Consider the following 43,851-nt stretch of genomic DNA (forward strand, 5'->3'; position numbering starts at 1 on the left):
GCATCGCCCTCCTGCCAACGCAGCAGACCGGTGTCGACGAACACGCAGGTGAGTTGCTCGCCAATCGCCTTGTGCAGCAATGCGGCCACCACCGAAGAATCGACGCCGCCGGACAGGCCCAAAATCACTTCATCGAACCCCACCTGCGCGCGCACGCGGGCGATCTGATCGTCGATGATATTGGCCGCCGTCCACAAGGTTTGGCAGCCGCAGATATCCACCGCAAAGCGGCGCAGCAGCGCCTCGCCGGCGGCGGTGTGCGTCACTTCCGGGTGGAACTGCACGCCATAGATTTTCTTCGCATCATTGGCAAAGGCAGCAATACCAAGTCGGTCGGTCTTGGCGGTGATGGTGAATCCTGCCGGCGCTTTGGAGACATGGTCGCCGTGACTCATCCACACATTGCGCAGTGCGTCGGTCGTGGCCACCGGTGCCAACAGCGCGTCATTGCCGATGATGTCCAGCGCGGCATGGCCGAATTCGCGTTGATTGCCCGCTTCGGTATCGCCACCCAACTGCTTGGCCAGCGTTTGCATGCCGTAGCAAATGCCGAGGATCGGCACGTTTGCGTCGAACACTTGCTGCGGCGCGGTTGGGCAACCGACCTCGGTGGTCGATTCCGGGCCGCCCGACAAGATGATGCCCTTCGCGCCGAACGCGGCGATTTCGGCGGGATCGTGGTCCCACGCCCAGATTTCGCAATACACCCCGAACTCGCGGATGCGACGGGCGATCAGCTGGGTGTACTGCGCGCCGAAATCGAGAATCAGAAGTTTGTCGGTGTGGATATTGGTCATGCTCAGGACGCCCGGTAGTTCGGCGGCTCTTTGGTGATCTGCACATCGTGGACGTGGCTTTCGCGCTGGCCGGCGCCGGTCACCTTCACGAAGGACGGCTGTGTGCGCATGTCTTCCACCGTGGCGCAGCCCACATAGCCCATGGTGGCGCGTAGGCCGCCCATCAATTGATGCACCACGCCGGACAGCGGGCCACGCACGGGGACGCGCCCTTCGATGCCTTCCGGCACCAATTTGTCGGCATCGGCAGCATCCTGGAAATAGCGGTCCTTCGAACCCTTCTCCATCGCGCCCAAGCTGCCCATGCCGCGATAGCTCTTGTAGCTGCGGCCTTGGAACAACTCGATCTCGCCCGGGCTTTCTTCGGTGCCGGCAAACAGGCCGCCAATCATCACCGTGGAGGCACCGGCCACCAACGCCTTGCCGATATCGCCCGAATAGCGAATGCCACCATCCGCAATCAATGGGATGCGGTCCTGCAGCGCATTGGCCACCATATCAATCGCAGTGATTTGCGGCACGCCCACGCCGGCCACGATGCGGGTGGTGCAGATCGAGCCGGGGCCAACGCCGACCTTGACGGCATCGGCACCGGCATCCATCAGCGCCAGTGCGGCATCACCGGTGACGATATTGCCGCCCACCACCTGCACGTTCGGGAAGGTCTTCTTCACCCAAGCCACGCGCTCGATCACGCCCTGCGAATGGCCGTGCGCGGTATCTACCACCACCACGTCCACCCCGGCCGCCACCAACGCTTCCACACGCTGCTCGGTGTCGCCGCCCACGCCCACCGCCGCGCCCACCAGCAAGCGTTCGCTGAGGTCATAGGCGGCATTGGGATTGTCGGATTTTTTCTGGATGTCTTTGACCGTAATCAGCCCGCGCAATGCGAACTCGTCGTTGACCACCAGTACTTTTTCAATGCGGTGCTTGTGCAGTAGGCCCATCACTTCGTCGTCGCTGGCACCTTCCTTCACCGTGACCAGTTTTTCCTTCTTGGTCATGATGTGGCGGATCGGATCATCCAGCTTCTTCTCAAAGCGCATGTCGCGACCGGTGACGATGCCCACCAAGTGGCCAGAGTCATCCACCACCGGCACACCGGAAATGTTGCGTGCGCGGGTGAGTTTGAGCACCTCGCCAATGGTCGCATCCGGCCCCACCGTGAACGGGTCGCGGATGACACCGGCCTCAAAATTCTTGACCCACGCCACTTGCTGTGCCTGCGCCTGCGCGGTCATGTTCTTGTGGATGATCGAAATGCCACCCAGCTGTGCCATCGCCACCGCAAGGCGCGCCTCGCTGACGGTATCCATCGCGGCAGAAGCCAGTGGCAGGCGGATGCGCAGGTTGCGGGTCAGGCGCGTTTCCAGAGAGACATCCTTGGGCAGGATGGTGGAATGCGCGGGAACCAGGGAAACGTCGTCGTACGTCAGTGCTTCAGCCAGGATGCGGAGCATCGGCAGACCCATTAGGAAGTGGGGAAGCGCGCCATTGTAGCGCGTTTACAGACTGCCGTCCGCCAATTCCGCCGCTTCCAGCGTGTTTTGCATCAACGTGGCCACGGTCATCGGCCCCACTCCGCCAGGCACCGGGGTAATCCAACTGGCACGTTGGGCCGCTTCGTCAAAGCCCACATCGCCGACCAGCCGGCCATCCTCTAGGCGGTTGATGCCCACATCAATCACCACCGCGCCTTGCTTGACCCATTCACCAGGAATCAAGCCCGGCTTGCCGGCGGCAACCACCAGAATGTCGGCTTCACCCACATGGCGTTTGAGCACGTCCATCGGGGTGAATTTGTGGCAGCTGGTGACGGTGCAACCGGCAATCAGCAATTCCTGCCCCATCGGCCGACCCACGTGGTTGGACACGCCCACAATCGTCGCGCTTTGGCCGCGCACCGGCTTGTCGGTCCATGCCAATAGCGTGGTGATGCCGCGTGGCGTGCACGGGCGCAAACCAAACTGGCGCAGCGCCAGATGGCCCACATTCTCGGGGTGGAAACCGTCCACATCCTTGTCTGGGTGAATGCGTTCGATCAATGCGCTGGCATCACTGATACCGGGCAGTGGCAGCTGAATCAGGATGCCGTGTACGTCCGGATTGGCATTGAGTTCATCGATCAGCGCCAGCAGCTGGGCCTCGCTGGTGCCAGCCGGCAGGTCGTAATCGAACGCACGGATGCCCACTTTTTCGGCCGCACGCTTTTTATTGCGCACATAGCTTTGACTGGCCGGGTCGCTGCCGACCAATACCACCGCAAGACCGGGCCGTGTTTTGCCAGCCGCCAGCCGTGCATCCACCTGCGCCTTCAGGGTCAACAGCAGGGTGTCGGCGATGCGCTTTCCATCGAGAATCTTGGCGGTCATGCAGAAATCTGGTGGGCAGGAAGCAGCTATTATCGCCTAGCTGGCAGGCGACGCGGAACGCGAACGGGTGTAGGTTATGCAGCACAGGGATGTTCGCCTTGACGAAGTTGACCGCAACCCTCTCTGGTTTGGCCGGCTTCATGGTTCATAGGCGTTGATCAGGACACGGGCACCACACCATCTGGCGAGGGGCAGCATGGCAATCCTTCAGGGCGAATGCCCGAAATGCGGCAAGCGCGTATTGCACGTCAATGTGGAACACATCGTCGGCATGGTCGACGGCACCAGCAAGGCGAGGTGCCTGAGCTACAGCTGCATCCACTGCAATACCATCATGGGCGTGCAGATTGACCCGCGCGCGAAGCCACGATTGCGCAGCAGCAAGCCACCTGCGGCAAGCTGAGGCCCCGTCACCCCCCGCCGGGCAACGGCTCATCCGGAGTTGCAGGCTTCAGTAGCGGCTGGCCCGGTGCTGGGCAACGCGGTACGCCCGATCCCAGTACGCAATTGACGCAACAGGTCTCCGGCACTGGCGGGTTGTACTGGCTGCCAGGCGGCAGCACCGACCCTATGCGTGCCAGTTCGTCCTGCGATTTCAAGGCAAGCAACACCGCCCAATCCTGCCGGTTGAAATTACAACTTGCCGCGCTGTCGGGCGCACACGGACTGTCATCGGCGCTGCGCATCAACAGCCCGCTCAACCGGCCTTGGGCATCCACGGGCAGAATGCGCAGCGTCACCGCCTGCTGAACATTGCCGCCAATGGCATACACCTTGCCGGCGTCGATGGCGACAATGATGTCGCAATGCATTGGCAAGCCGCCATCACCCGCGTCGATGCGTTTGACTAGCCCGTCATAACCATAGAGCGCCTTGCTGCGCACAAAACAAAGCAGGTCTCCGGCTTGTACTTCGGCGCTGGTGGGGGCGACGAATCGATACGGGCTGGCGGCATCTTTACGTGCGGCACGCACATAGTCGAAGTGACTGGGCGAATCATGAAACCCGGGCACACCGGCACGCTGCATCACCCAACTGATGAATGCCGCCGACCACGGATTGTCGATCACGAAGCCGCGACACCCCAAGCCTTGGTAGCTCAAACTCATCGCGGCATAAGTGCAATCGCTGGCCCCGGCTTTGAATGCCATTGCCTGCAACAGGCCACTGGATTGCCAGTAGAACGCGACGCGCCGCCACGGCGCGCCGCCATCCTTCAGCCCATTACTCTCTGCCTCGTATGCCGGCAGATTGGCCAGTTTTCCATCGCTATCAATAAACGGCCGGTTCCAGCGCAAGTATTCGTCACAAGCAATCGCAATAATGCGGGTAGCCACCTGGGTATCCCCTTGGCGTTGGCTCAACTGCGGACAAAGATCCGCCGCCAACACACCGCCCGACACCAACAACAAGCACGCACCCAGCAGCGCATGCATCCATGCCTTGGCCATCATCCCCTTGCATCCCCGGCGGCACACACGGCCGCTTCATCCACATACCCAAGGAAAGCGCGATCCGGCGCGCAAACCGGACACTGCGGGTCAGCGGTCACGATAAATTCGCGAAACCGCATCCCCAGCGCATCAAATTGCAGGATGCGCCCGGCCAGAGATTCTCCGAGACCCAGCAGCAGTTTGAGTACTTCGGTGGCTTGCAGGATGCCAATCACGCCCGGCAGCACGCCCAGCACGCCGGCCTCGGCGCAATTGGGCGCCGCCTCTGCTGGCGGTGGCTCTGGAAACAAACAGCGGTAGCACGGTGCAAGGCCGCGTTGGCGGCCAGCATCGAACACGCTGAGCTGACCTTCGAAGCGATGCACCGCGCCATACACCAGCGGCTTGCGCAACTGCACGCAGGCATCGTTCAGCAGGTAGCGCACCGGAAAATTGTCGCCGCCATCCAGCACTACATCGACACCCTCCAGCATGCGTTCAACATTGGCCGCACTCACCCGCTCAGCCACGGCTTCGATGCAGGTCCGCGGATTCAATGCCGACAAGGTGGCTGCTGCCGATGCCACTTTCGGCTCGCCAATGCGTGCATTGGTATGCAGGATCTGGCGCTGCAAATTGCTACGATCGACCACGTCGTCATCGGCAATCCGCAAGTGGCCCACACCAGCGGCGGCCAAATAAAATGCAGCCGGCGAACCCAGTCCACCGGCACCCACCAGCAACACGCGTGCGGCTTCCAGCGTTTTCTGGCCGGCCAAGCCCACCTCAGGCAGACGCAACTGGCGCGAATAGCGTTCGCCGAAATCCGCATCGATGTCGGGCTTGCACATCGGCAGCCCTGCCGCCGCCCACGCTTGCGTGCCACCTTGCACCGAGGACAAATTGCGATAGCCCAGCGCCGCCAGCGCGTGGGCGCACTGTGCAGAGCGTACGCCGGCTTGGCAAAGCAGCAGCACTTCGCTGGTTTGTGCTGCGATATGCGCGGCCGGATCGCGCAATAGCGCTTCGCGCGCCACACCCAACGCGCCTTCGGCCATGCCGAGTGTGCGCTCGTGATCGGTGCGCACGTCGATCAGCAACGCACCGGCTTGTTGCCGGCGCCGCGCTTCACGCGGGGGGATGCTGTGGCTATCCATCGGCGGATTATCCTCTGTGGGCCGCGCTGTCGGCATCGCTGCAGCCGGCTTGGTGCAGGTCTTCGGGGGTATTGAGGTTGCCAAAGTGCGCCCCGGAAAACAGCACGTGAGGCAACCCCAACACCGCTTGCATCTGCCGCACTGAGTGCTGCTGCACCGCCAGTGCCGCCGCCAGTGCCGGGCGCAACGCATCCACACGATACAACGCCACCAACGGCTGCAGGCCGTCGTCGTCGCAGCTCACCGCACCCTCCCCGCCTGCCTGCGCAAGCCGAGGCAACAGGGTGTCGGGCAGTTGCAACACATCTACCGATACGGTCAACAGCCACGTGCTGGTGCAGGCGTTGGCCAGTACCTCCAATCCGCCAATGGGGCCGATTCCGGCAACACAGTCGGCATGTGCATGCAGGCCGTACTCGGCATAGTGCGGCAAATTGCGATTGGCGCTGACCAAGACCTCGGTGCAGTACGGCGCGAACTGCCGTGCCAAGCGCACCACCTGCGCAACACCATCACGCACAAGCCATGCCTTGTCGCGCCCGCCCAGCCGGGTGGCCTGGCCACCCGCCAAAATGCCGAGGGTGAGGCTGGCCGGTGCTTGCATCAGCCGCCGCGCTTCACATGCCGCATCAAGCGGCGCTTCTTTTCCACCTGGCGATCGGTCAATACGTTTTTCTTGCCTTCGTACGGATTGTTGTTTTCGCGGAAAATGAAGCGAATGGGCGTGCCCACCAATTTGAAGCGCTTGCGGAAGAAATTTTCCAAATAGCGTTGATAGGTGGCGCTGAGGGTCTTCAAACGGGTGCCATGCACCACGAAGGTGGGCGGTGTGTCGCCACCGGGATGTGCAAAGCGCAGCTTGGCCACGTGCCCACGCACCACCGGCGGCGGATAAGCGGTGTAGGCGGCTTCCACCGCACGGGTGACATCGGCGGTACTGAATACATGCGTGGCCGAGGCGTGTGCGCGGTGGATGGACTTGAACAATTCGCGCAGGCCCGAGCCATGCAAGGCCGAGATGCGCACGCGTTCGGCCCATTCCACGAAACTGAGTTTGCGGGCGGCCAAGGCTTCGGCTTGCTGGCGCTCGTAATCGGTGCGGCCGTCCCATTTGTTGAGCACGATGACCAAGGCGCGTCCGGCATCCAGTATCGCACCCAGCACGGTAGCGTCTTGATCGGTCACACCCTCGCTGGCATCGAGCATCAGCACCGCGACCTGACACTGTTCGATGGCCTGCAAGGTCTTGAACGCGGAGAACTTTTCCACCGCCTCTTCCACTTTGCCGCGCCGACGCAAGCCGGCCGTGTCGATCAAGCGGTACTTGCGGCCATCGCGCTCCAGATCCACCGCGATCGAGTCACGGGTGGTGCCCGGCACGTCGGAGGCGATCATGCGTTCTTCGCCCAGAATGCGGTTGACCAAGGTGGATTTGCCCACGTTGGGGCGGCCAACAAAGGCTATACGAACGCGGCTTGGATCATCATCAAGTGTTTCGGTACTGCCCTCTGCCGGCAGCAAAGCGGCGGTTTTGGCCAGCAGCGCATCAATGCCGGTACGCTGCGCCGACGACACCGGCAAGGCGTCGCCAAACCCATAGCGGGCAAACTCCGCCAACGCCGTCTGCAAGTCGATGCCATCGGACTTGTTGACTACCAGCAAGGTCGGCTTGGATTGCTTGCGCAGCCAGCGCAGGATGTCGTCATCCAGTGCCGATGCGCCTTCGCGACCATCGACCACAAACAAGATCAGATCCGCTTCTTCCGCCGCCGCACGCGATTGCCGCGCCGTGGCGCCGGCCAGCCCTTCATCTTCCCCGGCAATGCCGCCTGTATCCACCAGCACAAACGGCCGCCCTTCCAGCAAGCGACAGACGCCGTAATTGCGGTCGCGGGTGACGCCGGGTTCGTCGTGCACCAACGCATCGCGGGTGCGGGTCAGCGCATTGAACAGGGTGGACTTGCCGACATTGGGGCGCCCAACCAGGGCTACGAGGGGAAGCATGGTGTCAACCTTTGGCGAAAATGCAGGCCGCAGTGGAACGTTTGAAACAACAGCGGCCCCGGCAGGGTAGCCGGGGCCGCGCATGGGTGCCAGCCGGGGGCTGGCAAAAACGCATTATTTCAGCGAAAACGCGGTCAACTTGCCGTCGGTGCTCTGCACCACGGCGATGTCGCCTGCCACCACCGGCTTGCCGGTGACCGCCGCGCCCACCTTGCTGCGTGCGGCAAATGCGCCATCGCTGAGGCGCAGCCAATGCACCACGCCTTCAAAATCACCGACCAGCGCATAGTCGCCCTGCACGGTGGGTGCGGAGACATTGCGATTGAGCAAGCCAGCTTGCTGCCACAGACTGCCGCCGGTGTTCTTATCGAGGCCGATTACATTACCGTTCTTGTCGGTCGTGACAATTGCGGAATTGCTGACACCCACGCCACGCGCGCCGCCGTGCTCGCTATCCCACAAGACTTGCCCACTGGGGCCGTCGATGGCGGTGGTATGGTTTTTGTAGCTACTGGCATACAGCACGGTGCCTTCCAACACCGGATCGCCGTCCACGTCGGCCATGCGTTCCAGTTCGGTGCGGCCGTCGGGCTCGGCCACTGCGGTCGACCACATCAGATTGCCGTCATTGGCGTTGAGGGCGGTCAGGGTGCCATTGTCGCCACTGACAAACAGAATGTTCGGGCCCAGTGTCATGCCACCGCTACCACGCACGGTCAGCGCCGGAATATCTGCACTGTAGAACCAACGGCGGGTGCCATTGCTGGCATCAAAGGCCGTGACACGGCCATCGTTGGAATGCACAAACACCATGCCGCTACCGATGGCTGGTGCAACCAACACTTCATTGTTAACTTTGGCTGTCCATTTTTCCTGGCCGGTGGCTTCATCCAGAGCGATGACCTCACCCTTCAAACCACCCACCACCACCAAGCCACTGCCAACGCCCGGGCCGCCACTCAGATGCGCCTTGCTATCGTAATGCCATAGCGATTTGCCTGTAGTCAGATCAATGGCGGATACGCCGCCATCGACCGCAGCGGCATACACATGGTCGCCATTGATGGTCGGATGCTGGCCAATACCGAGATCCTTCTCGCCCTTACCCACCGACACCGACCACAGCGGGCTGGCCGTGACCAATGGGGTGATGTCGGTCAATTTGGCAGGTTCAGCCGACTTGTCTTTACTCTTGCCACTAAACAGGTTTTTGACGCTGCTGCAGCCGGCCAGCATGGCCACTGAAATGACCGCCACGGCCAGCAGCTGCAGGGAACGGAACTTGCCCGACTTCATCAGCGCTTATCCTCGGAATGCGGTGGCACGCCACCGGCTTCAATCAATTTCATGGTGATCAGATGATGCTGCGGTGAACCCACATCGACCAACGCCAGTGCCTTGCGATAGTCATCCTGCGCCTTGGCGAAATCACCCAAGCTGAATTGCGCATCCCCGCGCGCATCCAGCATGGCGGCATTGCGCTCATCGCCCAACAGCGCCAACGCATCCTTGGCCTTGCCGGTATCAATCAGCAAATGCGCCAAACGCACCTGTACAACCGGGCGCAAATCGCCATCGGCATTGCGCAGGCCGCGCAAGGTAACGATGGCATCCTCGCGCTTGCCAGCATCGACCTGTGCCTTGGCTAGTTGCAATGCGGCCAGCGTGCCTAGAGTCGGGTTGCTTTTGTTCAACTCCGCCAGCACCGCCTTGCCGTTGTCGGCGGGGATTTTGCCGTCTTCAAATGCCGATACGCTCTTGGCGTAGCGGGTATTGACACCCATATCCGCGGCTAGGCGTTGCCCCTGCCACCAGTTCCAGCCAGCAATCACGGCCAGCCCAAGTGCGACCCCGCCAATCAGGCCAGCCGCATTGCCGCGAAGCCAATTACGGACTTGTTCACTCTGTTCGTGTTCGTTGAGCAGTTCGTCGATCGCCATGCTGCCTCTCGCCCGCCATCTAGGTCGGGACGTCGTGAAATATTCGGAATTACCGGGAATGGGTGGCGCCGACCGCGACAATCAATCTTGCGCGGCAAGCGAGCCGTCGGAGGATACCGCAAACCGCGCCACGTTCGCGCGCGCGTGCTCCATCACGTTCATGGGCCGGCCACCTGCTTGCATCTGTACCACTGCCGCATTACCAATGGTCAGACGTTGTACCTGATCCATGGGATAGCGCTTTTCAGCACCATCGGCCAACATTGTCTTGTCAAGCACGTTGCCATCGCGCGCGATCACTTCCAGCCAGGACTGACCAGTGGCACGCAGCACGATATCCGCGCTTGGTGCGGGTTCTGGCTGTACGGCAGCGCCCATTGGCGCCATTGAAGCCACCACGGTACGCGGCGCAGCAGGTACCGCAGGCACGGCCGGTTTGCCATGTGCCACGGGCATGACAGGAGTATCCAGCGCTGCGATGGTGGCAGGCGTGCCATTCAAGTGCTGACGAGTGGCTACCCATGCCGGAATGGCCAGTGACAGGGTCAGCACGATATAGACCAAGCGGCGACCAATCTGTTCAGCCCACCATTGCGCCTTCGGTGTATGTGTCCTGCTGACCAGCCTGGTGGGCTCCACCGGCTCAATATTGAGCGCGGCCATCATCGGTGCGGTGGTCAAGCCCAACAGCCGCGAATAGCTGCGCACTTGCCCACGCACAAAAACAGGGGCTCCCAACCGCGACCAGTCTTCTGCTTCAAGTGACTGCACCACACGGGCCGGCATCCGCAGGCGCGTGGCTACATCATCAATACTCAAACCCGCCGCCAGCCGTGCGTCACGCAAGCGTGCGCCACAGCCGGCAAGTGCTTGATGGGTGGAATCAGGGGCAAACTGTGAGCTCATTGCGCGCGCGGAACCAAGGGTGAACCGGGGGGAGTCGCCTGCAAACGGGAAAGATAGCGCGAAGCGGCCTCGTTGTCGCCAAGTTTTTGCTCGATGCTGGCTGCCAGGCGCAAACCGGCTGCATCTTCCGGGTTCACCGCCAACCAGCGTTCGGCAAATGCGCGTGCATCCAAATAACTGCCTCGCGCAAAGGTCAGCGCCGCCAGACCTGACAGGGCGGTCAGATTTTGCGGCTCCAGCGCCAACGCGCTGCGCCATTTCACTTCTGCCTGAATCGGCTGACCGGCTCGATTGGCACAGCTGCCCGCATTGGCCATAGCGCCGGCCGGCGTGGGATAGGCCGGGTCGGCCAAGGCGCGATCAAACCACACCAGCGACTGCGCCGGCTGTCCATTGGCACACAGCCAGCCGCCATAGTTATTGGCATACAGGCCATTGTTCGGTGCGCTATCCACAGCCGCCTTGTAGGCTTTGCCGGCAGCAGCGGTATCGCCACGCGTCTCGGCAATCGCGCCCAGTAATGTTTGCGCATCCCCGGAATTGGGTTGCGACTTCAGTGCCCGCCGAGTCATTTCCTCGGCCCCGTCCAACTGGCCGCGCTGATACAAGTCGGTGGCCACCGCCAGCAGCATGGCAGGGTCTTCTTTAGCCCCGGCCTTCTTGCCGCTGACATCGTAGGTGGGGGAAATTCTGGTGTAACCGCGTGCTTGGGCGCTAGGTCGAACGATGGTCAGCCGCTCCAACTGATTGCAGCCGACCAATAGAACTGCCCCCAACCCGATCAGCACAATGAGTACTTGCCGCATCAATGCGCTCCTGCGGCATGCAGCCGCTTGCGATGCTCCGCCGAACGCCGGGTGCGGTCCATCACCTGGCCTTTGAGCTGGCCACAGGCGGCATCAATATCATCGCCACGGGTGCGTCGCACCGGCGCAATCATGCCGGCGTTGTTGAGCAGCTTCTGGAAACCGCGAATGGCCAGATCATCCGGGCGCTGGAAGCCGGTACCGGGGAACGGGTTGAACGGGATCAGATTGATCTTGGCCGCGCCCTTCATCTGCACCCGACGATCGAAATCACGCAGCAGGCCAATCAACGCACGTGCGTGCTCGGGCTGGTCGTTGACATCCTTCATCAAGGTGTATTCAAACGTTACCGACTCGCCCTTCTTGCGCAGCGCATAGCGTACGCAGGCATCCAGCAACTCGGCCAACGGATATTTCTTGTTGATCGGCATCAGCCGGGTACGCAGTTCATCAAACGGCGCATGCAGCGAAACCGCCAGTGACACATCACTCTCGACCGCCAAGCGGTCGATCATCGGCACCAGACCCGCGGTGGACAAGGTGACGCGCTTGTTGGCCAGGCCGTAGCCAAGATCATCGCGCATGATGCTCATCGCACGCACCACGTTGTCGAAATTGGCCAGCGGCTCGCCCATGCCCATCATCACCACGTTGGTGAGCCGGCGCTGCTGGTGCGGCACGTTGCCCAAGTGGCGCGCCGCCACCCAGACCTGGCCGATGATCTCGGCGGTGCTCAGGTTGCGGTTGAAGCCCTGGGTGGCAGTGGAGCAGAACCCGCAATTGAGCGCGCACCCCACCTGCGAGGACACGCACAAGGTGCCGCGCCCCTTGTCGGGGATGTACACGGTTTCGATGGCGTTTCTGGCATCCATGCCCAGCAGCCATTTATGGGTGCCATCGGTGGATGCCTTGTCGAAGATGACCTGCGGCGCGCGCACCACGGCGCGCGCTTCCAGCTTGGCGCGCAGCGCTTTGCCAAGGTCGGTCATTTCGGAAAATTCGGTGGCATAGCGATGATGAATCCACTTCATCACCTGGTGGGCGCGGAACTTCTTTTCGCCCAGATCCTCTTCGAAAAAACGCTCCAGACGGGCGCGATCGAAGTCGAAAATATTGGTTCTTGTCTCTGCGCCGGCATTCACCGGCGCGGAGGCAAGCGCAACCTCGCCCTCACCCAGCAGGGTGATATCGATAGCGGGGCTGCGCGTTTGGCTCATGGCAGCAACTCAGCGTGCGTACACGTCGGTGGCCGGGAAGAAATAGGCAATTTCGATTGCCGCATTTTCCAGCGAGTCCGAACCGTGCACCGCGTTGGCGTCGATGCTGTCGGCAAAATCAGCGCGGATGGTACCTGGCGCTGCGTCCTTCGGGTTGGTGGCACCCATCAATTCGCGATTCTTCAGCATCGCGCCTTCGCCTTCCAGCACCTGCACCATCACCGGGCCGGAGATCATGAACTCGACCAATGCGGCAAAGAACGGGCGCTCGCGGTGCACGGCATAGAAGCCTTCGGCCTCTTGCTTGGACAGGTGCTTCATCTTGGCGGCCACAACCTTGAGGCCGGCTTTTTCGAAGCGGGAATAGATTTCGCCGATCACGTTCTTGGCAACGGCATCGGGCTTGATGATCGAAAGGGTGCGCTCCAGCGCCATGGGACTCTCCGGAAAAATGAAAGGGCGTCCTTGCCGGAGCACCCGAGGATAACAGAAAAACCCGCGTACTGGCGCGGGTTTGGCCGATATGGCTGGTGCGGATTCTAGCTTATTTTCGAGCCCGGGACATTGATTTTGTCGGTCGCCGATGCCGCCGGTTGCCGTCTGCCGATCAGCGAAGACCTGCAAGACGGCTTCACCTTGCCCAGTATGCGTCGTCAATCCGTTCCCATCACCCATACCGGCCCTGCTGCAAGCCCCGATGGGATCACGCCATCGGTTCCGTCCGCAACCACCGCTTGACAACCCATGCCGCAGTGCAGCAGAGTCGAGCCATGACCCACGACATCACCATGATTTCGACCATTACCACCGGCACCGGTACTACGGGCCCGGTGCGGTTGGTCATGCCTGGATAACCCATCCAAGACACGGCCCCCGCAGCGAACGGCGGGGCGCGATCCCCGGCGGTGCGACGCGGAGGCTCACAGGAGCCTGTATGCACGCACTTGCCCAAGCGGACGATTCCGAGCCATCCAAACCTACCGTGCGCTGCCGCGCGCACAAATTCGGCGGTAGCTCATTGGCCGATGCTGCGCGCATTCGGCATGTGGCCGACTTGTTGTTGGCCGACGATGCCAGCACGCAGATTGCGATTACATCGGCGATGCAAGGCACCACCAATGCACTGGTGGCCCTGGGCGAAGCGGCCACCTCGGGCAGCAAGTGGAAACCCGCACTGGAAGCCCTGCATCAGCGCCACAACGACACCGCACACGCGCTGCTGCAACGGCCAGCGGCGGCAGTGGCCAGGATCAACACACTTTGCGGCGAGCTGGCCGAACTGTTGCAAGCCAGCTCGCTGCTACGACAGCCGGGGCGCACTGCGCTGGAACGTATCCACGGCATGGGCGAAGTGCTCTCGACCAGCTTGCTGCACGCGCATTTGGTGGAACGCGGCGGCGATTACGCGCTGCTGGATGCACGCGATGTGCTGGTGGTGCGGCATACCGACCTGGGTGCCGTGGTGGATTGGGAACAAAGTGCCGCCAAGCTGGCCGAGTGGCGCACGCAGCATCCGCAAGCGCGGGTGAATATCACCGGCTTTGTGGCCCGCGATGAACACGGCCTGCCCACGACGCTGGGCCGCAATGGCAGTGACTATTCCGCCGCGATTTTCGCCAGCTTGTTCGCGGCCGACGAACTGCATATTTGGAGCGATGTGGATGGTGTGCTCTCGGCCGATCCACGGCTGGTGCCAGAGGCCGTGCCACTGACCGCGATGAGTTATCGCGAAGCCTGCGAGTTGGCGTATTTCGGCGCAAAAGTCATCCATCCGCAAACGATGACCCCGGCGATTGCACGCGGCCTGCCAATCCTGATGCGCAACACCTTCCGCCCGGAGTTTGCCGGTACCCGTATCGATGCGGTTGGCGACCGCAACCCGGCCGGCCCGGTCAAAGGCCTGACCCTGGGCGGCGACTTGGCCCTGGTGTGCCTGGAAGGTGCCGGCCTGATCGGTGTGCCCGGCACCGCCGAACGCGTCTTTGCCGCGCTGCATGCGGCGCATATTTCGGTGGTGATGATCTCGCAAGGCAGCTCCGAGCATTCCATCTGCTGCGTGGTGCATCAGCGCGAAGCCGATGCCGCCCGCGATGCCTTGCAAGACGCATTTACCCGCGAATTGGCCGGCGCGCAGGTGCAGGGCGTGACGCTGCAAACCGGGATCAGCGTGCTGGCAGCGGTGGGCGATGGCATGGCCGGCACACCAGGCGTGGCGGCGCGCATGTTCGATGCCTTGGCGCGGGCGCGGGTCAACATTCGAGCGATCGCGCAGGGCGCGTCCGAACGCAATATTTCAGTGGCGATCGACTCTGCTGATGCCGCGCGCGCGCTGCGCGCCGTGCATGCCGCATTCTGGTTGTCGCCGCAGACCATCGCGCTGGCGGTCATCGGCCCCGGCAAGGTGGGCAGCGCCCTGCTCGATCAACTGCAAACCGCACTGCCGCGCCTGCGCACGCAGCACACTATCGACCTGCGCCTGCGCGCACTGGCCTCGCGTTCCAACCTGTGGTTATGCGAACACGGCGACGCCGTGGATTGGCATACCCGCCTGCAACAGCCGCCGTCGGAGGCCAGTCTTGACCTTCTCACCAAGCATCTGCTGGACACCCATCTGCCACACGCCGTGGTGATCGATTGCAGCGCCAGTGACAGCGTGGCTGCACGCTACCCCGAATGGCTGGCTGCCGGCATCCACGTCATCACGCCCAACAAGCAGGCCGGTGCCGGACCACTGCAACGCTACCAAGCCATCCGCAGCGCGCAGGCACACAGTGGCGCGCGTTTTCGCTATGAAGCCACCGTGGGTGCGGGCTTGCCGGTGATTTCCACGCTGCGTGATTTGCTGGACACCGGCGATGACTTGCTCTCCATCGAAGGCATTTTTTCCGGCACGCTGGCGTGGCTGTTCAACAAATACGATGGCAGCAAACCATTCTCGGAACTGGTGCTGGAAGCGCACGCGCTGGGCTATACCGAACCCGACCCGCGCGACGATTTATCCGGCACCGATGTGGCGCGAAAATTGGTGATCCTTGCGCGCGAGTCCGGCATGCACATTTCGCTCTCCGATGTCGAAGTACAAAGTCTGGTGCCGGCAAGTTTGCGCAGCGCCGACCGCGATGCCTTCATGGATGGCTTGGCCGCATTGGATGCGCCCATGCAAGCCGCACTGGAGGCAGCCCGCAGCAAAGCCTGCGTGCTGCGTTATGTGGCCAAGCTCGAACAAGACGGCAAGGCTTCGGTGGCACTGCGCGAATTGCCCGCCAGTCACGCCTTTGCCCATCTGCGCCTGACCGACAACTGCGTGTCCTTCACCACCCGCCGCTACTGCGACAACCCGCTGGTGGTGCAAGGCCCGGGCGCCGGGCCAGAGGTCACCGCCGCCGGTGTGTTCTCGGATCTGCTGCGGCTGGCCGCTGCGCTGGGGGCCAAGCTATGAGCGCCGCACCCGAACAAGCCCGTGCATTTTCACCCGGTTCGGTGGGCAATGTGGGCGTGGGCTTCGACATCCTTGGCCATGCCATTGCCGGGCTGGGCGATAGTGCAACGGTGCGCAAAATTGATGCCCCCACTGTACGCATCACCGCCATTACCGGCACCGTCACCGACCTGCCGCTTGAAGCCCATCGCAATACCGCAGGCGGCGCATTGCTGGCGCTGCGTGAAGCGCTCGATTTGCCGTTCGGGTTTGCGTTGGAAATTGAAAAAGGCATTCCACTGGGTTCCGGCTTGGGGGGCTCGGCGGCCTCGTGCGTGGCTGCACTGGTGGCCGCCAATGCCTTGCTGGATGCACCGCTTGCAGCTGAAGCGCTGTACCCATTTGCATTGGCTGGCGAAGCCGTAGCCAGCGGCGGCAAACATGGCGATAACGTCGGCCCGATGCTGTTGGGTGGCTTGGTGCTGGCCACCGCTGATCGCTTGACCAGAATCAGTGTGCCCGCCACTTGGCACGCCGCGGTGGTGCATCCGCATGCCGTGCTGGAAACCCGGCGTGCACGTGAAGCACTGCAAGGCGCGTATGCGCTGCATCAATTCGTGATGCAAAGCGCCAACCTTGCGCAGGTACTGCTGGGATGTGAGCGTGGCGATGCAGGGCTGGTGCGCGCAGGACTTTCCGATGTGCTGGTAGAACCGCGCCGTGCGCCCTTGATCGGGGGCTTTGCAGCAGTCAAACACGCCGCACTGGAGGCCGGGGCCATGGGCAGCAGTATTTCCGGTGCTGGCCCCAGCGTATTTGCATGGTGCGAAACAAAAGCGACCGCCGAGCGTGCCGCCACTGCCATGTCGGCGGCCTTTGCCAACGCCGGTTTCGCCAGTGACATCGTCCTGACCCCCATTGCCTGCCCCGCCGCCAAGGTTTTGCCATGAACACCCTCAGCACCCGTGGGCAAGCGCCCGTTGTCACACTGTCACAGGCCATCGCTGCAGGATTGGCCCCTGATGGCGGGCTGTATATGCCAGCCAGCTGGCCGGCATTGTCTGGCGAAGACTTTGCCGGCGCCCACAGCTTGCCTGACGTGGCCTTGCGCCTGCTGCAACCATTTTTTGCCGATGAAGTGATCGCGCCCGCGCTGCCAGCCATCTGCAGCACTGCGCTGGCCATCGACCCACCCCTGGTGCGCTTCGGCGCGCCCAACGATTATCTGCTGGAGCTGTTCCACGGCCCCACCGCCGCGTTCAAGGATTACGCCGCCGGCTTTCTTGCCGGGTGTTTGTCAGCGCTGCCACAAGGCGACAAGCCATTGACCATAGTCGTTGCCACTTCGGGCGATACCGGCGCGGCGGTGGCGGCCGCTTTCCACAATCGCCCGGGGTTTCGCGTCGCCATCTTGTACCCCGATGGCCGCGTATCACCACGCCAAGCACATCAACTGGGCTGCTTTGGCGACAACGTGCGCGCCTTCAAGGTCGATGGCAGTTTTGATGATTGCCAGGCACTGGCCAAAACCCTGCTGACCGATGCCGCCTTTCGTGCGCAGCTGCCACTGGGTTCGGCCAACAGTATCAGTCTCGGGCGGTTGTTGCCGCAGGCCGCGTACTACGCACATGCCGCACTCAGCCATCAGCGCGCCACCGGCAATGTGCTGAACTTCGTGATCCCCACCGGCAATCTGGGCAACGCGCTGGCGTGCCTGCTGGCCAAGCGCATGGGCCTGCCGATTGGCCAGCTGGTGCTGGCCAGCAATGCCAATACCGTGCTACCGGACTTTTTTGCCGGCGGCGACTACCACCCCAAACCCAGCGTTGCCACCTTGGCCAATGCGATGGACGTGGGCGCGCCCAGCAATTTCGAGCGGCTGCAATACCTGTATCCGGATACCGAAACCCTGCGCCATACCCTGCGCGCCGAAGCGGTCAGCGATGCACAGATCCGCGCCGCCATCGTTCGCACCCGTGATGAACGCGGACACGTGGTCTGCCCGCACACCGCCTGTGCCGCCGACGTACTGGACCGCTTGCGCGCACGTGGCGAACCCGGTGACTGGGCTATCGTGGCCACCGCTCACCCGGCCAAGTTTCCGGAAGTGGTGGAACCGTTGGTGCAGCACACGATTGCTGCACCGCCTGCGCTGGCGGCGATGTTGGCGCGGCCAAGTGGTGCAGAGCGCTTAGCGAATGACGCCGCCGCACTGCAGGGCAGGCTGCAAAACTGGTGAAGTTATCAGGTTGATTTGCAAACAGTGACTGGTCATTTCGAAACTTCTTCCGGCGGATTGTCCGAACCTGCCGCGTGCTGCGATAATAATCAGTCTTGGCCCCGTAGCTCAGCTGGATAGAGCGTCCCCCTCCTAAGGGGAAGGTCGCCCGTTCGAATCGGGCCGGGGTCACCATCACCATCATTCGCACCGCTGGAGGCTCGCCATGTCCCACCCCGTCCTCACCGCCCTTGGGCTTTCCGCCACTGAATCCGGCACTTATCTTGGCAATGGCGAATGGTCCAAGACCTGCGATGCCGGCGTGCTGGAGCCGGTCAACCCAACCACCGGCGAAGTGCTGGGCCATGTGCATGCATCCTCGCAGGCCGATTACGAATTGATCATTGCGCGTGCGCAGGCGGCATTCAAAATCTGGCGCACCACGCCCGCGCCGCGTCGTGGTGAAGCGATCCGCCTGTGCGCCGATGCGCTGCGCACGCACAAGGACGCGCTGGGGTCGCTGGTGGCCCTGGAGATGGGCAAGTCCAAGCCGGAAGGCGACGGCGAAGTGCAGGAAATGATCGACATCGGCGAGTTCGCCGTGGGTCTGTCGCGCCAGCTGTACGGCCTGACCATGCACAGCGAACGCCCTGGCCATCGCATGTATGAACAATGGCACCCGCTGGGTATTGTCGGCGTGATCTCGGCCTTCAACTTCCCGGTCGCAGTGTGGGCCTGGAACAGTTTCATTGCCGCGATCTGCGGCGACATCACGGTGTGGAAGCCCTCGCCCAAGACCCCGCTGTCGGCGATCGCGTCGATGAAGATCTGCAACGAGGCGCTGCGTGCCGGCGGCTTCCCGGACATCTTCTTCCTGTTCAACGATGCCGGCAGCGAGCTGGCGCAGCAGTTCGTGGATGACAGGCGCATCCCGCTGATCAGCTTCACCGGCAGCACCAAGGTGGGCCGCATGGTGGGCGAAAACGTGGCGCGCCGCATGGGCCGCAGCCTGCTGGAGTTGGGCGGCAACAATGCGATCATCGTCGATGAAACCGCCGACCTGAAACTGGCCATCCCCGCCATCGTGTTCGGCGCGGTGGGTACCGCCGGCCAGCGTTGCACCACCACCCGCCGCCTGATCGTGCATGCGTCGATGTACGACGAAGTGCTGGCCAAGCTGATCACCGCTTACAAGCAAGTAGAAGGCAAAATCGGCGACCCCACCGACCCGGCCAACCTGATGGGCCCACTGAATAGCCGTGATGGCGTGAACGCGTATCTGGATGCCATCGCCAAAGCCAAGGCCGCCGGTGGCAAGGTGGAAACCGGCGGCACCGCCATCGACCGCCCTGGCAATTTCGTGTTGCCGGCGATCGTGACGGGCCTGACCAACGAAGCTGAAATCGTCCAGCACGAAACTTTTGCGCCGATCCTGTACGTCATGCAGTACAAGGACCTGGACGAGGCGATCGAGATGCAGAACGCCGTGCCGCAAGGCCTGTCGTCCTCCATCTTCACCACCAACCTCAAGCACGCCGAAGCTTTCCTCAGTGCGGCCGGTAGCGATTGCGGCATTGCCAACGTCAACATCGGCACCAGTGGCGCGGAAATCGGTGGCGCATTTGGGGGCGAAAAAGAAACCGGCGGCGGCCGTGAATCGGGTTCCGACGCTTGGCGCGCCTATATGCGTCGGCAGACCAATACAATCAATTATTCCGACGCGCTGCCGCTGGCGCAGGGCATCAAATTCGACTTGTAATCTTGATCTGCACCGTGCGTGTTCGCACACTAGCGATACGTATCGATCAGCCGCAAAGTAACACTCTGCAAAGGACAGCCATGAACGTACCTGCCCGCCAGACCAATTCTCTCGCCGTGGTCAGTCTTGTCTGCGGTATCCTGGGCTGGACCTTGCTGCCGTTCCTTGGCAGCATCATCGCGATCATCTGCGGGCACATGGCGCGCAGCGAAATCCGGCGCTCCCCTGCCACCCAGGAAGGCGACGGCTTGGCCGTTGCCGGCTTGGTGATGGGGTATCTGGTGATCGTGTTCTCGGTGCTTGCGATCATCGCAGTCATCCTGTTCTTTGGTGGGCTTGCCGCGGTATTGGCATTTGCAGGTGCAGGACACTGACACTTGTACTCACTCGCCCGCCCATTCCTGTTTGGGGTTGATGCCGAGCGCGCGCACGGCATGGGCCTGTTGTCCCTGGAAGCTGCCTACCGCTGCGGCATGCGCTCGTTATTGGCCAAACCGCCACGGCCGATGCCGGTCAAGGTATTGGGCCTGACCTTTCCCAACCCGGTGGGTCTTGCCGCCGGGATGGACAAGAACGGCGCGCATATTGATGCCTTGTTGGCCTTGGGGTTTGGCTTTGTGGAAGTAGGTACGGTCACGCCACTGCCGCAAGCAGGCAACCCCAAACCGCGCATGTTCCGCCTGCCCCAGCACGAAGCGGTGATCAACCGCATGGGCTTCAACAATGACGGCGTGGATGTACTGGTGCGCAATGTCGAGCGCGCCAAACGCAAAACCGGTTTGCTGGGTATCAATATCGGCAAAAACAAGGACACACCTAACGCCGATGCTGCTGCTGATTATGTGTTGTGCCTGCGCAAGGTGTATGCATTGGCAGACTATGTGGCGGTGAATATTTCATCACCCAATACGGCGGGTCTGCGCGAGCTGCAGGAAGAACAAACCCTGCGCAAACTGGTCAGCGTGTTGCGTGACGAACAGGAAAAGCTGGCCGCCAAACATGGCAAGCGGGTTCCGCTATTGGTGAAGATCGCACCGGATCTTTCCGAAAGCGACATCGATGCAGCCGCACGCGTGCTGGGCGACTTGCAAGTGGATGGCGTGATCGCCACCAACACCACGGTGTCGCGCGAAGGCGTGGTGGGGGCACCTTTCGCTAACCAGAGTGGTGGCCTGTCCGGTGCCCCCTTGATGAGCCAAGCCACCACCGTGCTGCGCATGCTGCGCACGCGCTTGCCGGATGCCATTCCACTGATCGGCGTGGGTGGCATTTTGCATGGCGCTGACGCCGCTACCAAGCAGGCTGCCGGTGCACTGTTGGTGCAAACCTATACGGGTCTGGTGTATCGCGGCCCGGCGCTGATCGGCGAATGCGTGGAAGCCCTGCGTCGGCGCAAGGAAGCCCCCAGCCGCGGCCATCTTCCGCCCGAATGAGCCTATCGCTGGGCAACGGGGCGCGCATCACCGAACACGCAAGACTGGATGCGCGCAACACGTTTGGCGTGCGCGCAACTGCAGAGCTGTTGGTCGAAGTGACCGATACCAGCGCGCTACCGGAATTGTTTGGCTACGCGATGCTGCGCGACCCCAACCTGTTGCTGCTGGGAGGGGGCAGCAACCTGCTGTTTGCCGGTGACCCGCCGGCGGCGGTGTTGGCGCTGGCCACGCACGGGATTCGCGTGCTGGACGATGACGGCAACACCACCCATGTACGCGCCGATGCCGGGGTGGTGTGGCATGACTTCGTGTTGTGGACCTTGGGTCATGGCCTGTCGGGCTTGGAGAATCTGGCGCTGATTCCCGGCACCGTGGGCGCCGCGCCGATTCAAAACATTGGCGCGTATGGCGTGGAAGTGCGCGAATGCATCCACGTGGTGGAGGCGTTTGATCGCCAGCACAATGCCTGGCTGCGGCTTGCCGCCACCGACTGCGCGTTTGCCTATCGCGACTCGCTGTTCAAGCAACAGCCGGACCGCTACCTGGTGACCGCCGTCGAATTCACGCTACCGCGCAATTTTGTTGCCCACCTCGGTTATGCCGGCATCGGCGAAGAACTCACCGCGATGGGCGTGCACAACACCCCGCGTGCGTCGCAAGTGGCCGAAGCGGTCATGCGCATTCGTCGCCGCAAACTGCCGGATCCGGCGCTGCTGGGCAATGCCGGCAGTTTCTTCAAAAACCCGATCATTGCCCGTGCGCAGGCTGAAAGCTTGCTGGCAGAGCATCCGGGCATGCCGTGCTTTCATGGCAGCAGCGAGCACACCCGCAAATTGTCCGCTGCATGGCTGATTGACCAGTGCGGCTTCAAAGGCCATCGCGATGGTGACGCCGGGGTCTCCAGCGAACACGCCCTGATCTTGGTCAACCACGGCCATGCCACCGGGTTGCAACTGCTTGCACTGGCCCGCCGTATCGCCGACGCAGTGCATGCACGTTTTGGCGTGATGATTGAACCCGAACCGCGCATCGTGGGGGCTGCGTGGTGAAAGCCGCCGGCAACCCCCACGCACGCGCCGCATTGCTGATGCTGGGCAGCACGTTGGGGTTTGGCTCAATGGCGATTTTCATCCGCCTTGCGTCAAAGACCATCCCCACGTGGGAAGTGGCCTTCTTCCGCAACTTGTTCGGGTTTGCGGCCTTGCTGCCGTTGCTCGCGGTGCCGGCGCTGCGCCAGCCCAACCCGGCCAAAACATTTGCTGCCAACGTGCATACCCACCAATTGCCACGCTATCTGGTGCGTACCGCGATTGGCATCGTCAGCATGGTGTGCGGCTTCTGGGCAATTGCCCATCTGCCGTTGGCACTGGCGATTTCACTCACCTACTCCTCACCCATCTTCGTCACGATCGCCGCCATCTTGATGTTGGGCGAGCGTGTGCGGGCACGCCGCTGGAGCGCGGTGGCGCTGGGGTTTCTGGGCGTATTGATCATCGTGCAACCGTGGTCGCATGCATTCAGCATGGGCTCGATGGTGGCGGTGGCCGCAGCGGTATTAAGCGCACTGGTGGCGATCCAAATCAAACAACTTTCGGCCATTGATAAAGCCGATACCATCGTGTTCTGGACCTACGCCATGTGGGTACCGATGTCTCTGCTGCCGGCGTTATTCGTATGGCAAACACCGCATGGCATCACGTGGCTGTGGCTGCTCGCCACCGGCTTGATGGGCACCGCCGGGCAGTTGCTCTGGACCCGTGCCCTGAAGCTGGGCGATGTCTCCGCGCTGACCCCGATCAGCTTCATGCAATTGCCCCTGGTGACCTTCGCTGGCTGGTTGTTGTTCGATGAAGCCGTGGGTGCCAATACGTTGATTGGTGCCGCGATCATTCTGGCGTCCACCTTCTACATCGCCCACCGCGAAGCCGTGTTGGCGCGCCAATCGGCAACGCGCGCGCCCAGTGAAGCCAAACTGCCGGGCGAATAACCTGCCGCAGTGGATGCAGGCCTATCGAACAACAGGTTTTTGCACCGATGCCTGCGCCTCACTTGCCTCGGTATCGCGAATATTCTTGGCCATGCGTTTTTGATCGTCATCCAAAGCTGACGGCTGCGCCTGCAACAATGGCGTGACATAGCGCGTGCGCAACTCATCAGACGCAGCAAGATCGCCGCGTTTGCGCAACAATCCTTCCAGATTCCAAGCCGCATCAATGGTCTTGATGTCTTGTGCGCCCAATGCTGCTTCACGCAGCGCCAACAGCTCCCGATATGAAGCAATGGCCAGTGCTTTGTCGCCCAAGTCCGCCGCCGCCTGCGCGCGAATGTCATACCCCATTTGCACCTGCGGATGTTTATCGCCCAGCACTTTGCGCGCTACCGGCAGGAAAGCATCCAGTTGCGCCAAAGCAGCCTTGGGCTGGCCAGCCTGAAAGTACGTCGGTGCGCGATTGAGCTGGATGAACAATGTGTCCGGGTGGTTTGGCCCCAATAGCCGGGTGCGCGCATCGGCCACCTGTTTTTGCATAGCCATCGCCTCGTCAAACCGTTTCACCCGCGCCAGAATCGAGGCCAGGTTAAGCATCGCCTTCAAGGTCTGCGGATGATCGGCACCCAATACACGGGTACGCGCCGCCAGTACTTGCTGGGCAATCGGCAACGCCTGTTCAGGCTTGCCACTGTCGTTGAGCATGTTGGCCAGATTGCCCAATTCGGCCAAGGTTTGCGGATGCTCAGCCCCCAGCCGCCGGGTTTGGGTATCCACCAATTGCTGTTGCAAGCGCACCGCAGCTTGCTTGTCGCCGGTCATGATGCGCATCACCGCCAGATTGTGCAGTGCACCCAAGGTGTCGGGCGCATCCTTGCCCAACACCTGCATGCGCATCGGCACCAATGCTTCCATGATTGCGCGCCCGGCTTCAGCCTCGCCCATCCGGCCCAGCAAAATGGCCAAGTCATTACTGATGTCCATCGTCACCGGGTCACGCTCGCCACGCAGGCGGATGGCTTGTGCGCGCAGGGCTGCAAAAAGCTTGCGTGCGCGTGGGCGGTCGCCCAGGGTGGCAATCGCTTCAGCCTGATTCATCCGCAACCTGAGCAACACGGGATCATTGGCCGGCAACCCTGACGCCGCATGCAGGGCCGCGTCCAGCACAACCATGGCATCTTTGGGGGCGGCGGCCTCCAACAATGCCGAGGCTTGTTGCTGCCGCGCCGACAACGCTTTGGGTGAAGATGCACCGAAACTGCCATCACGAAACTTGGCGACTTGGGCGAAGCCAGCTGCCGCCTGCTTCGGCAAGCCCAAAGCCAAGCGCACCTTGGCCACCGATTCGCGCAAATCCGCCGCCAATGCCGGGTCATCGGCAAATTCGCGGGTAATCGCACGCTCGGCATTGGCCAAGATGTCCTGATCGATCAAGCTGCGCGCCACATCCGCGGTGCTGGCATTGGCAAGATTGGCATTGAAGCTCGCCGCCACATCCGGGGTGTGTTGCGCGATTTGCTCGCGCAGCCCCTTGGCCATGCCTGAACCCATGGCTTCGATATCAATCCCTTCCAGCATCGACTGCTGGAACGCGGCCACTTTCTCCAACTGTGCATTGCGTTGCTCGGCAATGGCCCGTTGCGCCCGCGCTTGCAGCAGGCCATATACCGACACTGCAAAGCCAATCACCAACGCCGCAGTGATCAACGCGGCCGCCGCCATGCCAGTGCGATGGCGCTGGGCAAATTTGCGCCACGCATAGCCGCGCGAAGGCGGCACCGCCTGCAACGGATAATTGCGCAAAAAACGCTGCAGGTCTTCGGCCAGCGCCGCTGCCGAGGGGTAGCGTTCACTGCGATCAAACCGCATCGCCCTGGCCACCACAAAATCCAGCTCGTTGCGCAGCACTTTTTGCAGATGCGGCAGCGATTGTTGCCGGTGGGCCAATAATGCATCGGCATCCGCTGGTGACAGCGTGGACAACTGTTCGGACGGCAGCCGCAGGGTGCGGGCATTGCCGGTAACGGTTTCGCCATTCGCGCGCGGGCGCTGCCCGGTCAACAGCTCACACAGCACCACGCCTAGCGCGTACACATCGCTGCGGGTATCGACCAAAGCCTGATCGCCCGAAGCTTGCTCGGGGCTCATGTAATCGGGGGTGCCAGCCACATCGCGGCCTTGGCCCAAATTGGTGGCGGTGGCGATGCCAAAATCGATGACTTTCGGCAATCGCCGGCCGTCCACCTCATCCACCAGCAAATTGCCGGGTTTCAGATCACGATGGATCACACCTTTCTGGTGCGCGTGCTGCACGCCTTCGCACACGCGAATGAATAACGCGATACGCGCTTGCAGCGATAGCGCATGCGTGTCGCAATACTGGGTAATAGGGCTGCCTTCGATGAACTCCATCGCAAAATACGGATGGCCATCAGGCGTGGTGCCGGCATCAAAAATCTGCGCAATGGCCGGGTGCCGCATCTGCGCCAGCAACTGCCGTTCGACCTCGAAATACGCGATGTGGGCGGTATCCAGCCGTTGTGCACGCAATAATTTGAGCGCGACGATGCGGCTGACCGGCTCCAATTGCTGCGCCCGATACACATCGCCCATCCCGCCGCGCCCCAACAATGCTTCGATGCGGTAATGCCCCAACCTTGCGCCCACCGGCAACGGCTCCCCCGCTGCCACTGTGCCGGCAACAGTGTCAGGGGTCAAAAGCTCAGTACTGTCAGGATCGCTGTGCATGGCGTAAGTCCACTTCACGAACTGTGCGATTTGCCACTCGGGCCACGCATCATGCCATTAACAGGCGCTACACTCGGAACACCCACGCGAACCGTCTGCATGAGCCAAGATCACGACCAAACCGAGACCACCCAGCGCACGCTGTATAGCGATGGCCCGATGCGCGCCGCGCAACGCACGGCCTGCGTCGTGGTGATCCATGGCGAGGGACTGGGGCGGCGTCTGGATATCGGGGGCTTGCCGGTACGCATTGGCCGCACCCCAGAGGCCGATTTGCAGATCGCACATAAAAGCGTATCGCGGCAGCATTGCGAAATTCGGTTGGATGGCGACCGCTATGTATTGCATGACCTCGGTGCGACCAACCCCACCCGCCTCAATGATGCACGGCTTGAGCACGAGCAAGCGCTGGTCGATGGCGATCAGATTACGGTGGGTGAAAGCATTTTGAAGTTCATCAGCCACGACAGCGTAGAGGCCAGCTACCACGAAGAAATCTATCAACTGGCGATCCACGATGCGCTGACCGATCTCTGCAATCGCCGGCATTTCTGCGAAATGGCAGAAAAAGAAATTGGTCGCGCCCTGCGCCATCAGCGACCACTGGCGCTGTGCATTATTGATGTGGATTTGTTCAAGCCGATCAACGACCGCTACGGCCATATCCAAGGGGATGATGTGTTGCGCGGTATTGCCACTATCATTCGCGCCCACGCGCGCAGCGAGGATGTTGCTGCCCGCATTGGGGGCGAGGAATTTGCCCTGCTGCTGCCCGAATGTGATTTGGAAACAACCCGGGAATGTGCCGAACGCTTGCGTCTTGCGGTTGCCAATACCAGCTTCGAGATCGCTGGCGATCAACAGCAGATCACCATCAGCATCGGCGTTGCCGTGCTGGCTCCCGGCCGTGAATCGCGCAGCGCGCTGATGGCCACCGCCGATGCCGCGCTGTACCGTGCCAAGCACGCTGGCCGCAACCGCGTCTGCACTGAAGCCTGAGCTAGCCACCACGGAGCCTGCAGGTTACAGATACTCCTCAATCCGTACCACCGCCAACTGCTCGGCGCTGAGGTATTTTTCTGCATACTCGCGATACACACCCGAGCGCAGGAACAACGCGAACAAGTCGGGATCCAGATGTTGCTCGCGGCACATCCTGGCCATGATCGACAACGCCTCAGGCAACGTCTTGCCCGATTTGTAGGGGCGATCAGCTGCGGTCAGTGCTTCGAAAATGTCGGCAATCGCCATCATGCGTGCCTCCGGGCACAACTGCCCCGCATTCAAGCGACGCGGGTAGCCGGTACCGTCGAGCTTTTCGTGGTGGCCACCGGCAATTTCCGGTACCGCACGCAGATGGCGTGGCAGCGGCAACGCATCCAGCATAGTGATAGTAAGCACGATGTGCTGGTTGATCTTGTAGCGCTCTTCTTCGGTCAGCGTGCCGCGCCGAATGCTCAGGTTATGCAACTCGCCGTGGTTGTACAGCAACTCCGGCACGCTCATCGCAAAGCCCCAGCGACTGCTTTCCGGCATCTGCTCGGACACCGGCCTGGCGATGCGGTGCTCGGGTTTATCGGCCAGCAAAAACTCCTGCACCGGCAATGGCAACGGTGGCTCGGTGTAGCGCGACAACTCATCGCGCGACAAGCCCACGCGATCATCCAGTGTACGCAACCACGCATATTTGGCGATCTCGCGCAGGCGCTCCATCTTCTGGTCGGACATGAACTCGCTGCCCACATTGCAGTCGGCGACAAAGGCGAAGTCTTGGTCCAGCGCTTGCAGCCGCGCATCCCGTTGCAAGCGCAGTGCTGCCTCATCGCCGCCCTGTGCAAGTTCACGCCAGTAGTCGATCTGCGCATCGCGCTTGAGCACCTCGAAGCGGGTACGAATCTCGTGGATTCGATTGTTCACCGTTTCCAACTTGGTCGCCTTGTCCACCACGTATTCAGGCGTGGTCACCTTGCCGCAGTCATGCAGCCATCCGGCGATGTACAACGCTTCCCACTGCTCTTCATCCAGGGTGTAGTTGGCAAACGGCCCATCGGTCTTGTCGCAAGCCGCGCGTGCCAGCATGAAGGTCAATTCGGGGACGCGGGTGCAATGCCCGCCGGTGTACGGGCTCTTGGCGTCGATGGCATCGGCGACCATGCGAATGGTGGCGTCCACCATCGCCTTTTGTGCGCGCAACAGCTCTTGGGTTTCCAGCGCAGTAGCGGCACTGGCGGCCAAGGCCTCGATGAAACTGGCGCTGGTGGCATCCACCTCACCGTCCTTGAACAGCACCAGCATACCCAACAATGATTCACGCCGATCCAGCAATGGCACCACCAGTGCGGTTGCGTTGGAAAATCGGGAATCCACACCCAGTGTGGCCAATTCCTGCGTGCTCAGGTGGCTACTGACCCGCTGCAAATACGCACGTGCCCGCGCCATCGCCTCCGGCATCGCCTTGGGATCCAGTGGCGGCAAATCAGGGGCAGGCTTGGCCTTGCCACCTTCGACATCCAGTGCGGCAGCGCGCAGTTCTTCGCCACTGGCATCGGCCAAGTACAGCAAGCCACCACACGCACCGGCGATGTCCACCAATTTATCCAGCAACCATGGCCGCAGTGCATCGAAATCGGTCTCAATCGCCAATCGTCGGTTGATACGTAGAAAGCGACGCATCGCATCGCGCATCAAATCAAACCCGTATGCCAACTCCCCGATTTCGCGCACTGCGGAATGGATCAGCGGGTGGTCGGTAAAATCAAAACGGCGCACGGCTTCGGCTTCGCGCGCCAACCGGGTCAAAGGTGCGGTGATCCGTCGCGCCATCAGTAGCGCCACCAATGCGGCTACCGTCAACAGCACTACAAACTCCCAGATCCCCGGCACCAGATCGCCAAACCAGAGCATCACGCTACCCGTGGCAGCCACCAGCCCCACCGCCAACAGCGTGACATGCAGATACAGCGGTGCGCCACCGCGTTTGGCGTCCATCATCGTCCCCCCGACGTGTCTGGATACTGGATGTTAACGCAGTACGCCGCCGCGACGGGTCAGCCGCGTTGCGCCACGCCATAGTGCGAATCCACGTAATCATCGATCAGACCGATGAACTCACGGGCAATGTTGTCACCGCGCAGGGTCACCGACTTTTGGCCATCCACGAATACCGGTGCCGACGGTGCTTCGCCGGTGCCCGGCAGGCTGATGCCGATATTGGCGTGGCGCGACTCCCCCGGCCCGTTGACCACGCAGCCCATCACCGCCAGCGTCATGTTCTCCGCACCGGGGTGGCTGATTTTCCATTCCGGCATCTTGCCGCGCACATGCTCCTGCACCACCTTCGCCAACTCCTGGAAAAACTCCGAGGTGGTGCGGCCGCACCCCGGGCAGGCGGTCACCATTGGCGTGAACGCACGCAGGCCCATGGTCTGCAGCAGCTCCTGTGCCACGATCACTTCCTGCGTGCGCGAGGCGCCAGGCTCGGGCGTGAGTGAAATGCGGATGGTGTCGCCAATACCTTCCTGCAGCAGCACACCCAGTGCAGCACTCGACGCCACTACGCCCTTGCTGCCAATGCCGGCCTCGGTCAGGCCCAGATGCAGGGCGAAATCGCTGCGCATGGACAAATCGCGATACACCGCCACCAGCTCCTGCACGCCACTGACCTTGGCGCTGAGAATGATGCGCTCGGCCGGCAGGCCCAGCTCCACTGCGCGCTGCGCCGATTCCAGTGCAGACAGGATCAGTGCTTCGCGCATCACCCGGCCGGCGTCCCACGGCATGGCGCGCTGCGCGTTTTCATCCATCAGGCGCGCCGCCAAGGCTTGGTCCAGCGAGCCCCAATTGGCCCCAATGCGCACCGGCTTGCCGTACTGAATGGCAAACTCGATCAACTGCGCAAACTGGGTGTCTTTCTTTTTGCCGAAACCCACATTGCCGGGGTTGATGCGGTACTTCGCCAGCGCCTGCGCGCAGGCCGGCTCGCCGGCCAGCAAGGTGTGCCCGTTGTAATGGAAGTCGCCGATGATCGGTACGTGGATGCCCATCATCGCCAGCTTGTCGACGATGCGCGGAATCGCCGCTGCGGCCTCGGTGGTATTGACCGTCACCCGCACCAGTTCACTGCCAGCGCGCCACAACTCGCCGATCTGCTTGACGGTGCTGGCCACGTCGGCGGTGTCGGTATTGGTCATGGACTGCACCACCACCGGCGCACCGCCCCCCACTTGTACCCCACCGATGACCACGGGGCGGGTGATGCGACGGGTCAGCGGGCCGAAGCGGTCTTGGGAATGTTGAGTCATGTGGCTATTTTACCTATTGCCAGGTCATCACATGATGTGGACAACCCACAGGCAATTCCGCAGGCATTGACGCTACGATGCCGCATGACCCGCGATGACCGCATCCTGACCCCCGCCCAGCTCAACACGTTGGCCCGCGACCTGCTCGAGGGCAGCTTCCCGAATGTGCTGGTGGAAGGTGAAATCGGCAACTTGGCGCGACCGGCGTCCGGGCATCTGTATTTCACCCTGAAAGATGCACGCGCGCAGGTGCGTTGTGCGCTGTTCAAGCCGAAGAGCCAATGGTTGAACTTCACCCCGCGGGATGGCCTGAACGTATTGGTCCGCGGGCGTTTGACCCTGTACGAGGCACGCGGCGACTATCAGATGGTGCTGGACAGCATGGAAGACGCCGGTGAAGGTGCGCTGCGACGCGCCTATGACCTGTTGCTGGCCAAGCTGCAAGCCGAAGGTCTGTTCGATGCACAGCGCAAACGCGCCCTGCCCGCCTTTCCGCGCCGTATCGCGGTCCTGACCTCGTCCTCTGGCGCGGTGATTCGCGACATCATCAGTGTGCTGCGCCGGCGCTTTCCACTGCTCGACGTGGATCTGCTGCCGGTGCCCGTGCAAGGCGACACCGCGGCCGCGCACATCCGGCACATGTTGCAACGTGCGGATGCCTGCGGCCGCTACGACGTGCTGCTGCTGGCGCGTGGCGGCGGCTCGCTGGAGGATTTGTGGGCGTTCAATGACGAAACACTGGCGCGCACGATTGCCGCGTGCAGCACGCCGGTGATCTCCGCCATTGGCCATGAAACCGATTTTTCACTCAGCGACTTTGCCGCTGACCTGCGCGCCCCCACGCCCTCGGCCGCCGCAGAATTATTGGCGCCCGACGCAGCAGCGCTGGCCACGCGCTTGACTGGATTGCACAGACAACTCCATGCCCAGCAAGCGCAGGTGCTGCGCCAATCCATGCAGCGCTGCGACCGCGCCTTCCTGCGCTTGCAGGTGCTGCGCCCGCAAGCACAGCTGACCGCCCTTGCACAACGTGCGCAACAGCTCCAACTGCGACTGCAATCGGCCATCGCACGCCAGCTTGAAGTGCGTGCAGCCACGCTACGCCATGCCAATGCCGTGCTGCGTGCACAGCATCCACAGCAACGTATCGACTACCTGCGCGAACGCTTGTTGCAACTGCAACACCGCCCACAAGCACTGATCGCGCAACGCCTGCAACAGGACGCCTTGCATCTGCGTGGGCTGGCGCGCTCACTGCACGCGATCAGCCCACTAGCCACGGTGGCGCGTGGCTACAGCATCTTGCAGCATGCGGATGGCCGCCTGCTGCACAGCGTTGAAGACGCACAAGTGGGCGACCGCGTGCAAGCACGCTTGCGTGATGGCCAACTCCGCTTACAAGTGCTGCACGCCGATCCGGATACCTGACGCCAGGGCAAATTCACGTCACAGGCAATGGCTGCGGCAAACTATACAAATACCCTTGTGCATAGGTACAGCCCAGTTCATTCAGGCGGTCACGTTGCCGCATGGTTTCCACGCCTTCGGCAATCTGCTCAATGCCCAAACTGGTGGCCAGTGCCACGATGGCGCGGATCACCGCGACGCTTTCGGTACTGGTTTCACCATCCAATCCCGCCACGAAACTACGATCAATTTTCAAACTGGCAATCGGGAAGCGGTGCAGATACGACAGCGCCGAGAAGCCAGTACCGAAATCATCCAACTGTGCCAGCACACCATGCCGACGCAACAAGTCCAGACATTCAAGGGTGCGTGGCGCATCGTCCAGCAAGGCCACTTCGGTGATTTCCACCCGCAACCGCTCAGGTGCAACGGCATGGGTTTCCAGCAATGCCAACAGGCGATCGGCAAAGTCCGGAATCCTGAAATGGCGCGGCGACACGTTGATGGCCACATAGCCGGACAGATCATGGCGGGCCATATCGGCGATGACGTGCGTGTACATCAACCAGTCAATTTGTTCGATCAGGCCACTGTCTTCGCCCACATCAAGGAACTCGCCAGGCATGAGCAAGCCATGCTGCTCGTGCTGCCAACGCAGGAGTGCCTCGTAGCCGATGATTTCACCCGATTGCAAGCAGACGATCGGTTGGTAATACGGCAGGAAGTGGTCGGCCTGAATCGCACGTCGCAAGTCGGTTTCCAAATCCAAGCTGCGAATGGCTTCACGATGCATTTGCTCATCGAACATCGCACAGCGGTCGCGGCCATCACTCTTGGCGCGATACATCGCGGCATCGGCATCACGCAACATTTCTTCGCCACTGCGATAACGCGGATGCCAAACAGCAATCCCGATACTGGCACCCGGATACAGCTCGCGCCCACCCACCCAAACCGGAATGGAGAGCGAGGCCAACACCCGGTTAGCCAACTCCTGCGCCATCTCCGGGCCTTCCAGCCCTTCCGCAAGAATGGCAAATTCATCGCCGCCCAAGCGCGACACCACATCATTGCTGCGCACGCTGCCCACGATGCGCCGCCCGACTTCGACCAGCAATTCATCACCAACCGCGTGCCCCACGCTGTCGTTGACCAGCTTGAAGCGGTCCAAGTCCATGAACAGCACGGCAAAACACACGTCCGACGTGCTGCCAGCCACACTGATCGCCCGCGCCAGCCGTTCCAGCAGTTGCACCCGATTGGGCAGTCCGGTCAGCACATCATGCGTGGCCTGATGAATCAATTTACGCTCAGCGCGCAGACGCTCACCGATTTGCTCCACCAGTTCGGCGTTGGCTTCGGCCAATTCACGGGTACGTTCACTGACGCGCTGTTCCAAGCTGGAGTGCGCTTGCAGCAACCGGTCTTGCGCCTGCTTGCGCGCCAAACCACTGCCGATGTGGATGGCGACAAAGGTCAGCAAGTCCTGATCGCGGTAGTTGAACATGATGTCGCGCGAGTAGCTTTGTACTGCAAGTACGCCCACCACCTTGTCATCGTGCATCAATGGCACACCCAGCCAGCATTGCGCCATGCTGCCGTGTCCGCGCACCTTGCCTTCGCTCTGCAAGCGCACAATCTGGTCACGATCAGCCAACATCGGCTTGCCGGTACGCAACACATATTCAGTCAAGCCACCTGCAGGCTTGCGCGGCCGACGCTCCTGATCACGTTCATCCACCGAATACGGAAATTCCAGCATGCTGCCATCTTCAGACAGCGTGGCGATGTAGAAATTGCGTGCATACAACAAACCGCTGACCGCTTCATGCACCTCGGCATAGAAATGTCGCAGGCTTTCACTGGTCATCGACAGTTCGGCGATGCGGAACAACGCTCGCTGGATCTCCTGGATGCGCTTGCGCTCGAACACTTCCGCTTTCAAGTCTTCGTTGGTGCGCTGCAGTTCGGCGGTGCGCTCCGCCACCCGTACTTCCAGCCGGTTGCGTGCCTCACGCCGTTCCAGCGCAGTCAACACGTGTTGCGCCACGAACGCCAACAGGATGCGGTCATCTTCGCTATACGCGTTGGATTCGCGGTAGTGCTGCACTACCAAGGCGCCGGCCACGCGCTCGTCGCGGCTCATCGGCACTCCCAGCCAGTCGGCACTATCGGGGCCACTGGTCTCGGAATGGGTGATCCCGTACGTCTCCCGCAGCAACCGTGAGGGCCCGCGCAGGGTCTCGCCGGAACGCAGCAGATGCAGAGTCAGGCTGTTTTCGCCCTCATGCAACGGAATGTCCTGATCCGGATCGTTGACGAATGGATCCAATTGATCAACGAAGTAGATGAAGCGCATCGTCTGCTGGCGATCGTCGTATCGCACGATGTAGAAATTCTCGGCGTACATCAACTCGCCCACGATGGCGTGCACGCGGCGCAACATCACCGACAGCTCAAGATTACTGCCGGCCAGGTCGGCAATTTCATACAAGGCTTGGCGCAACTGTTCCGAGCGCTGCAGGGTGTCGATCTTGTGATTGGCCAATTCCAGCTTGGCGGCCTGCTCAATCAACAGACGTGCGGTATGCAACCAACGCTCGATGGCGTCCTGGCTCATCAGTTGCGGGCTGCTGAACACCACACACAGCGCCATCCCTTCCGGCCCCACCCATGGCAGCCGCAATGCGCCTTGCGGTGGATCACCGGCGCCAAACAGGTCATTGCCCTTGCCCAGCACGGCATGCTGCCATTCCACTTTGACCCGCGCACCGGCAGGCAACAGCCGCGCCAGCTGCTCGGCAACACCCGCGAATGCACCCTTGCGCCGGCGAGGCGCAAGTTCTTTCGAGGGTAGCGGAGCAGCTGTCAAGGTTGCGTTCATCTTCATGCATATTGCCTGTAACCCGCCGCGGATTCCACGCCCCCGTCACCGCACGGTTCAACCCCATCCCGCGCCGTGGCGCGTTTACCCGACCATGCCGCTACTGCACCGCCACCCCCGCCGATGCATTCCCCCCTTCCCGATGGCATCGCCTGGCCGTAGGCTGTACCCGGTGGAAATGCCCGAAAGCACCGACGAAGCCCTGATGTTGGCCTATGCCGCCGGCGACGTGAGCGCGTTCGAGCAGCTGTATGCGCGGCATCGGCAAAAGCTGTATCGCTATTTGCTGCGGCATGTGCGGGATCCGGGGCTGGCCGACGAATTGTTTCAGGATGTGTGGCAAAAGCTCATCGCCGCGCGCACTGACTGGACACCGGACGCCGGCTTCTCCGCGTGGTTGTTCACCATCGCCCATCACCGGCTGGGCGACCATTGGCGCGGCCTCAAGCATCGCCCATCGGCACCCGATGATGCCGATGAGCGCCTGGCACGACTCGCCGATGCGCACACGCCCGAGCGCGTGTTGTCGGAATTCGAACGTCGCCGCCAACTGCAACTGGCGCTGGATGACCTGCCCATGGATCAACGTGAGGTTGTGCTGTTGCGGCTGGAACAGGAATTGACGCTGGAGGAAATCGGCACCATCACCGGTACCGGCCGCGAGACAGTGAAATCACGCCTGCGCTATGCCATGGACAAACTGCGTGCGAGGTTGACCTCGTGAACCGACTTCCACCACAACCGCTGGATGCCGAGGAGCGCGCGCTGGCTGCGCAATTACCACGCATGCATGGCCGCAGCGAGCCCACCGCCGAGCTGGATGCGCGCATCCTGGCCGCCGCACACGCCGCCGCGCAACAACCCGCCAAACCTGCACGGCGCCGCTGGGCGGCACCGTTGGCGCTGGCCGCCTCGCTGTGTCTGGCGGTGGGTGTGGCGTGGCGCGTCCAATTCACGCCATCGCCACCCGCAGCACCCGCACCCATGGCACAACGCGCAACGCCCGCCGCCGCAGAGGCCGCGCGCGCAAAGGTGCGCGCCGCCGACAGTGCACGCAACACAGCATCCACCGCCCCCCCTGGCGCGCAACCGGCCACGCCTATCCATGCGCCGTCTGCGGTGGACACAGCACCGCCATCCCCGCAACGCATGCTGGCACCGCCACCGCCGGAAGCCCCGCCGGTGGTCCTGCAGTCGCCCCGCGCACTTGCGCAAGACGCTGCACCCGCTCCCGCCCCCCCGCCTGCCCTCCCCGTACCAGCAGCTGCCGCCGCTGCAAGGGCTGCGACCGCAGCAACCACGGCCGAGTCAGCGCAACCGATGACCAATGGCGCGCTTGCGCCGGCGGCGACACATGGCAGCGACGCTCTGACCGCCGCCGCGGCGCGCCGGCCCGAAGCGGCGATGGGCAAAGCCCAGCAGGCGCAACGCCTGCCGGAACCAGCCAGCGCCGATGCGCCTTTGGACGACGTGCCGCCCGCGACCATGGCCAGTCCCGCCGCACGCGACGCCTGGCTCAAGCGCATCCGGCAATTGCAACAGCAAGGTGATCTGGACGCCGCGCGTGCCAGCCTGGCCGAATTCCGCCGACGCTACCCGCAGGCCACCCTGCCGTCGGACTTGCGCGAGTTGGAACATGCGCAGGAATCCACCACACCCGATCCTGCAGCGCACTGAGCGCTGACGCTAAAATACCCCGATGAACTCCCCCTCTCCGGTGCCGAGCAAGGCACCCATCGGTACCCTGCGTGCCCTGTGGCCCTTCATCCAACAGCACCTTGGCCTGTTTTCGGCGTGGCTGGTGGCGCTGGCCTGCTCGTCCACTGCCACCCTGAGCTTGCCGGTGGCATTCCGCCAGATGATCGACCACGGCTTTCAAAGCGGGGCCAATATCGACCGCACCTTCGGCTTTGTGCTGGTGGTGATCGTGGCGTTGGCACTGGCCACTGCCGCACGCTATTTCTTCGTCACCTTGCTGGGTGAAAAAGTCGTTGCCGATCTGCGCACGCGCCTGTATGCGCACTTGCTGGGGCTGGATGCCGGGTTTTACGACCGCAGCCGCAGTGGCGAACTGGTGTCGCGGCTCACCGCCGATGCCGAACTGCTGCGCAGCGTGATCGCCTCCAGCATGTCGGTGGCCCTGCGCAGCAGTGTCACCGTGATTGGCTCGATGGTGATGCTGTTCGTCACCAGCCCGAAGCTGGCGGCGTGGGCGCTATTGGGCATCCCGTTGGCGGTGGCCCCGATCGTGATTGGCGCACGCCGCATCCAGAAGGTATCGCGTGCCAGCCAGGATCGCATTGCCGATGCCAATACCTTGGCTACCGAAGCCCTGGGTGCCGTGCGCACCGTGCAAGCGCATTCGCGTGAAGGCTACGAGCGCAGCCGCTACGCGCAGGCCATGGCCAGTGCGGTGGCCACCGCACGCAAGCGTATCGGCGCCCAAGCCACAGTGACAGCAATCGCGATCAGCTTGATTTTTGGTGCAGTCATCCTGGTGTTGTGGTCGGGTGCACACGATGTCATCAATGGCCAACTCAGTGCCGGCGCATTGGGCCAGTTCGTGATGTACGCGATGATCGGCGGCGGCTCGGTGGGGGCACTGGCCGAAGTCTGGAATGAGTTGCAGAAAGCCGCCGGTGGCATGGGCCGCATTCACGAGTTGCTGCAGGAACACTCCTCGATCACCGCACCCACGCAGCCGCAACGGCTGCCGACACCCGTACGCGGTGCAATCGTATTCGAGAATGTCAGCTTCCACTACCCGCAACGCCCGGATGCCGCGGCGTTGGAAGGCTTCACGCTGCGGGTCAACCCAGGCGAAACAGTGGCCCTGGTTGGCCCATCCGGTGCCGGCAAAAGTACTGTGTTCACGATGCTGCTGCGCTTCCACGACCCGCAGCAGGGACGCTTGTTGCTGGATGGCATCGACATCCGCAACGTGCAGCCGGACCTGCTGCGCGAAGCCATTGCCCTGGTGCCGCAAGCGCCGGTGATCTTTGCCACCAGTGCCGCCGACAATATCCGCTACGGCAAGCTGGATGCCAGCGATGCACAGGTGCGCCACGCGGCGCAACTGGCCGAAGCCACAGACTTTCTGGATGCCCTGCCCGAAGGGTTTGCCAGTGAGCTGGGTGAACGCGGCGCGCGTCTGTCCGGCGGCCAGCAGCAGCGCGTCGCGATTGCGCGTGCACTACTCAAGGACGCGCCGATTCTGTTGCTGGATGAAGCCACCTCGGCGCTGGATGCACAAAGCGAGCGTGCCGTGCAACACGCGCTGGAACATCTGATGACCGGCCGCACCACCTTGGTGGTGGCGCACCGCTTGGCCACCGTGCTCAAAGCCGACCGCATCGTGGTGATGGACCACGGCCGCATCGTCGCCGAGGGCACCCACAGCGAACTGTTGACACAAGGCGGGCTGTATGCGGAATTGGCAAAGCTGCAATTCCTCGACTGACTGCACAAGCACGCCCCGTACAAGCGCAGCCTGCGCGTGACAGGCCACCACCAGTCGGGGCCAGCGACCGCTCTTGTGGCCGCAAGACAAAACGCCCGGCTTGCACCGGGCGTTTTGTTGGTCATTCATTTTTGCTTCCACGCGCCGCCGGACTGATACCACCATCCCGCACGCGCACTGCTGATCCATTGCTTGGCGAATACACCGCGGATCTGCTCTTCCCATTCGGGATGCCCGTTGGCCACCGCCACTTCACGGTACACCGCTTTGCGGTCGCGGTTGTCATCGGCCACGGCCGTGTTGAGTGCCACACGGTCCTTCAATTCCACTTTGGATGGGTCGCGCAGGCTTACCAGGCCATCGCTGGTAAAGCCCAGTGCGCCACTGTCAAACCCGGCACGCAAACTGCTGCTGAAACGACTTTCCATGCGGGATTGAATGGCTTGAATGGCAGGCGTCTTGATGCTGATATCGGGAGCAGACTGCGCCTGCGCGCTGCCGATGCCCAGCAACACCCACGGGTCAAGCCGCGCCACATCAAACCGTGCACGCGGGGTTTGCATCACCATGCCACCACCGCCGCCACTGGGCGCCTCCTTGATTTGCACCTTGTCGGCATCGTTGATGACCTTTTCGACAAATTCCTTGGCCGCCTGCTTGGCCTCGGCAGCCGGGAAATACACGTTGATCGTCACGCACGCACTCAACAACAACGCGCTTGCAACCGGTACACCCATCCATTGCTTCATGATTTGATTTCCTCGTCTGTCAGTTGCGATCAATCAATGACCGGTGCCACATCGCCCTTGCTGGCAGCCAACAGCCTTTCCACCAGCGTTGACCAGTCCACCGCACGGTTGTAACCCACCACGTCGAGCCGGGGCACGCCCGCACCTTCCACGATAGTAAAAGTGTTGCCAGCTGAATGCAGGCCATTCATCGCACAAATCTGGTTTTCCAGATGACAACCGATACCGATGCGGCGATAGCCAAAATCCTTGAACAGCGCAATCGCCTTGCCTTGCAGGGTTTGGATGAACGAACTGCCACCCACGCTACCAATATCCTGCACCGCGCGCTGACTGATGCGTTTGCGCACACCGGGGGCATCGTCGGTGATGAAGCGCGCATCAAAAGCCACCGGTGTCCAATCCACCAAGCGCAAGCCGGTCACCCTGCCGTCCAATTTGCCGCTGATGCTGCCAAACCCCAGCACTTCGGTGAGCCGCAACAGGTCCAGATCATCCATGGCGACATCGGCACTCAGGCTGGGCGCGCTACCGAATGGGCGCTCCAGCGACAATTGCGAAAATGCCACGCGTCCGTCGAACAGCTCGAGATTCAAGCCGCCATCGAAATCAATCCGGTCTTGCGCATAATGCGCACGCGGGATGCTGCCGCCCAACGTGCCCTGAAACGCCGGCAAGCCCAACGCCTGCGAGATCCTGCCAAAGTCAATGTCGGCCAGTTGCAAGCCAAACCGAATATCCATCCCGGCCTCGCCTTGTGGTGGCCGAATCACCACATCGCGCAGCCCCAGTGTGCCGCCCATCAACGGCACCTTGACCGCTGCACGCGTGCGCAGCTCACCGGTGCTGCTGGCAAATGGCAGCGTAGCCGCACCAAACGCCAAGCCATACAGCTGACCGCCAGTCCATTGCAAGGCACTCGCCACGGGGGCCCCTGCCGAATAGCCCACATCACCGCGCAGGCCATCGAACACAAAACGCCCGTTCGGGTCGCGCACATCCACGCCATGCAGCCTCGCCGTGACCGCAGCAAGCCCACTGGCATCCACCTGCGCCTGCACGTCCATGCGGCCGTGCAGCTCCACATCGCGCAAACCCGCCATGCCCATCCAGCCGGACAAATAACGCGGCTTCAACGGGGTCATGTCGTCGCTATGCATCTGCACCGATAATCCCTGCAAACTCCCATCCGTTTGCAGCCTGGCACTGGCAAACGCGGTCAGCACTGCACCATCGTGCCATTCGATGCGCGGCAGTTGCCAGCCTTGCCCGGCACGCTGCTTGGCCTGCACATGAAACTGCACTGCGCTGGCCGGCAAAGCGACATAGGTATTGCCGGCCAGAAATTCACCGGCATGCCATTGCCCATCCAGTTGCACGCTGGAGTGGGCCGATGTGCTGCGCAAGTCCATCTGCAGCGTGCCGCTCAACTGCTCGCCCACGATGCCGGCATCGACCGTTGCAAAGCCAGCCGATGTCAGCTGCAAACCGCCTTGCACGCGCAATGGCGCGGTCGTTGGCGCGTGCACCTGCAACCGCCCAGCCACCGTTCCGGCCTTGAGTTGCGCCGCCGGCCACGCTTGCGTCAACAACGCCTGCGCCCATGCCAGCGGCACCTTCTGCAACTCCAGCGTGGTGAGATCGGGGGCGGCGGCCACTTGCTCCACCTTCAACCGTGCCCGGCCTTGCGCCAGTACCACACGCGTGCTGGCGGTCTCCAGTTGCAGCGCCAATTGCAATGGCGGCAAGCTGCCCGAACGCAGCGCCCCCGCGCATTGCCAACCGGCCGTGGGGGAACGCCGCAAAGGGCAGCGCCAATGCAGGTCGCGGTAGTGGTAGCCCAGCCCGGGCGCATCCACCTTGCCCGCCCACACCTGCAATTCCCCCTGCTCGGCTTGATCTTGCCAGCGCAACTGCACGCGCACCTGTTGCAGCGTGGCCGCCGCCGTACTCAGCTTGGCCACCCGCAGTTGCACTTCCCGTGCCGCTGCCTCCGGTGCTGCCAACAGCAGCAGTGCCGGCAACAGCGGCAACAGCGGCAAACAACGGGTTAGCATCGGGCGTGGCATCTGCGCAGCATACAAACCCAAGAGGTCGTTGCGATGAATCAACTCCCCTCCACACCACCGCGTTTGCTGCTGGTCGAGGATGACCCGGTGAGCGCGGCCTTCCTGCACGCCGCCGCCACTGCGTTTCCTGCCACCGTCGTTGTCGCCGGCACGCTGGCCGAGGCCGAGCAGGCCTGCATCCAGCAACCTTTCGACCTATTGCTGATCGACGCCAATTTGCCGGACGGGCACGGTGGCGAACTGCTGCAGCGCCTGCTGCAGCGCGGCATCCACACCCCTGCGCTTGCGCATACCGCAGCGGCCACTGCCGCCAGCTGCGCCGCGTTGCAGGCTTGCGGCTTTGTCGAAGTATTGTGCAAACCGATACCGCTGGCGAGTTTGCACGCCGCCTTGCAACGGCACTTGCCGGCTGGCCTGCAGCGGCCCGTACTCTGGGACGATGCCACCGCACTGGCTGCACTGGGCGGCAACCCAGAGCATGTGACTGCGTTGCGGGCATTGTTCCTGCAGGAATTGCCCGCTCAACAAGCGCGCATCCTGGATGCCGCCAAGCATGGCGATGCCACCACCGTGCGTGCCGAGCTGCACAAACTCAGCGCCAGCTGCGGCTTTGTGGGCGCGGCGCAGCTGGCGCAGGCCGTGCAAGCGCTGCGCGCTGCGCCACTGGATACGGACGCAACACGCGCACTGGATATTGCCATCCAGCAAACCTTGTTGTCGCGTTGAACCTAGGCACGCAACCTGCGCACTTGGCTCCTGTTTTTACCCCTGAACCTGCCCGCTATCCAAGCGCACAATGCGATCGGCCAAGGCCAAACTAGCAGGGCGATGGGTGATCAAAATCACCGTGCGGCTGGCCAGCACATCACGACATTCCTCGATGAATTCCAACTCGCCTTCCGGGTCGAACATCGCAGTGGCTTCATCCAAAATCAGGATGGGCGGGTCTTTCACCAACGCACGCGCCAGTGCCAGTCGCTGCTTTTGCCCCCCCGATAAGCGCACCCCATTGTCACCCACCAAAGTGTCGTAGCCATCCGGCAAGCTACAGATAAAATCATGCGCACGCGCCGCACGCGCCGCACGCTCGATTGCCTCCTGCGCGGCATCCACGCGGCCATAGGCGATGTTGTCGCGCACGCTGGCGTTGAACAGCAGTACCTGTTGCGCGACCAGGCCAATCTGCTCGCGCAGTGCCTGCAGCCGAAACTCGCGCAGATCAATCCCGCCAATGGTGACGCTGCCGGCCTGCGGCTCGACCAACCGCAGCAGCAGATGCACGAGGGTGCTTTTGCCGGCGCCGTTGACGCCGGTCAGCGCCACCGTCTGGCCAGCGCGAATAGTCAGCTCCAGGCTGCGGAACAGCGGTTCGCGCCCGGGATAGGTGAAGTCGACCTGCGAATACACGATGTCGCCAGCAACCGGCACCACTTGCTGCCTGCCGATGTCCACTTCCGGACGCGCATCCAGTGCATCGGATAAGCGCTGCAGCGAACCCATTGCCGCCATCGTGCTGCCATACACCGAAGCCAGACTGCCTACCGGCCCCACCAGCACCAAGCCGTACAAGAACACGCTGACCAACTCGCCCATCCGCATTTCGCTGCGAATGACCCAATGCCCACCAAGCCCCAGTAGCAACAAAATCGCACCGGCACCGATCATATAAACCACCGGATTGATCGCACCTTGCAATTTCTCCAGCCGCAGATCCGCGGCATACACCGCATCAACGCGCTGGCGGAAATTCGTGCGTTCCGCAGCCTCCGTGCCGAACGCCTTGATCAGCGCCAGCGATTCCAGATTCTGTTCGGCCAGCGCCGATTGTTCGGCCCAGGCCTGCGCCGAGGCATGCGATAACGGCCGCAACTTGCGGCCGACCAACTTCAACGCAAGGAACAGCAGCGGCATCAACACCGCCACCATCACCGCAATCAGCGGTGCCAAGTACAGCATCATCGCCAGCGCACCCACCAGCGTAAACAGCAGCGGCAGCAGCGGCAGCAGCGTGCCGGTCACGTAACGCCCGATTCGATGGATATCCACGTACAGCAGCGCCAACACGTCGCCGCGCTGACGCGCGTTGTGCCATTGCAACGGCAACGCCTGCAGGTGCGCATACAGCTCGGCACCGGCATCGGCCTGCAGCCGTCCCGACACCTTCTGCAACTGAAACGCGGTGACATAACTCAACCCTTGCTGCGCGCAGATCAGGGCAAACAACAACCACAGCAATACCCCCAGGTGCTGGTTGAGCAACAAGCGATCAATCAGCACCCCACCCAGCCACGGCTGCAGCAGGGTGACCGTGCCCTGGATCAGCAACAACAGCAATGTGAGCACCAATGGCCCGCGCCAAGGCGTGATCAGGCGCAGCAGCAAACGCCAACCCTGTGGACCCGCATGATTCACACCAATGTTCCCCCACCTGCGGCTTGACCTGCCCACCCGCGCCAGGCCATGCCCGTTGTTTCCATTGCCTGCACGGCCACGCCAGCATCCCATGCCCGATCAAGTCGAGCCCACGCTAGCACACCCTGCAAGGCACTCCGGGCAAGTGCGGTTGCAATCTGCGGATGGCGAGGCAGTCTTGTTGGGCGCCGCCAGAGCATGTTGTTCTGGCCTGAACAACATGCGCCCAACCTATCGCCTGGCATGCAACCGCACCACCCCACGCCACAGCCTATGTCCCATCAATCCCAGCCAGCTGCCTTCGCCATACATATGCCGCAGGTGACTGCTGCTGGGCACAAGCCGCTGCCATAGCCAACGCAACCGTG

35 protein-coding genes and 1 tRNA gene are annotated in these 43,851 nt (G+C 62.2%); 16 read left to right on the forward strand and 20 right to left on the reverse strand.

The window, feature by feature from the left end:
• The 3 genes from guaA to folD all read right to left on the reverse strand — a co-directional run.
• Positions 1 to 797, reverse strand: a 797-nt coding sequence (gene guaA, locus QWB57_RS09240) for a glutamine-hydrolyzing GMP synthase (protein WP_288969259.1), incomplete at its 3' end; no start/stop codon positions are given.
• A gap of 2 nt (positions 798 to 799) precedes the next feature.
• Positions 800 to 2,260, reverse strand: coding sequence for an IMP dehydrogenase (gene guaB / locus QWB57_RS09245; protein ID WP_223627322.1), 1,461 nt, complete (start codon positions 2,258 to 2,260; stop codon positions 800 to 802).
• 45 nt (positions 2,261 to 2,305) lie between these two features.
• Positions 2,306 to 3,172: a bifunctional methylenetetrahydrofolate dehydrogenase/methenyltetrahydrofolate cyclohydrolase FolD gene (folD, locus tag QWB57_RS09250; RefSeq protein ID WP_223627320.1), complete on the reverse strand. Its 867-nt coding sequence runs from the start codon at positions 3,170 to 3,172 to the stop codon at positions 2,306 to 2,308.
• 196 nt (positions 3,173 to 3,368) lie between these two features.
• On the opposite strand from folD, the gene QWB57_RS09255 reads away from it, so the two are divergent.
• On the forward strand, positions 3,369 to 3,575 hold the full coding sequence (locus QWB57_RS09255) for a hypothetical protein (RefSeq protein ID WP_223627318.1): 207 nt from the start codon (positions 3,369 to 3,371) through the stop codon (positions 3,573 to 3,575).
• A gap of 7 nt (positions 3,576 to 3,582) precedes the next feature.
• On the opposite strand, the gene QWB57_RS09260 is transcribed toward QWB57_RS09255, so the two are convergent.
• The 10 genes from QWB57_RS09260 to ndk all read right to left on the reverse strand — a co-directional run bounded on the left by QWB57_RS09260 (position 3,583) and on the right by ndk (position 13,070).
• Positions 3,583 to 4,623 carry a DUF2272 domain-containing protein gene (locus QWB57_RS09260; RefSeq protein ID WP_288969261.1) on the reverse strand — a complete coding sequence of 347 codons (1,041 nt, stop codon included), beginning with the start codon at positions 4,621 to 4,623 and terminating at the stop codon, positions 3,583 to 3,585.
• Positions 4,623 to 5,762: a molybdopterin-synthase adenylyltransferase MoeB gene (moeB, locus tag QWB57_RS09265; RefSeq protein ID WP_288969263.1), complete on the reverse strand. Its 1,140-nt coding sequence runs from the start codon at positions 5,760 to 5,762 to the stop codon at positions 4,623 to 4,625. The genes QWB57_RS09260 and moeB overlap by 1 nt, the downstream gene beginning before the upstream one ends.
• A gap of 7 nt (positions 5,763 to 5,769) precedes the next feature.
• On the reverse strand, positions 5,770 to 6,366 hold the full coding sequence (locus tag QWB57_RS09270) for a molybdenum cofactor guanylyltransferase (protein WP_288969265.1): 597 nt from the start codon (positions 6,364 to 6,366) through the stop codon (positions 5,770 to 5,772).
• Positions 6,366 to 7,766, reverse strand: coding sequence for a ribosome biogenesis GTPase Der (gene der / locus QWB57_RS09275; protein ID WP_223627309.1), 1,401 nt, complete (start codon positions 7,764 to 7,766; stop codon positions 6,366 to 6,368). Before der ends, QWB57_RS09270 begins: the two co-directional genes overlap by 1 nt.
• Before the next feature lie 114 nt (positions 7,767 to 7,880).
• Positions 7,881 to 9,062, reverse strand: a complete 1,182-nt coding sequence (bamB, locus tag QWB57_RS09280; protein ID WP_223627307.1) for an outer membrane protein assembly factor BamB — start codon at positions 9,060 to 9,062, stop codon at positions 7,881 to 7,883.
• Positions 9,062 to 9,706, reverse strand: a complete 645-nt coding sequence (locus QWB57_RS09285) for a tetratricopeptide repeat protein (protein WP_223627305.1) — start codon at positions 9,704 to 9,706, stop codon at positions 9,062 to 9,064. Before QWB57_RS09285 ends, bamB begins: the two co-directional genes overlap by 1 nt.
• A gap of 81 nt (positions 9,707 to 9,787) precedes the next feature.
• Positions 9,788 to 10,612 carry a RodZ domain-containing protein gene (locus tag QWB57_RS09290; RefSeq protein WP_223627303.1) on the reverse strand — a complete coding sequence of 275 codons (825 nt, stop codon included), beginning with the start codon at positions 10,610 to 10,612 and terminating at the stop codon, positions 9,788 to 9,790.
• Complete coding sequence (locus QWB57_RS09295) at positions 10,609 to 11,418, reverse strand: tetratricopeptide repeat protein (protein WP_223627301.1); 810 nt, start codon at positions 11,416 to 11,418, stop codon at positions 10,609 to 10,611. Before QWB57_RS09295 ends, QWB57_RS09290 begins: the two co-directional genes overlap by 4 nt.
• Positions 11,418 to 12,635 (reverse strand): 23S rRNA (adenine(2503)-C(2))-methyltransferase RlmN, encoded by a 1,218-nt coding sequence (rlmN, locus tag QWB57_RS09300; RefSeq protein ID WP_223627298.1) that lies wholly within the window; start codon positions 12,633 to 12,635, stop codon positions 11,418 to 11,420. The genes QWB57_RS09295 and rlmN overlap by 1 nt, the downstream gene beginning before the upstream one ends.
• A 9-nt stretch (positions 12,636 to 12,644) precedes the next feature.
• Positions 12,645 to 13,070: a nucleoside-diphosphate kinase gene (gene ndk / locus QWB57_RS09305; RefSeq protein WP_223627296.1), complete on the reverse strand. Its 426-nt coding sequence runs from the start codon at positions 13,068 to 13,070 to the stop codon at positions 12,645 to 12,647.
• A gap of 499 nt (positions 13,071 to 13,569) precedes the next feature.
• Here ndk and thrA point away from each other — a divergent pair, with 499 nt between their 5' ends.
• The 9 genes from thrA (at position 13,570) to QWB57_RS09350 (ending at position 23,453) form a co-directional block, all read left to right on the forward strand.
• On the forward strand, positions 13,570 to 16,074 hold the full coding sequence (thrA, locus tag QWB57_RS09310) for a bifunctional aspartate kinase/homoserine dehydrogenase I (RefSeq protein ID WP_288969268.1): 2,505 nt from the start codon (positions 13,570 to 13,572) through the stop codon (positions 16,072 to 16,074).
• Positions 16,071 to 17,003 (forward strand): homoserine kinase, encoded by a 933-nt coding sequence (locus QWB57_RS09315; RefSeq protein WP_223627292.1) that lies wholly within the window; start codon positions 16,071 to 16,073, stop codon positions 17,001 to 17,003. The genes thrA and QWB57_RS09315 overlap by 4 nt, the downstream gene beginning before the upstream one ends.
• Positions 17,000 to 18,292, forward strand: coding sequence for a threonine synthase (thrC, locus tag QWB57_RS09320; protein WP_223627289.1), 1,293 nt, complete (start codon positions 17,000 to 17,002; stop codon positions 18,290 to 18,292). Before QWB57_RS09315 ends, thrC begins: the two co-directional genes overlap by 4 nt.
• Positions 18,293 to 18,389: 97 nt before the next feature.
• Positions 18,390 to 18,466: transfer RNA gene (locus QWB57_RS09325), tRNA-Arg, on the forward strand.
• Positions 18,467 to 18,497: 31 nt separating this feature from the next.
• The gene (locus QWB57_RS09330; protein WP_223627287.1) at positions 18,498 to 20,030 is read left to right on the forward strand and encodes an aldehyde dehydrogenase family protein; all 1,533 of its coding nucleotides are present in this window, start codon (positions 18,498 to 18,500) and stop codon (positions 20,028 to 20,030) included.
• A gap of 80 nt (positions 20,031 to 20,110) precedes the next feature.
• Positions 20,111 to 20,404 (forward strand): DUF4190 domain-containing protein, encoded by a 294-nt coding sequence (locus QWB57_RS09335; protein ID WP_288969270.1) that lies wholly within the window; start codon positions 20,111 to 20,113, stop codon positions 20,402 to 20,404.
• A 3-nt stretch (positions 20,405 to 20,407) separates the two neighbouring features.
• Positions 20,408 to 21,463 (forward strand): quinone-dependent dihydroorotate dehydrogenase, encoded by a 1,056-nt coding sequence (locus QWB57_RS09340; protein WP_223627283.1) that lies wholly within the window; start codon positions 20,408 to 20,410, stop codon positions 21,461 to 21,463.
• Positions 21,460 to 22,515 carry a UDP-N-acetylmuramate dehydrogenase gene (murB, locus tag QWB57_RS09345; RefSeq protein ID WP_288969272.1) on the forward strand — a complete coding sequence of 352 codons (1,056 nt, stop codon included), beginning with the start codon at positions 21,460 to 21,462 and terminating at the stop codon, positions 22,513 to 22,515. The genes QWB57_RS09340 and murB overlap by 4 nt, the downstream gene beginning before the upstream one ends.
• A 38-nt stretch (positions 22,516 to 22,553) precedes the next feature.
• A complete protein-coding gene (locus tag QWB57_RS09350) occupies positions 22,554 to 23,453 on the forward strand; it encodes a DMT family transporter (protein ID WP_223627742.1) in 900 nt (299 codons plus the stop codon).
• A 21-nt stretch (positions 23,454 to 23,474) separates the two neighbouring features.
• On the opposite strand, the gene QWB57_RS09355 is transcribed toward QWB57_RS09350, so the two are convergent.
• Entirely contained in the window at positions 23,475 to 26,171 is a 2,697-nt protein-coding gene (locus QWB57_RS09355; protein ID WP_288969274.1) for a serine/threonine-protein kinase, read from the reverse strand.
• Between the two features lie 129 nt (positions 26,172 to 26,300).
• Here QWB57_RS09355 and QWB57_RS09360 point away from each other — a divergent pair, with 129 nt between their 5' ends.
• Positions 26,301 to 27,200 (forward strand): GGDEF domain-containing protein, encoded by a 900-nt coding sequence (locus QWB57_RS09360; RefSeq protein ID WP_288969276.1) that lies wholly within the window; start codon positions 26,301 to 26,303, stop codon positions 27,198 to 27,200.
• Positions 27,201 to 27,224: 24 nt separating this feature from the next.
• Here the strand turns inward: QWB57_RS09360 and QWB57_RS09365 are convergent, their stop codons facing one another.
• Together QWB57_RS09365 and ispG are read right to left on the reverse strand one after the other, a co-directional pair.
• Positions 27,225 to 29,189, reverse strand: coding sequence for an HD domain-containing phosphohydrolase (locus tag QWB57_RS09365; protein WP_288969278.1), 1,965 nt, complete (start codon positions 29,187 to 29,189; stop codon positions 27,225 to 27,227).
• 59 nt (positions 29,190 to 29,248) lie between these two features.
• Positions 29,249 to 30,502, reverse strand: coding sequence for a flavodoxin-dependent (E)-4-hydroxy-3-methylbut-2-enyl-diphosphate synthase (gene ispG, locus QWB57_RS09370; RefSeq protein ID WP_223627271.1), 1,254 nt, complete (start codon positions 30,500 to 30,502; stop codon positions 29,249 to 29,251).
• An 84-nt stretch (positions 30,503 to 30,586) separates the two neighbouring features.
• On the opposite strand from ispG, the gene xseA reads away from it, so the two are divergent.
• Positions 30,587 to 31,930 (forward strand): exodeoxyribonuclease VII large subunit, encoded by a 1,344-nt coding sequence (gene xseA / locus QWB57_RS09375; protein WP_223627269.1) that lies wholly within the window; start codon positions 30,587 to 30,589, stop codon positions 31,928 to 31,930.
• A gap of 13 nt (positions 31,931 to 31,943) precedes the next feature.
• Here xseA and QWB57_RS09380 read toward each other — a convergent pair whose 3' ends face one another.
• Positions 31,944 to 34,799: an EAL domain-containing protein gene (locus tag QWB57_RS09380; RefSeq protein ID WP_223627267.1), complete on the reverse strand. Its 2,856-nt coding sequence runs from the start codon at positions 34,797 to 34,799 to the stop codon at positions 31,944 to 31,946.
• A 172-nt stretch (positions 34,800 to 34,971) separates the two neighbouring features.
• On the opposite strand from QWB57_RS09380, the gene QWB57_RS09385 reads away from it, so the two are divergent.
• From QWB57_RS09385 to QWB57_RS09395, 3 genes are read left to right on the forward strand one after another with little or no spacing between them, the layout of a single operon-like run.
• Complete coding sequence (locus QWB57_RS09385; RefSeq protein WP_288969280.1) at positions 34,972 to 35,517, forward strand: RNA polymerase sigma factor; 546 nt, start codon at positions 34,972 to 34,974, stop codon at positions 35,515 to 35,517.
• The gene (locus tag QWB57_RS09390; protein ID WP_223627263.1) at positions 35,514 to 36,470 is read left to right on the forward strand and encodes a hypothetical protein; all 957 of its coding nucleotides are present in this window, start codon (positions 35,514 to 35,516) and stop codon (positions 36,468 to 36,470) included. The genes QWB57_RS09385 and QWB57_RS09390 overlap by 4 nt, the downstream gene beginning before the upstream one ends.
• 22 nt (positions 36,471 to 36,492) lie before the next feature.
• Positions 36,493 to 38,253 (forward strand): ABC transporter transmembrane domain-containing protein, encoded by a 1,761-nt coding sequence (locus QWB57_RS09395; protein ID WP_223627260.1) that lies wholly within the window; start codon positions 36,493 to 36,495, stop codon positions 38,251 to 38,253.
• Positions 38,254 to 38,378: 125 nt separating this feature from the next.
• Here the strand turns inward: QWB57_RS09395 and QWB57_RS09400 are convergent, their stop codons facing one another.
• Both QWB57_RS09400 and QWB57_RS09405 read right to left on the reverse strand, forming a co-directional pair.
• Entirely contained in the window at positions 38,379 to 39,002 is a 624-nt protein-coding gene (locus QWB57_RS09400) for a YdbL family protein (RefSeq protein ID WP_223627258.1), read from the reverse strand.
• 29 nt (positions 39,003 to 39,031) lie between these two features.
• Positions 39,032 to 41,071 (reverse strand): hypothetical protein, encoded by a 2,040-nt coding sequence (locus QWB57_RS09405; protein ID WP_223627256.1) that lies wholly within the window; start codon positions 41,069 to 41,071, stop codon positions 39,032 to 39,034.
• 33 nt (positions 41,072 to 41,104) lie between these two features.
• Between QWB57_RS09405 and QWB57_RS09410 the strand changes: the two genes are divergently transcribed.
• On the forward strand, positions 41,105 to 41,797 hold the full coding sequence (locus QWB57_RS09410; protein WP_223627254.1) for a response regulator: 693 nt from the start codon (positions 41,105 to 41,107) through the stop codon (positions 41,795 to 41,797).
• A 36-nt stretch (positions 41,798 to 41,833) separates the two neighbouring features.
• Here the strand turns inward: QWB57_RS09410 and QWB57_RS09415 are convergent, their stop codons facing one another.
• The gene (locus tag QWB57_RS09415) at positions 41,834 to 43,483 is read right to left on the reverse strand and encodes an ABC transporter ATP-binding protein (RefSeq protein ID WP_288969283.1); all 1,650 of its coding nucleotides are present in this window, start codon (positions 43,481 to 43,483) and stop codon (positions 41,834 to 41,836) included.
• Between the last annotated feature and the right edge of the window lie 368 nt (positions 43,484 to 43,851).

It is taken from the genome of uncultured Thermomonas sp., assembly GCF_937872235.1.
GTDB lineage: Bacteria > Pseudomonadota > Gammaproteobacteria > Xanthomonadales > Xanthomonadaceae > Thermomonas > Thermomonas beijingensis.

Coding starts and splice junctions, on each gene's coding strand:
- guaB (WP_223627322.1), bottom strand. CDS start 2,260: ATGCTCCGCATCCTGGCTGAAGCACTGACGTACGACGACGTTTCCCTG.
- folD (WP_223627320.1), bottom strand. CDS start 3,172: ATGACCGCCAAGATTCTCGATGGAAAGCGCATCGCCGACACCCTGCTG.
- QWB57_RS09255 (WP_223627318.1), top strand. CDS start 3,369: ATGGCAATCCTTCAGGGCGAATGCCCGAAATGCGGCAAGCGCGTATTG.
- QWB57_RS09260 (WP_288969261.1), bottom strand. CDS start 4,623: ATGGCCAAGGCATGGATGCATGCGCTGCTGGGTGCGTGCTTGTTGTTG.
- moeB (WP_288969263.1), bottom strand. CDS start 5,762: ATGGATAGCCACAGCATCCCCCCGCGTGAAGCGCGGCGCCGGCAACAA.
- QWB57_RS09270 (WP_288969265.1), bottom strand. CDS start 6,366: ATGCAAGCACCGGCCAGCCTCACCCTCGGCATTTTGGCGGGTGGCCAG.
- der (WP_223627309.1), bottom strand. CDS start 7,766: ATGCTTCCCCTCGTAGCCCTGGTTGGGCGCCCCAATGTCGGCAAGTCC.
- bamB (WP_223627307.1), bottom strand. CDS start 9,062: ATGAAGTCGGGCAAGTTCCGTTCCCTGCAGCTGCTGGCCGTGGCGGTC.
- QWB57_RS09285 (WP_223627305.1), bottom strand. CDS start 9,706: ATGGCGATCGACGAACTGCTCAACGAACACGAACAGAGTGAACAAGTC.
- QWB57_RS09290 (WP_223627303.1), bottom strand. CDS start 10,612: ATGAGCTCACAGTTTGCCCCTGATTCCACCCATCAAGCACTTGCCGGC.
- QWB57_RS09295 (WP_223627301.1), bottom strand. CDS start 11,418: ATGCGGCAAGTACTCATTGTGCTGATCGGGTTGGGGGCAGTTCTATTG.
- rlmN (WP_223627298.1), bottom strand. CDS start 12,635: ATGAGCCAAACGCGCAGCCCCGCTATCGATATCACCCTGCTGGGTGAG.
- ndk (WP_223627296.1), bottom strand. CDS start 13,070: ATGGCGCTGGAGCGCACCCTTTCGATCATCAAGCCCGATGCCGTTGCC.
- thrA (WP_288969268.1), top strand. CDS start 13,570: ATGCACGCACTTGCCCAAGCGGACGATTCCGAGCCATCCAAACCTACC.
- QWB57_RS09315 (WP_223627292.1), top strand. CDS start 16,071: ATGAGCGCCGCACCCGAACAAGCCCGTGCATTTTCACCCGGTTCGGTG.
- thrC (WP_223627289.1), top strand. CDS start 17,000: ATGAACACCCTCAGCACCCGTGGGCAAGCGCCCGTTGTCACACTGTCA.
- QWB57_RS09330 (WP_223627287.1), top strand. CDS start 18,498: ATGTCCCACCCCGTCCTCACCGCCCTTGGGCTTTCCGCCACTGAATCC.
- QWB57_RS09335 (WP_288969270.1), top strand. CDS start 20,111: ATGAACGTACCTGCCCGCCAGACCAATTCTCTCGCCGTGGTCAGTCTT.
- murB (WP_288969272.1), top strand. CDS start 21,460: ATGAGCCTATCGCTGGGCAACGGGGCGCGCATCACCGAACACGCAAGA.
- QWB57_RS09350 (WP_223627742.1), top strand. CDS start 22,554: ATGCTGGGCAGCACGTTGGGGTTTGGCTCAATGGCGATTTTCATCCGC.
- QWB57_RS09360 (WP_288969276.1), top strand. CDS start 26,301: ATGAGCCAAGATCACGACCAAACCGAGACCACCCAGCGCACGCTGTAT.
- QWB57_RS09365 (WP_288969278.1), bottom strand. CDS start 29,189: ATGGACGCCAAACGCGGTGGCGCACCGCTGTATCTGCATGTCACGCTG.
- ispG (WP_223627271.1), bottom strand. CDS start 30,502: ATGACTCAACATTCCCAAGACCGCTTCGGCCCGCTGACCCGTCGCATC.
- xseA (WP_223627269.1), top strand. CDS start 30,587: ATGACCCGCGATGACCGCATCCTGACCCCCGCCCAGCTCAACACGTTG.
- QWB57_RS09380 (WP_223627267.1), bottom strand. CDS start 34,799: ATGAAGATGAACGCAACCTTGACAGCTGCTCCGCTACCCTCGAAAGAA.
- QWB57_RS09385 (WP_288969280.1), top strand. CDS start 34,972: ATGCCCGAAAGCACCGACGAAGCCCTGATGTTGGCCTATGCCGCCGGC.
- QWB57_RS09395 (WP_223627260.1), top strand. CDS start 36,493: ATGAACTCCCCCTCTCCGGTGCCGAGCAAGGCACCCATCGGTACCCTG.
- QWB57_RS09400 (WP_223627258.1), bottom strand. CDS start 39,002: ATGAAGCAATGGATGGGTGTACCGGTTGCAAGCGCGTTGTTGTTGAGT.
- QWB57_RS09405 (WP_223627256.1), bottom strand. CDS start 41,071: ATGCCACGCCCGATGCTAACCCGTTGTTTGCCGCTGTTGCCGCTGTTG.
- QWB57_RS09410 (WP_223627254.1), top strand. CDS start 41,105: ATGAATCAACTCCCCTCCACACCACCGCGTTTGCTGCTGGTCGAGGAT.